The sequence below is a fragment of the Streptomyces paromomycinus genome, from assembly GCF_003865155.1.
GTDB classification, from domain to species: Bacteria; Actinomycetota; Actinomycetes; order Streptomycetales; family Streptomycetaceae; genus Streptomyces; species Streptomyces chrestomyceticus.
Genome location: NZ_BHZD01000001.1, coordinates 861,441 through 918,728, shown reverse-complemented (window position 1 = coordinate 918,728; position 57,288 = coordinate 861,441). Strand labels below are relative to the sequence as shown.

46 protein-coding genes and 1 pseudogene (2 of these 47 running past the window's edge) are annotated in these 57,288 nt (G+C 73.1%); 21 read left to right on the top strand and 26 right to left on the bottom strand.

What is annotated here, in order from left to right; genetic code table 11:
- The 4 genes from OEIGOIKO_RS03485 to OEIGOIKO_RS03470 all read right to left on the bottom strand — a co-directional run.
- Positions 1-994: the 5' portion of an ABC transporter ATP-binding protein gene (locus tag OEIGOIKO_RS03485; RefSeq protein WP_125051733.1), read on the bottom strand. The gene continues 497 nt to the left of window position 1, outside the view; the window shows 994 of its 1,491 coding nt (coding positions 1-994); it begins with the start codon at positions 992-994; its stop codon lies beyond the left edge, outside the window.
- 46 nt (positions 995-1,040) lie between these two features.
- Positions 1,041-1,898, bottom strand: coding sequence for an ABC transporter permease (locus OEIGOIKO_RS03480; RefSeq protein ID WP_125051731.1), 858 nt, complete (start codon positions 1,896-1,898; stop codon positions 1,041-1,043).
- Entirely contained in the window at positions 1,895-2,785 is an 891-nt protein-coding gene (locus tag OEIGOIKO_RS03475) for an ABC transporter permease (RefSeq protein WP_125058412.1), read from the bottom strand. Before OEIGOIKO_RS03475 ends, OEIGOIKO_RS03480 begins: the two co-directional genes overlap by 4 nt.
- Positions 2,786-2,901: 116 nt before the next feature.
- Positions 2,902-4,440 carry an ABC transporter substrate-binding protein gene (locus OEIGOIKO_RS03470; RefSeq protein WP_125051729.1) on the bottom strand — a complete coding sequence of 513 codons (1,539 nt, stop codon included), beginning with the start codon at positions 4,438-4,440 and terminating at the stop codon, positions 2,902-2,904.
- A gap of 332 nt (positions 4,441-4,772) precedes the next feature.
- Between OEIGOIKO_RS03470 and OEIGOIKO_RS03465 the strand changes: the two genes are divergently transcribed.
- The 5 genes from OEIGOIKO_RS03465 to OEIGOIKO_RS03445 are packed head-to-tail and all read left to right on the top strand — an operon-like array spanning position 4,773 to position 10,691.
- Positions 4,773-5,768 (top strand): TauD/TfdA family dioxygenase, encoded by a 996-nt coding sequence (locus OEIGOIKO_RS03465; protein WP_125051727.1) that lies wholly within the window; start codon positions 4,773-4,775, stop codon positions 5,766-5,768.
- 43 nt (positions 5,769-5,811) lie between these two features.
- Positions 5,812-6,837, top strand: coding sequence for an ornithine cyclodeaminase family protein (locus tag OEIGOIKO_RS03460; protein WP_125051725.1), 1,026 nt, complete (start codon positions 5,812-5,814; stop codon positions 6,835-6,837).
- The gene (locus tag OEIGOIKO_RS03455) at positions 6,828-8,210 is read left to right on the top strand and encodes a Y4yA family PLP-dependent enzyme (RefSeq protein ID WP_125051723.1); all 1,383 of its coding nucleotides are present in this window, start codon (positions 6,828-6,830) and stop codon (positions 8,208-8,210) included. Before OEIGOIKO_RS03460 ends, OEIGOIKO_RS03455 begins: the two co-directional genes overlap by 10 nt.
- A gap of 40 nt (positions 8,211-8,250) precedes the next feature.
- On the top strand, positions 8,251-9,279 hold the full coding sequence (locus tag OEIGOIKO_RS03450) for a cysteine synthase family protein (RefSeq protein WP_125051721.1): 1,029 nt from the start codon (positions 8,251-8,253) through the stop codon (positions 9,277-9,279).
- 8 nt (positions 9,280-9,287) lie between these two features.
- On the top strand, positions 9,288-10,691 hold the full coding sequence (locus tag OEIGOIKO_RS03445) for an MATE family efflux transporter (protein WP_125051719.1): 1,404 nt from the start codon (positions 9,288-9,290) through the stop codon (positions 10,689-10,691).
- A gap of 8 nt (positions 10,692-10,699) precedes the next feature.
- Here OEIGOIKO_RS03445 and OEIGOIKO_RS03440 read toward each other — a convergent pair whose 3' ends face one another.
- The 8 genes from OEIGOIKO_RS03440 to OEIGOIKO_RS03405 all read right to left on the bottom strand — a co-directional run bounded on the left by OEIGOIKO_RS03440 (position 10,700) and on the right by OEIGOIKO_RS03405 (position 24,952).
- Positions 10,700-12,211 carry an ABC transporter substrate-binding protein gene (locus OEIGOIKO_RS03440; protein ID WP_125051717.1) on the bottom strand — a complete coding sequence of 504 codons (1,512 nt, stop codon included), beginning with the start codon at positions 12,209-12,211 and terminating at the stop codon, positions 10,700-10,702.
- A gap of 7 nt (positions 12,212-12,218) precedes the next feature.
- Entirely contained in the window at positions 12,219-14,255 is a 2,037-nt protein-coding gene (locus OEIGOIKO_RS03435) for a P-loop NTPase family protein (protein WP_125051715.1), read from the bottom strand.
- Positions 14,256-14,422: 167 nt separating this feature from the next.
- Positions 14,423-15,595, bottom strand: a complete 1,173-nt coding sequence (locus OEIGOIKO_RS03430) for an FAD-dependent monooxygenase (RefSeq protein ID WP_125051713.1) — start codon at positions 15,593-15,595, stop codon at positions 14,423-14,425.
- Positions 15,596-15,604: 9 nt separating this feature from the next.
- Positions 15,605-16,948 carry a class I adenylate-forming enzyme family protein gene (locus OEIGOIKO_RS03425; protein ID WP_125051711.1) on the bottom strand — a complete coding sequence of 448 codons (1,344 nt, stop codon included), beginning with the start codon at positions 16,946-16,948 and terminating at the stop codon, positions 15,605-15,607.
- Between the two features lie 49 nt (positions 16,949-16,997).
- Positions 16,998-18,458 carry a 3-deoxy-7-phosphoheptulonate synthase gene (locus OEIGOIKO_RS03420; RefSeq protein WP_125051709.1) on the bottom strand — a complete coding sequence of 487 codons (1,461 nt, stop codon included), beginning with the start codon at positions 18,456-18,458 and terminating at the stop codon, positions 16,998-17,000.
- A 2-nt stretch (positions 18,459-18,460) separates the two neighbouring features.
- A complete protein-coding gene (locus OEIGOIKO_RS03415; protein WP_218039975.1) occupies positions 18,461-19,714 on the bottom strand; it encodes a 3-deoxy-7-phosphoheptulonate synthase in 1,254 nt (417 codons plus the stop codon).
- Positions 19,711-21,732 (bottom strand): multicopper oxidase family protein, encoded by a 2,022-nt coding sequence (locus OEIGOIKO_RS03410; RefSeq protein WP_125051707.1) that lies wholly within the window; start codon positions 21,730-21,732, stop codon positions 19,711-19,713. The genes OEIGOIKO_RS03415 and OEIGOIKO_RS03410 overlap by 4 nt, the downstream gene beginning before the upstream one ends.
- A gap of 271 nt (positions 21,733-22,003) precedes the next feature.
- Positions 22,004-24,952 (bottom strand): helix-turn-helix transcriptional regulator, encoded by a 2,949-nt coding sequence (locus OEIGOIKO_RS03405; protein WP_125051705.1) that lies wholly within the window; start codon positions 24,950-24,952, stop codon positions 22,004-22,006.
- 146 nt (positions 24,953-25,098) lie between these two features.
- Between OEIGOIKO_RS03405 and OEIGOIKO_RS03400 the strand changes: the two genes are divergently transcribed.
- Positions 25,099-26,214 carry an alpha/beta hydrolase gene (locus tag OEIGOIKO_RS03400; protein WP_125051703.1) on the top strand — a complete coding sequence of 372 codons (1,116 nt, stop codon included), beginning with the start codon at positions 25,099-25,101 and terminating at the stop codon, positions 26,212-26,214.
- 47 nt (positions 26,215-26,261) lie between these two features.
- On the opposite strand, the gene OEIGOIKO_RS41385 is transcribed toward OEIGOIKO_RS03400, so the two are convergent.
- The gene (locus tag OEIGOIKO_RS41385; RefSeq protein WP_170251539.1) at positions 26,262-27,173 is read right to left on the bottom strand and encodes a ribosome-inactivating family protein; all 912 of its coding nucleotides are present in this window, start codon (positions 27,171-27,173) and stop codon (positions 26,262-26,264) included.
- A gap of 499 nt (positions 27,174-27,672) precedes the next feature.
- Here OEIGOIKO_RS41385 and OEIGOIKO_RS03390 point away from each other — a divergent pair, with 499 nt between their 5' ends.
- The gene (locus OEIGOIKO_RS03390) at positions 27,673-27,927 is read left to right on the top strand and encodes a hypothetical protein (protein WP_125051699.1); all 255 of its coding nucleotides are present in this window, start codon (positions 27,673-27,675) and stop codon (positions 27,925-27,927) included.
- Between the two features lie 562 nt (positions 27,928-28,489).
- Here OEIGOIKO_RS03390 and OEIGOIKO_RS03385 read toward each other — a convergent pair.
- Complete coding sequence (locus OEIGOIKO_RS03385; protein ID WP_125051697.1) at positions 28,490-28,699, bottom strand: hypothetical protein; 210 nt, start codon at positions 28,697-28,699, stop codon at positions 28,490-28,492.
- 177 nt (positions 28,700-28,876) lie between these two features.
- Between OEIGOIKO_RS03385 and OEIGOIKO_RS43830 the strand changes: the two genes are divergently transcribed.
- The gene (locus tag OEIGOIKO_RS43830; RefSeq protein ID WP_371858877.1) at positions 28,877-29,806 is read left to right on the top strand and encodes an MmyB family transcriptional regulator; all 930 of its coding nucleotides are present in this window, start codon (positions 28,877-28,879) and stop codon (positions 29,804-29,806) included.
- Positions 29,807-30,099: 293 nt separating this feature from the next.
- Here the strand turns inward: OEIGOIKO_RS43830 and OEIGOIKO_RS03375 are convergent, their stop codons facing one another.
- The gene (locus OEIGOIKO_RS03375) at positions 30,100-32,382 is read right to left on the bottom strand and encodes a GMC oxidoreductase (RefSeq protein ID WP_218039974.1); all 2,283 of its coding nucleotides are present in this window, start codon (positions 32,380-32,382) and stop codon (positions 30,100-30,102) included.
- Between the two features lie 562 nt (positions 32,383-32,944).
- On the opposite strand from OEIGOIKO_RS03375, the gene OEIGOIKO_RS03370 reads away from it, so the two are divergent.
- The 4 genes from OEIGOIKO_RS03370 to qcrB all read left to right on the top strand — a co-directional run bounded on the left by OEIGOIKO_RS03370 (position 32,945) and on the right by qcrB (position 36,157).
- Complete coding sequence (locus OEIGOIKO_RS03370; RefSeq protein WP_125051693.1) at positions 32,945-33,361, top strand: CBS domain-containing protein; 417 nt, start codon at positions 32,945-32,947, stop codon at positions 33,359-33,361.
- A gap of 173 nt (positions 33,362-33,534) precedes the next feature.
- Positions 33,535-34,017, top strand: coding sequence for a VOC family protein (locus OEIGOIKO_RS03365; protein ID WP_125051691.1), 483 nt, complete (start codon positions 33,535-33,537; stop codon positions 34,015-34,017).
- 104 nt (positions 34,018-34,121) lie between these two features.
- Positions 34,122-34,505 carry a DUF6479 family protein gene (locus OEIGOIKO_RS03360; protein WP_125051689.1) on the top strand — a complete coding sequence of 128 codons (384 nt, stop codon included), beginning with the start codon at positions 34,122-34,124 and terminating at the stop codon, positions 34,503-34,505.
- An 11-nt stretch (positions 34,506-34,516) separates the two neighbouring features.
- Entirely contained in the window at positions 34,517-36,157 is a 1,641-nt protein-coding gene (gene qcrB / locus OEIGOIKO_RS03355; protein ID WP_125051688.1) for a cytochrome bc1 complex cytochrome b subunit, read from the top strand.
- A gap of 22 nt (positions 36,158-36,179) precedes the next feature.
- On the opposite strand, the gene ctaF is transcribed toward qcrB, so the two are convergent.
- The 4 genes from ctaF to OEIGOIKO_RS03335 form a co-directional block, all read right to left on the bottom strand.
- Positions 36,180-36,566 (bottom strand): aa3-type cytochrome oxidase subunit IV, encoded by a 387-nt coding sequence (ctaF, locus tag OEIGOIKO_RS03350; protein WP_125051687.1) that lies wholly within the window; start codon positions 36,564-36,566, stop codon positions 36,180-36,182.
- Complete coding sequence (gene ctaD, locus OEIGOIKO_RS03345; protein ID WP_246177177.1) at positions 36,563-38,293, bottom strand: aa3-type cytochrome oxidase subunit I; 1,731 nt, start codon at positions 38,291-38,293, stop codon at positions 36,563-36,565. The genes ctaF and ctaD overlap by 4 nt, the downstream gene beginning before the upstream one ends.
- 293 nt (positions 38,294-38,586) lie before the next feature.
- Positions 38,587-38,961, bottom strand: a complete 375-nt coding sequence (locus OEIGOIKO_RS03340) for a hypothetical protein (RefSeq protein ID WP_125051686.1) — start codon at positions 38,959-38,961, stop codon at positions 38,587-38,589.
- A gap of 78 nt (positions 38,962-39,039) precedes the next feature.
- The gene (locus tag OEIGOIKO_RS03335) at positions 39,040-39,402 is read right to left on the bottom strand and encodes a hypothetical protein (RefSeq protein WP_125051685.1); all 363 of its coding nucleotides are present in this window, start codon (positions 39,400-39,402) and stop codon (positions 39,040-39,042) included.
- A 98-nt stretch (positions 39,403-39,500) separates the two neighbouring features.
- Between OEIGOIKO_RS03335 and OEIGOIKO_RS03330 the strand changes: the two genes are divergently transcribed.
- Both OEIGOIKO_RS03330 and OEIGOIKO_RS03325 read left to right on the top strand, forming a co-directional pair.
- Positions 39,501-40,325 (top strand): SDR family oxidoreductase, encoded by an 825-nt coding sequence (locus OEIGOIKO_RS03330; RefSeq protein WP_125051684.1) that lies wholly within the window; start codon positions 39,501-39,503, stop codon positions 40,323-40,325.
- Positions 40,326-40,395: 70 nt separating this feature from the next.
- The gene (locus OEIGOIKO_RS03325) at positions 40,396-41,775 is read left to right on the top strand and encodes a cytochrome P450 (RefSeq protein ID WP_125051683.1); all 1,380 of its coding nucleotides are present in this window, start codon (positions 40,396-40,398) and stop codon (positions 41,773-41,775) included.
- A gap of 51 nt (positions 41,776-41,826) precedes the next feature.
- Here the strand turns inward: OEIGOIKO_RS03325 and OEIGOIKO_RS03320 are convergent, their stop codons facing one another.
- Positions 41,827-42,156, bottom strand: coding sequence for a DUF6233 domain-containing protein (locus OEIGOIKO_RS03320; RefSeq protein ID WP_125051682.1), 330 nt, complete (start codon positions 42,154-42,156; stop codon positions 41,827-41,829).
- Between the two features lie 36 nt (positions 42,157-42,192).
- Here OEIGOIKO_RS03320 and OEIGOIKO_RS03315 point away from each other — a divergent pair, with 36 nt between their 5' ends.
- The gene (locus tag OEIGOIKO_RS03315; RefSeq protein ID WP_125051681.1) at positions 42,193-42,744 is read left to right on the top strand and encodes an SMI1/KNR4 family protein; all 552 of its coding nucleotides are present in this window, start codon (positions 42,193-42,195) and stop codon (positions 42,742-42,744) included.
- A 78-nt stretch (positions 42,745-42,822) separates the two neighbouring features.
- Here the strand turns inward: OEIGOIKO_RS03315 and OEIGOIKO_RS03310 are convergent, their stop codons facing one another.
- Entirely contained in the window at positions 42,823-43,710 is an 888-nt protein-coding gene (locus OEIGOIKO_RS03310) for a hypothetical protein (protein WP_125051680.1), read from the bottom strand.
- 492 nt (positions 43,711-44,202) lie between these two features.
- Between OEIGOIKO_RS03310 and OEIGOIKO_RS03305 the strand changes: the two genes are divergently transcribed.
- Positions 44,203-44,586: an ArsR/SmtB family transcription factor gene (locus OEIGOIKO_RS03305; protein ID WP_125051678.1), complete on the top strand. Its 384-nt coding sequence runs from the start codon at positions 44,203-44,205 to the stop codon at positions 44,584-44,586.
- 39 nt (positions 44,587-44,625) lie between these two features.
- Here the strand turns inward: OEIGOIKO_RS03305 and OEIGOIKO_RS03300 are convergent, their stop codons facing one another.
- Positions 44,626-46,068 carry an FAD-dependent oxidoreductase gene (locus OEIGOIKO_RS03300; RefSeq protein ID WP_125051676.1) on the bottom strand — a complete coding sequence of 481 codons (1,443 nt, stop codon included), beginning with the start codon at positions 46,066-46,068 and terminating at the stop codon, positions 44,626-44,628.
- A 367-nt stretch (positions 46,069-46,435) separates the two neighbouring features.
- Positions 46,436-47,077: pseudogene (locus OEIGOIKO_RS03295) on the bottom strand (TetR/AcrR family transcriptional regulator); the annotation flags it as partial.
- 1,107 nt (positions 47,078-48,184) lie between these two features.
- Here OEIGOIKO_RS03295 and OEIGOIKO_RS03290 point away from each other — a divergent pair.
- Together OEIGOIKO_RS03290 and OEIGOIKO_RS03285 are read left to right on the top strand one after the other, a co-directional pair.
- Positions 48,185-49,141, top strand: a complete 957-nt coding sequence (locus OEIGOIKO_RS03290) for a S1 family peptidase (RefSeq protein WP_246177176.1) — start codon at positions 48,185-48,187, stop codon at positions 49,139-49,141.
- Positions 49,142-50,333: 1,192 nt separating this feature from the next.
- Positions 50,334-51,107: a phytanoyl-CoA dioxygenase family protein gene (locus OEIGOIKO_RS03285; RefSeq protein ID WP_125051672.1), complete on the top strand. Its 774-nt coding sequence runs from the start codon at positions 50,334-50,336 to the stop codon at positions 51,105-51,107.
- Between the two features lie 80 nt (positions 51,108-51,187).
- On the opposite strand, the gene OEIGOIKO_RS41380 is transcribed toward OEIGOIKO_RS03285, so the two are convergent.
- The gene (locus OEIGOIKO_RS41380) at positions 51,188-51,343 is read right to left on the bottom strand and encodes a hypothetical protein (protein WP_170251537.1); all 156 of its coding nucleotides are present in this window, start codon (positions 51,341-51,343) and stop codon (positions 51,188-51,190) included.
- A gap of 291 nt (positions 51,344-51,634) precedes the next feature.
- Complete coding sequence (locus OEIGOIKO_RS03280) at positions 51,635-52,471, bottom strand: helix-turn-helix transcriptional regulator (RefSeq protein ID WP_125051670.1); 837 nt, start codon at positions 52,469-52,471, stop codon at positions 51,635-51,637.
- A gap of 198 nt (positions 52,472-52,669) precedes the next feature.
- On the opposite strand from OEIGOIKO_RS03280, the gene OEIGOIKO_RS03275 reads away from it, so the two are divergent.
- Positions 52,670-54,109 (top strand): MFS transporter, encoded by a 1,440-nt coding sequence (locus OEIGOIKO_RS03275; protein ID WP_125051668.1) that lies wholly within the window; start codon positions 52,670-52,672, stop codon positions 54,107-54,109.
- Here OEIGOIKO_RS03275 and OEIGOIKO_RS03270 read toward each other — a convergent pair.
- The gene (locus OEIGOIKO_RS03270) at positions 54,106-54,720 is read right to left on the bottom strand and encodes a TetR/AcrR family transcriptional regulator (protein WP_125051666.1); all 615 of its coding nucleotides are present in this window, start codon (positions 54,718-54,720) and stop codon (positions 54,106-54,108) included. The genes OEIGOIKO_RS03275 and OEIGOIKO_RS03270 overlap by 4 nt on opposite strands.
- Before the next feature lie 148 nt (positions 54,721-54,868).
- Between OEIGOIKO_RS03270 and OEIGOIKO_RS03265 the strand changes: the two genes are divergently transcribed.
- Together OEIGOIKO_RS03265 and OEIGOIKO_RS03260 are read left to right on the top strand one after the other, a co-directional pair.
- Positions 54,869-55,147: a hypothetical protein gene (locus tag OEIGOIKO_RS03265; RefSeq protein ID WP_246177175.1), complete on the top strand. Its 279-nt coding sequence runs from the start codon at positions 54,869-54,871 to the stop codon at positions 55,145-55,147.
- Between the two features lie 864 nt (positions 55,148-56,011).
- Positions 56,012-57,288 carry the beginning of a non-ribosomal peptide synthase/polyketide synthase gene (locus OEIGOIKO_RS03260; RefSeq protein WP_170251535.1) on the top strand. Its footprint extends 21,853 nt past the window's final position, so only the first 1,277 of its 23,130 coding nucleotides appear in the window; its start codon is at positions 56,012-56,014; the stop codon falls past the right edge of the window.

Genomic DNA, 57,288 nt, shown 5'->3' with positions numbered 1-57,288 from the left:
TCGCGGGCAGCGGGCGGCCGTTCCAGGTCAGGGTGCCGGTCTGCGGGACCTGGAGGCCGGCGAGCGTCCGCAGGAGGGTCGTCTTGCCGCACCCGGAGGGGCCGGTGATGCCGATGGCGGAGCCGGTGGGGAGGTGGAGGCCGACGCCCGCCAGGGCGTGGTGGGTGTGGCCGCGGTGGGTGAAGGCGACGTGCAGGTTGTCGGCGCGCAGGCCCTCGGAGGCGGTCGTGGCCCCCTCGGCCGGAGCCGGCGGCGAAGTCGTGGCCGAAGCGTGCACTGATGGGGAAGTCGCCGGAACCCTCGTGGCGGTGGCTCCGTACGGAACGGCCCCGGCACCCAAGGTGACGACCGAGTCGGCGCAGGCCGCGACGGCGTGTGGATCGTGGCTGGCCATGATGACGGCGAGGCCGTGCCGGTCGGCGAGCCGGCGCAGGAGCGCGGTGATGTCGTCGCGCAGGTCCGCGTCGAGTCCGGCGGTGGGCTCGTCCAGCAGCAGCACTTCGGGACGCCGGGCGAGCGCGCGGGCCAGTGCGAGCCGTCGCTGCTGCCCGCCCGAGAGGGCACCGGGGCGGTGATGGGCGAGCGGGGCCGGCAGACGGCACTCGGCCATGGCCCGTTCGACGGCCTCGGGCGAGCGGTCGGCGGCCAGTTCGGTGATCAGACGGCGGGCCGTCATCCGCGGGTCGAGGGCGGAACCCGGGTCCTGGCCCACATAGGCGACGTGCCGGCGGCGCAGGGTGCGCAGCGCCCCGGGCGCGAGCGTCAGCACGTCCTGCCCCAGCACCTCGATGCTGCCGGAGATGACGCGGGCGCCCCGCGGAAGTTCGCCGAGCACGGCACGCAGCAGTGTCGTCTTGCCGGAGCCGGACGGCCCGGTGAGGGCGGTGATCCGGCCGCCGCACAGGCGGAGGCCGGCGCGGCGCAGGAGTACGGGCCCGTCGGCGAGGCCGATTTCGAGGCCGGTGACGGTGACGGGCGGCGGGGAGTCGGTCACGGCGGAGTCCTGGGGAGCGGGCGCGCGAGCGCGGGTGGCCGGGGGGTCAGCGCAGGACGGCCCTGCGGGCGGTGGCGGGTGCCAGGGCGTTGGCGGCGAGGTTGACGCTGATGGCGAGCGCGCCGATGGCGAGGCCGGGGGCGACCACCGCCCACGGGTTGAGGAGGATGCCGGGGCCGTTCTCCCGGACCATCAGGGCCCAGTCGGCCTCCGGCGGCCGGGGCCCGAGCTGGAGGAAGCCGGCCATGGAGATGACGTACACCGCGTCGACGAAGCGCAGGCCGAACAGGGCGAGGACGGTGGCGCGCAGGTTGGGCAGGATCTCCCGCAGGGCCAGGTGCCCGGGGCGTTCGCCGCTCGCGACGGCGGCCTCGACGAACCCGGTGGCGGCGACCGGCGCCGCCGCGCCCGCGACGATCCGTACCGCGTACGGGATTCCCAGGAGGACGGCGGCCACGGTGATCGCGAGGCGGCCGCCGCCCGGCCAGGCCAGCGCGAGCAGCATGATGCCCAGCACCGGCGGAAGCAGGATCGCGGTGTCCGCCGCACGTTCGACCAGCCGCCCCAGTCGCGGGCTGAGGACGGCGAAACAGCCGAGCAGGGTGGCCAGGAAGGTGACCGCCACGGCCACCACGAGCGCGCTGCCGATCAGCGCGCTGCCGCCGTTCAGCAGGCGGCTGAGCACGTCCCGGCCGAGCTGGTCCCCGCCCAGTACCGCGCCGTTCGCGCCCGCCTCGCCGTACGGGGCGGTGACCGGCTTGTCGACCGGGTGCGCGGCGAGCAGCGGGCCCGCCAGGGCCACCAGGACGAGCAGCGCGGCGGGGACGACGGGGGTCAGGACGCGGGGCTCCAACCGGCCCGTCCGGCGCGGGCGGGGCGGCGCGTGCGCTTCGGTGGCGGTCATGGGCGGGCTCCCAGGGTGCGGGCGCGTACCAGGTCGGCCAGCAGGAGGACGACGGTGATCAGCGCGGCCGAGCAGGCGACGACGGCCGCGATGACCGGGGTGTCGCGGTCGGCGACGGCCCCGGCCAGCACCGTGCCGATGCCGGGGTAGTTGAAGAGCGTCTCGACGACGACGGTGCCGCCGAGCAGCATGCCGGTGGAGGTGGCGACGCCGGTGGCGATGGCGGGCCAGGCGCCGGGCAGCGCGTGCCGGAGCAGTACCTGCCGGGTGGTCAGTCCGTCCAGGCGGGCCGCTTCGACGTGCGGGGTGGCGGCCTGGTCGGCGAGGGCGCCGCGGACGATACGGGTGTTCCAGCCGGTCTGCGGCACGGTCAGCGCCAGCACCGGCATCACCAGCATCGTCCAGGTGGCGGGGGCACCGTCGGCGCCGGTGACGGTGGCGGCGGGCAGCCATCCGGTCCAGAGCGACAGGACGAGCAACAGGCCGACGGCGACCACGAATTCGGGCAGCGCGAAGGCGGCGGTCGAGGTGAGGTCCACGGCCCGGTCGACGAGGCCCTTCGGGCGTGCGGCGGCCCAGATCCCCAGGGCCAGCGCGCCGAGCACGGTCAGGACGAAGGCGGTGCTGCCCAGCAGGACGGTGTTGGGCAGCGGTGCCGCGAGCAGGTCGCCGACGCGTTCGCCGCGGGCCGAGGTGCCCAGGTCACCGGTGGGCAGCGCGGTGATCCAGTCCCAGAAGCGCTCCCACACCGGCCGGTCCAGGCCGAGCAGGCGGCGGCGCGCGGCGACACCCGCCGCGCCCTCACCGCGCTCCGCCGTGGCCGTGGCCGCGTCGCCCGGCAGCAGCTCGATTGCGGCGAAGACGAGCGCGAGCAGTACCACCAGCATCAGGACGCGCTTGGCCAGGACGGCCGCCGCCCGTGCGGCCAGGGCGCCGGCGCGGCGCGCCGCAAGTTTCGGTACGGGTCGGACGGGGGCCTCGGCGGGCCGGGTGCCGGTCTCCGTCACGGGGCGAGCCAGACGTTTTCGAGCTGGACGCGTCCGTAGCCGGGCAGCTTCGGGAGGCCGTGCACCTTCGGCGCGGCCAGGTCGATGCCGTCCGCCATGCCCCACAGCAGATAGCCGGACCGCTCGTGTTCGATGCGCTGGAGGCCGCGCAGGGCGGCGGTGCGGGCCGTGCGGTCGGCGGTGGCCATGACCTTGCGGTACGCGGCGTCGAACGCCCGGTCGGACCAGTCCGCCTCGTTCTGGCCGGCCCCGGTGGTCAGGGTCTTGGACGCGAAGAACACCACCGAGTCGTTGGTGCCCCAGTAGTTGGTGTAGAAGTCGCCCTTGAGCCAGGTCTTCTGGTAAAAGGCGCCGGACTCCTGCTTGACGACCTCGACCTTGACGCCGGCCTCGCGGGCCTGGGAGGCGAAGAGGGTGGCCGACTCGGCGAGCCCGGCGACGTCCTCGGTGGTGACGAGGCGGTACGTACGGGAGAAGTCGAAGCCCGCGTCGGTCAGCAGCTTCTTCGCCGTGGTCAGGTCGCGCCCGCGCTGCGGGACGTCCTTGGCGTACGCGGGGTCGCCGGTGCCGAGGATGTCGTTGGCGACCGTCCCGTACCCGGACAGCACCTGGGCGACCATCGCCTCGCGGTCCACCAGCAGCTTCATCGCCTCGCGTACCTTCGGGTCGGCGAACGGACCGCTGGAGGTACGCATCACGATGGGCATGGCCATGTCGTCCGGGCGCCGGACGATCCGGATGTCCTGGCGCGCCCTGGCCGTACGGGCGGCGACGGCACCGGCGTTGGACGCCACGTCGATCTGGCCGGACAGCATCGCGTTGGCCATCGCCTGCGGGCTCTGGAACATGGTGACCTCGACGGCGTCGAGGTGGACCGCGCCGCCGTGCCAGTCCGCGTTGCGCAGCAGCCGCGCGTTGCCGTCGCGGTACCAGTCCAGCTTGAAGGGGCCGGTCCCCGGGGCCTCGGGTACGGCCTTGTCGGCGGTGCCCTTCTTGAGGACGAAGGTCGTCAGCCGGGTGAGCAGGGGGAGTTCGGCGTTGGCGTAGTCGGAGACGAGGACGACGGTGCGCCTGCCGTCGGCGGTGATGCGGTCCGCCCTGACGCCGGGCAGCCGGGCCGCCCCGGACGGGGTGCCGCGCAGCCGGCGCAGCGACCAGACCACGTCGTCGGCGGTGACGGGGGTCCCGTCGTGGAAGGCGGCGCCCTCGGCGACGGTGAAGCGCCAGGTCTTCAGGTCCTTCGAGGGGGTGAAGGCGGAGGCGAGGCGGCCGACGGTGTTGTCCTTGTCGCCCGGCGCCGTCAGCGTGTCGTGCACGAGGGCGATGACGAGGTAGTCGCTCTCGTTGCCCTGGGTGCCGTGCGGGTCGCGGGTGATCGCCGAGGGGCGGCCCAGGGCGCCGATGCGCAGGGTGCCGCCCTGCCGCGGTGAGCCGCCGGCGGCGGGTGCCGCGCCGTCGCCGCCGCACGCCGGGAGCAGCGCGGCCGCGCCCAAAGCCCCGCCGGTTGCGAGCAGTTGCCTTCTGGTGAAGTCCACGCCGCCTCGCTCTGTTCGTTTTGGTTACTTAGGGTTGCCTACCCTAATGAGATCCGGGTCCGCAAGGGCGCTCGCCGCCGAGTGCGCCTATTGGTGGTCGTCAACTGGGCGTTAACGGGCGGGAGTTGCCGGAAGGTGGACAGGTGCGACAAATAAAGTGAGGTTTGCCTAACCTAAGTTGGGTGGGTAGCGTCGTTACTGTCCGCTGGACCCCGGACACGGAACGGCAGCCATGGCCGCCCCTGCCCGGCCCGTCGAGCGCGCCGCGCCCTGCCCGCGCGGCGCCGCACCGGACCCGATTCCCACCCTCAACGGAAACGGACTGCCTCGACATGACCACGGGAGCCGCACCCGTCCGCCAGCTCGACCCCGCCGACGTCTCGGAACTGCGCCGCACCGCCGAGAAGATCCTCGCCGCGGCCGGTACCACCGCCGCCTCCCCGTATCTCCTCGCCCGGGTCGCGGAGTCCGCCGCCGCCCTGCCCGGCACGGTCCGTCACCAGCTGCGGCCGGTCGACACCGACGACGGTCTGTTCGTGCTCCGCGGTCTGCACGTCGACGACTCCGCGCTCGGCCCCACCCCCGTCGGCTGGGCCGCCGCCGGCGACAGCGGCGCCGTGCACGACGTCGTCCTGCTGCTGCTCGCCACCGTCATGGGCAACCCCATCGCCTGGGAAGGCCAGCAGGACGGCCGGTTCGTGCACAACATCGTCCCGGCCCCCGGCCGCGAGACCGAGCAGACCGGCGCCGGCAGCACCGTGCTGCTCAGCCCGCACACCGAGGACGCCTTCCACCCCGGCCGCGCCCATCTGCTCATGCTCAGCTGCATGCGCAACCCCGACCGCATCGCCACCACGGCGGCCGGCATCCGCCACGTACGGCTGGACGAGGCCGACATCGAGCTGCTGAGCCGCCCGTTGCTGCCGATCCTGCCCGACGACGCGTACCCCGAGGCCAGGAACTTCGACGGCGGCCCGCCGCCTCCGATCCCCACCCTCTTCCGGTCGGACGACGGCCTGACCCTGCGCTTCGACCCCGCCTACACCCCCCTCGACGACGCGGGCCCCGCCCACCGCGCCGCCTACGAGCGCCTGGAGCACGAACTCGCCCGCGTCTCGGGCGCCGTGCGCCTCGCACCGGGCGAGGTGCTCGTCGTCGACAACGACCTGGTCGTACACGGCCGGGTGCCCTTCCGGGCCCGCTACGACGGCACCGACCGCTGGCTCAAGCGTGCCTCCGTCCGTGTCCCCGCGCGCCGTACACGCTCCCTGGCCGAGGCGTCGGAGCACGGTTACGGTCAGGCCGCCGTCGAAGCCCACACCGGATGACAGTCCACACCGCACGACAGCCCGCAGCTCCCCGAGGACGGACATGACCGACAGCACCCTGGCCGCCGACCCCCGCTCCATACCCGCCGGCGACCGTACCCTGCGCATCCTGACCACCAGCGACCTGGCCGGCCTCGGCATCGCGCTCGCCGATGTCGTGGCCACCGTCGAAGGCGCCTGCCGCACCCTCGCCGCGGGCGGCTCCGACAACCCGCGCAAGCTCACCGTCAAACCCGCCGACGGGCACTCCGTCGCCTACGCGATGCTCGGCCGGGACGGTTCCCGCGACGTCGTCGCCGTCAAGACCTCGTACAAGCACGGCCTGGACAAGGACCGCGGCAGCCAGCACTACTACACGACGCTGACGCTCTACGACGACGTCACCGGCCTGCCCGTCGCCATGATGGACTGCGGCCGCATCGGCTCGCTGCGCACCCCGGCCGTCTCCGCCCTGCTGGCCCGCGAGTGCGCCCCGCCCGGCGCCCGCAGCGCCCTGGTCATCGGCACCGGCACGCAAGGGCGCCTGGCCCTGCCGTTCCTGCTGACGACGCTTCCGGACCTGGAGCGCCTGATGCTGTCCGGCACCCACCCCGAGGGCATCGCGGCGGTACGTGCAGAGCTGCGCGCCCACTTCCCGGACCGGGACGTGGAGCTGGTCACCGACCTGCGGGCCGCGGCGGCCGACGCCGACGTCCTGGTGGCGACCGCGGGCGGCCACACCACGGCGGCCGTCGGAGCCGACTGGCTCCGGCCCGGCGCGCTGTCCGTCCTCGTGGGGCACGGCCTGGCGCCGTCCACGCTGCACCGCGCCGACCGGGTCGTGGCGACCAGTGAGGCGCAGATGAAGGTCACCGGCACCGACATGGCCGACGCGGCGGGCGGCTTCCCCGCCGTGGACGCCGAGTTCCCGGCCGTTCTGGCCGGTACCGCCACCGGCCGCGGCACGGCGCGGGAACGTGTCTTCGCCTACAACAGCGGACTGGTCGTCACCGACATCGCCCTCGGCCACCGCTTCGCCCGACTCGCCCTCGACCAGCGGCTGGGAACGCAGGTGGCGCTGTGGCGGTGACCGGCCTGCGCTCCGCCGACGTACCGACGCTGCCCGCCCACCCCGATCCCGGCACCGACCGGATCATGGACAGCGGCCTGCTGCACGAACTGTCCTACGCCTTCGACGGCCCCTTCCACTTCCTGCTCCCGCACCGCTTCGACGCCAACCTCACCGCCTTCCGCGCCGCCCTCGACGACGCCGGGGTGGCCGGGCGCGTGTACTACGCGAAGAAGGCCAACAAGGCCGCCGTCTGGGCGGAACGCTGCGCCGCCCACGGCGCGGGCGTGGACGTGGCGAGCGTCCCGGAACTGCGCGAAGCCCTCGGCCACGGCGTACGCGGCGAGCACCTCGTCGTCACCGGACCGGCCAAGAGCGACACCCTGCTGCGCCTGGCCGCGCTCCAGGGCTGCCTGGTCGCCGTCGACGCCCTGGACGAACTCGACCTGCTCGTCACCCTCGCCCTGACCGGCACCGCCCGCCCGGCCCGCCTGCTGCTGCGCTGCCTGCCGTCCGCGCAGCGGCACAGCCGCTTCGGGATGACGGCCGCCGAGCTGACCACCGCACTCGACCGCTGCGTACGCGCCGGGGACGCCGTACGGATGGAAGGCTTCAGCTTCCACCTGTCCGGCTACGCCGTCCGGCCGCGCGCCGACCTCGCCGGGGAACTTCTCGACCACTGCCTGCGGGCGCGGGGACTGGGCCTGCGGGCCGACCGGATCAGCATCGGCGGCGGCTTCGCCGTCGACTACAGCAGCGCCCGCCACTGGCGGACGTTCCTCGCCGCGCAGCGCCCCGCGCACTACCACGCGCACAAGACCTTCGAGGCCGACGGCTTCTATCCGTACCACTCGCCCGTCGCCGGGGCCGACGCCCTGCGCGCCGTCCTCGACACCGTCCCCGCAGGCGGCCGTACGAGCCTGGGCGACCGGCTCAAGGAGACCGGCACGCTGCTGATGACGGAGCCCGGCCGGGCCCTGCTCGACGGCGCCGGCGCGTCCGTCTTCCGCGTCCAGGGCGTCAAGGAACGCGACGGCTACCGCATCCTCACGGTCGACGGCACCAGCCTCAGCCTCTCCGAGCAGTGGTTCAACAGCGAATACCTGCCCGACCCGTACCTGGTCACCCCGGACGGACGGGCCCGCGGCGACGCGGTGCATCCCGCGTGCGTCGGCGGCGCGACCTGCCTGGAGTCGGACCTGCTCACCTGGCGCAAGGTCCCGTTCCCCGCCCGGCCCCGCGTCGGCGACCTGCTGGTCTACCCGAACACCGCCGGATACCAGATGGATTCGAACGAGTCCCCGTTCCACGATCTCCCGCTGCCGCCCAAGGTCGTCGTGGACCGCCCGGGCCCCCGGCCGCGCTGGCGTCTCGACCGGCGCCCCGCCCGCTGACCCCTTGCGACCGGCCATTTCCTGGATCAGGAGTGCACCCATGTACGAGGCCCTCGGGCGCCCCGCCGTGGTCTCCCGCGTGTCCGACCTCATCGGCGCCACCCCGCTGTTCGAGCTCGGCCGCACCGGGGCCGGCAGCAGGCTGCTGCTCAAGCTGGAGATGTTCAATCCCACCGGCAGCGCCAAGATCCGGATGGCCCGGCAGATGATCCTGGACGCCGAGGAACGCGGCGACCTGCGGCCGGGCGGGCACATCGTGGAGTCCACGTCCGGCAACACCGGGCTGGGGCTGGCGGTCCTCGCGGCCGAACGGGGCTATACGTTCACCGCGGTGGTGGACCGTCATGCGGCTGCCGACAAACTCCGTGCCATGAAAGCCCTGGGCGCCGAACTCGTCCACGTGGCCGCCGACGGGAGCGAGGAGCTGGCCACCGCCGCGCGCGAGGAACTGGCCGCGCGGATGGCCCGCGGCCGGGCCGACACCTTCTTCACCGAACAGCACAACAACCCCAGCAACGGCGTCGGTTACTTCCCCGTCGCCCACGAACTCCACCAGGCACTCGACGGAGAGATCGATGTCCTGATCGGCGCGGTGGGCACCGGCGGCGGGCTCTGCGGCACCGCCCGCGCACTGCGCGCCCTCGTCCCCGGCTGTACGACGGTCGGCGTCGAGCCCAAGGGCTCCATCGCCTTCGGCGGCCCGGCCCACGACTACTACCAGTCCGGCACCGGCACACCCGAAGGCGCCGAGATCGGCGCGCTGGTCGACTTCGACCTGATCGGCGAGGGCGTGAAGGTCGGTGACGTGGAAGCCTTCGCCACCGCCCGCGCCGTCGCCCGCGCCACCGGGCTCCTCATCGGCGGCTCGGCGGGCGGCGTCGTCCACGAGGCACTGGCCAGACTCCCTGCCCTCGCACCGGGGTCCACTATGGTCGCGCTGGTCAACGACGGCGGTGAGAAGTACCTGGACACCGTCTTCGACGACGACTGGATGCACGCCCGCGACCTCGTCGACCGCGGCCTGGAACGGGAGATCGACGAGACGCTTACCAAGCTCCGCAGGAGGTGAGCCCCGCCATGCAGCCCGCCGTGCTCCTCCGCGACAGCCGCGCGCTGGCCGCCCTCGCCGTCCCCCTCGTCCTCACCCAGCTCGCCCAGGTCGCCCTGACGACCACCGACACCGTCATGATGGGGATGCTCGGCACGGCCGACCTGGCGGCGGGCGGACTCGCCATCGTCATCTTCAACCAACTGCGCACCATGGGCGTCGGACTCGTCACCTCCATCGGCAACCGCACGGCCGCCGCGTCCGCACGGGCGGAGGGAACGGGCTCCGACGCGCACGAGGGCAGCGAGGAGATCCGTACGACCGTCCGCGCCGGACTGGCCGTGGCGACCCTCGCCGGGCTGGCGGGCGCCGTCCTCATGCTGCTCATCGGCCAGACGCTGACCTGGCTCGGCCAGGACGCGGACGTCGTCGGCCGGGCGCGGACGATGCTGCTCGCCCTCGCGCCGGGGCTGCTGCCGTGCCTGTGGTTCCAGGCCGTCCGCCAGTTCACCGTGGGAATGCGGCGGCCACAGGCGCTGCTGCGCATCACCGTCGTCTCCGTCGCCGTCAACGCCGCGCTCGACTGGGGGCTGATCCACGGCACCTGGGGGCTGCCCGAACTGGGCCTGCCCGGCGTGGGGGTGGCCACCACGCTCGTGTACTTCCTCTCCTTCCTGGCGCTGTACGCCGCCGCGCGGCGCGATCCGGTGCTCGGCCCCCACCTCAGCCTGAACATCGCCAGGGCCGACCGCGCTGCCGTCGTCCGCATCGTCCGGCTCGGGGTGCCCATCGCCGCGACCTACGGGTCCGAGGCCGGGTTCTTCTCCGTCACGGCCCTGATGGCCGGCTCCTTCGGCAGCGCCGCACTGGCCGCGCACACCGCCGTCAACCAGCTCGTCTACATCGTCTTCCAGGTCGCCGTCGGCCTCTCGCACGCCGCGTCCGTCAACGTCAGCCGCGAACTCGCCCTCGGCCGCGCCGACACCGCGCTGCGCATCAAGAACACCGCACTGGCCTGCGCGGGCGCCGTCATGGCCGTCGTCGCGGTCGTCTACGTCACACTGCCCGGACTCGTCCTCGCCCCGTTCTTCGACACCCGCGGCGCCCGGGACGCCGAAGCCGTCTCCATCGCCACCCACCTGCTGCTGGTCGTCATGGTCCTGCAGTTCTTCGACTGCGCCCAGAACATCGGCGTCGGTCTCCTGCGCGGGCTGGACGACACCAGGAGCGGCTTCCGCATCACCCTCGTCGGCTACTGGGCCGTGGGCCTGCCCGCCGCCTGGCTCCTGGGCTTCGCCGCCGGACTGCACACCCTCGGCATCTGGCTCGGCCTGCTCACCGGCCTCGCCACCACCGCCGTCCTGCTCCTGCGCCGCTACGGCACGAGCCTGCGCGCCGAGGCAGGCGCACCGCAGGCCGCACGAGCCGCGTGAACACCCCCTTACGGCCACACCACCTTCAGGAAGTCGTACGAGCCGTCCGGCTCCAGCTCCACCAGCGCCAGCGGCTTGCCCACCGGATCGCCGCGGTCGTCGAAGCGGATCGGCCCGCTCACGCCGTACACCGGCTTGCTGCCGCTGATCTGGAGCAGCATCTGGCGGGTGCTGCCGGTGGTGACCGGGTTGTTGCCCTGCCGCCCGGCGCCGTCGCGGATCGCCACCCCCAGGGTGAGCACGGTGTCGTGGCCCATCATCGCCTGTCCGTCCGCCAGTTCGGTGTCCAGCCGGCGGATGTCCTGCCGGTAGGCGTCGCGGAACTGCGGCAGTGGGTTGACGGAGCCGGGATACGGGCCCGTCCACTGGTCGGGGTGGGCCAGCACGGTGTTGTGCACGGTGACCCGGCTCAGCTCCCACACCTTCCGGAACGCCTGGCGCGACTCGTAGCTCTCCGGCACGTCGAAGACGCCCACCACGTCGTCCGCGGTGACCACGGTGGTCGGGCAGCGCCGCCCGGCGGCGGCCATCGCCTCGATGAAGACGCGCAGCGCCCGCCCCCGGCCCGCGAAGTACACGGCGTCCGGCCGGTCGGCGCACACCCGGTCGGCCAACGAGGAGAAGGCGTTGGCGGTGGCCGGGTCGGCCGAGCTGTAGGCCAGGCCCAGGTCGGTGACCTTCAGCCCGTGGCGTGCGGCGGCCGCGCTGAAACTCCGGTACAGGGAGGTGCTGTAGGTGTCCTGCTCGCTGCGGTCCCTGATGGTCGTCACGCGGTACGGGCGCTGCTGCCCGGGGCGGTTCTGGAGGGTCCGCAGGTAGCGGACCGCGGCCGACGCCTGGTCGGAGTTGGTCGCCGCCACCCGCCAGAAGCCGGTCTGCCCCGGCCGGTTCATGGCGTCGGCGGTCACGGTCGAGCCCATCATGGGAATCCTGGCCTCCCGCAGGGCGTCCACCGCCTGCTGGGTGGTGCGGCGGCTCTGCCCGAGGCCCGCCACGGCGACCAGGTGCTGGTCCCCGTCCTTCATCTCCTTGAGCTGGTCCACCAGCGGCTCCCACTGCGCCGACCCGGCGCCGCTGTTCGCCAGCAGCAGCTTGATCTGCGGCGAGTCGCCGCGCCCGCCGCGCCGTTGGTCGTTCAGCTCGCGCTGGGCCAGGTAGGCCCCCTCCAGCTCCCGGCGTATGCTGTCGCGCCCCCGGTCCCCGGTGCCCGTGGTCATCGGCTGGAGGTAGGCCACCGAGACCCAGGGTTTGCCGGACGCCGCCACCCGCCGGTTCTCGGCGAGGATCTGCCGGGAGATGTCCCGCAGCGAGGCGTCGAACACGTACGAGCCGTCGGTGACGCCCACGCACTCGTTCCGCGGCCCCTGCTCCCGCACCCCGTCCGCACATTGCTCGAACACCTGGTCGTACACCCAGTACCCGCCCACGCCCAGGGCGCCCGCGACGGCCACGGCGACGGCGGCCCGCAGCCACTTGCGGGGCCGCGGCCGCGGAGGCCTGAGCTGGTCCTCGTCACTCATCCGACGGTCACCAGGGTTTCCTCTCGTAGGCGGCCGCCCGCTGCCACAGCACGTCGTGGTCCGTCTCGTCGCCCAGCCGGCCGCTCAGGGTCTGCAGTGCATCGGCAATCTTCGGGTACAGCTCGGCCACCGGGTCGCCCAGCGGGTCGGACCACAGCGACGCACAGGGGTCGGACGCCGGGTGGGTGGTGATCCACCCGGCGACCAGCAGGCGGGTGACCATCAGCTGGTCGGGCGGGCTCTGCGCCCGGGCGAGCCGGTGCTGGAACTCCGCGCCCGGTGTGCGTTCCAGCGTGTCCGCCTCCCAGCGGCGCGGCGCGCGCTGGATGAAGGACAGTTCCGCGCACCACGCCTGCGCCGAACCTCCGCCTCCGCACACGTCGAGGAAGCGCTCGTGCAGATAGGCCGCGGCGCCCTGGACGTCACCGGCCGCCAGCCGGTGGTAGGCCCCGGCGCGCCCCGACTCGGCCGCGTCCCGCAGGATCTCGTGCGTACGGACCCACGGCACCCGGGCGTCGGCGGGCGCCGTGGCCAGCGACAGGCGGCCCAGCAGCAGGGTGCGGACCATGGCCGGGAGCGCGCTGTGCGGCTGTCCGTCGAAGGTGATGCGTTCGGCGTGCCGGTCGTCGTGGGCCAGCCCGCGCAGGAGCCGCGGCGGGGCGTCGGCCTGCCGCCACAGGTCGGCGGCGCTCGCGGCCTGCCCGAGGGTGACGGCGGCGGCCGCGTGGGGCAGCGCGCCCTCGGCCAGCTCCCGCGGCAGGTCCTGGAGCAGCAGTTCCAGCAGCTCGTCCGCGACGGAGTGCGGCCCTTCGGGCGCCAGTACCCGGCGCAGCCGGTGCCCGCAGGGCACGTCCGGTGCGAAGTCCTCCAGCGCGGCCAGCACCGCGCTGGTCGCGGCCGGATGACCACGCGTCAGCTCGTGGACCGTACGGCCCAGCCAGGCCACCGGATGCGTGATGCCCGCCAGCGCCGCCTGCGGCATCCGCTTCACGTACGGACCGGCCTGCTCCTGCACCTCGGCCCGGTCCAGCGGCCGCAACTGCGCCACCTCCAGCCGGGCGCCGCCGCCGGGCCGGGCGACGGTCCGCGGCACGAACGACTCCGGCCCGTCCTCCTGCTCCGGCGGCTGCCAGCACGACAGGTAGCTGCCGAGCGGCCGGGGTCCTTGCTCCAGTTGCCGCAGCACCTCCGGCGCGCGGCGCGCGCTCGCCACGATCACCAGCGGGTCCTGATGCTCCGGCCCCGCGGCGGCCCGCGCCTCGACCAGCGCCTGGAGGAACGCGTCGCCCAGCTCGCTGTCGGCGTTGTCCAGCAGCACCAGGCAGCGCAGCGTGCGGGTGCGGTCGCCGCTGTGCCGGGTGTACGCGCCCTGGAGATCGGCGAGGAAGGCCTGGAGCAGCACCGACTCGGCGCGCTCCCGCTGGGCCGCCGTGCCGTGCCGGAAGTGCTGGTTCAGCTCGACGAGGGCGTCCGCCGGGACCTGGGGCCGGGAGCCGCCGCGCGGTACCCGGCCGGCCCGCCGGTGCACGCCCCACCACACCCGGGCCCGCTGCCACCCCTGTATCAGCGGCACGACCGCCGCCGACCAGCCGGGCAGCCCCATCGGCACACCGACCGACGTCACCAGGTCCCGTAACACCGCCAGCGAATGGTCCTCCGCGCGGCCCGTCCGCAGCGCCTCGCGCATCTGGCCGAGCGCGGCGTCCCGGCTCTCCGGGTCGGCCTCGGCGGACAGCGCCATCAGCAGGACGGCGAAGGACGGCAGGGCCAGCGGCGGGAAGTCCGGCCGGCGGGCGTTGAGCTGGAAGGCGATACGGGCCAGCACGTCGACGGGGTGGTGCACCCCGTCGTCGAGCGCCGAGAGGTCCAGCGCGGCCGTCGGCGCCCGGCGGCCCCAGGCCTCCAGCCGCCCCGCCAGCGTGGTCTTGCCGCTGCCGCGGGGCCCGAGCAGCAGCAGGGCCGGGTGCCGGGTGTGTTCACCGCGCGCCCGGACGAGCCGCCGACCGACGAACTCCCGGATCATCAGATCACGTCGGGACTGCACCCCGCCCCCTCGTGGCCACCGTCGTGAGTGACCAGGATGCAGCAATCGGGGCGCTGCGCAAGGTGGTTCGCGAGCAGCGGTGACCACTGAGCCGTATGAGGCCGCTGAGACATGACGGGACGAGCCGTCCCGCGCCGCACGGGAGAGGAACGTGCGACGCGGGCAACTCAGTAGCGGCTCCCGGGAACACCGGCGTCCCGCGGGCCGTACGGGGCGGAGTCCAGCCAGCGCCCGGCGCGGCGGGACCGGGGCGCCGCCGCGGCCGCCAGCCGCTGTGCGGCGCGTTGCCAGGGAGCGGGCGCGGTGAGGTGACTCAGGGCGCGCCCGGCCGCCCGGCGGTTGAGCAGGGCGGCCCGGTGGCGGGCGGCCGCGAAGCCGGGCACGTCACCGGTGGCGATCGCGCCGGCGGCCGCTGCCGCGTCGGCGATGCCCGAGTTCAGGCCCCGCGCCCCGAAGGGCGCGAAGAGGTGTCCCGCCTCCCCGGCGAGCAGCACCCGGCCGTACATGTCGGTGAGATCGTCGGCGACCGCCTGCTGGAAGCGGTAGTGCGAGGACCAGGTGACCGCGCAGGCGTGCCCGTCCGGCAGCAGGCCGGGCAGCCAGCCCGCCGCGGCCTCGGACAGCGCCTCCGGATCGTCGTCCGGACGGCACTGGACGTCCACGCGCAGCCCGCCGCGGAACGGCACGGTCAGCACATTGCGCCCGGCCATCCGCGGATCGCGGTAGTGGAACGCCCGCTCGTGCGGCATCGGACGAGCGGGGTCGTCGGCCACGTCGACCACCAGGAACGCGTGCGGGGACCGGGGGCCGCGCAGCCGTACGCCGACGGCCCGGCGCACGGCCGATCTGGCCCCGTCGCAGCCGACCGCGTACGGAACACGGTGCTCGGACTCCGGCGTGCGCACCACCACGCCGTCGGGGGAGGAGGCGAGCCGGGTGACCGGGCTCTCCCAGTGGATGTCCGCACCGGCGCGGCGGCAGGCCGCGCGCAGCAGTTCCTCCATGACCGGCTGCGGAAGGCTGGAGAACGGCGCGCGGTCCGCCGGGGGCGGGGTGTACGTACGGCGATGGACCTCGCGGCCCTCGAACGTCGTGCATCTCGCGCCCCATACGAGCCCGTTGCCGACCAGCGCGGCGCCGAGCGCCGGATCGGCGGCGGCGAGCGTGGCCAGCGACTGCCGGTGCAGGAAGATCGCCCGGCTGCCGGGCCGCGGCGCGTCCTCCGCCGCCGCCTCCAGGACGGTGACGGCCGCACCGCGCGCCCGCAGCAGCAGGGCCGTGGCCAGCCCGACCGGGCCCGCGCCCACGACGAGGACGTGCGGTGTCACAGTGGTGTTCATGACGGCCTCCTAACGGGGCAGCCGGCCGCGGGCGACCTTGCCGCCCGCGGTGGTGGGGAGTTCGGGCAGGAACGTCGTACGGCGGGGGATCTTGTACGGGGCCAGCCGGGCCCGGCAGTGGGCGAGGATCGCGGCCTCGTCGGCGGCTCCGCCCCCGGCGGTCGCGATCCAGGCCTGCGGGGCCTCGCCGCGTACCGCGTCCGGCATGGCGGTGACGGCGACCGCGGCCACCGACGGATGGGTGGAGATCACCCGTTCCACCTCGGCCGGGTAGACCGTGTAACCGCCGCACAGGATCACGTCCTTGAGACGGTCCAGTACGGTCACGCCGCTGTCGTCCGTCACCCGTCCGACGTCCCCGGTGCGCAGTTCGCCGCCGGGCGTCAGGATCTGCGCCGTGGCCTCGGGGGCGCCGAGGTAGCCAGGAGTGACGAACGGCCCGCGTACCAGCAGCTCGCCGCCCTCGCCGGTACGGACCCCGGCGCCCGGCACGGGCGGGCCCGCGGTACCCGGGTGGCCGGGGTCGTCGGCGGGGGTGAGCGAGGCCAGGCCGGCCAGTTCGGTCATGCCCCAGCCCTCGGCGAAGACGGCACCGGACCGCTCCTGCCAGGCGCGGGCGAGCGGTTCGCCGGCGGGCTGGCCGGCGGAGAGCGAACAGCGCAGCGACTCCAGCGGCAGCTCCGGGTGGGCCAGCAGCCGCCGGTACATTGTCGGCACTCCGGCCAGTACGGTCGGCCGGTGCCGGCGCAGCGCCTCGGCCACCGCCTCCTCGGTGAAGCGGGTGAGGAGGACGAGGGCGGCCCCGGCGGACAGCGCGGCGTTCAGGACGTTGGTGCCGTACGTGTGGGCGAGCGGCAGCGGACTGAGCACCGTGTCGCCGGGCCCCAGCGCGAGCCGCCGGGCGATGTTCTCCCCGCCCAGCCGCACCGCGTGCCGGGTCTGGAGCGCTCCTTTGGGGCGTCCGGTGGTGCCGGAGGTGTAGGCGATGGTCGCGATGTCGGTGAGGTCGGCGACAGGGGAGCGGGGCGGGGCCCCGGAATCCGGCGGCGGTGGGCCGGGCCCTTCGGCGGTCAGGACGAGCGTGGCGCCGCTGTCGGCGGCCGCGTGCCGGATCTCGTCCGGCGCCGAGGCGGCGTTCAGCGGAACGCCCACGGCGCCCAGTTCGGCCAGCGCGAGGTGGTCCGTGATCCACCGGCGGCCGTTGGGGCGGCAGAGCACCGCCCGGCCGCCGGGGCGCAGCCCCAGCGCGGCCAGTTCGGCGGCCCGGTCGGTGACCGCGGCGCGCAGCGTGCGGCGGGGGAGAGGGCCCTGTTCGTCGATGAGGGCGATGTCGGTGTGGCGTCGGCTGGACATGAGAGGCTCGCTTTCCTTGCAGAAGGGGTGGGGGGACGGGCCGGGCCGGTCAGGGCACCGGCTGCCAGGCGGCAGCGGCGGCGTGCACCGTCCGCAGCACCTCGGCAGGCGTACGGCCGTTCTCGTCGAGCAGCAGACCGCCGGGCCGGCTGCCCACCGAGTAGTGGGTGTCGAAGAACGTGTCGACCTCGGCCGCCGCCGTGGCCCCGCCGGGCCGGGGCGCGCAGACCCACGTCACCGGGGTGCCGGTGGAGGCCACGGCCTCGATCAGTGCGGGCAGTTCGGCCACGATCCGGTCCGGCGCGAGCCGTACCGCCAGCAGCAGCCGCCCGGGCACCCGGCCCGGATTGAGCGCCGCACACCGCGCGGCGACCGCACGGGGATGGCAGCCCGGCCGGGGGCGCAGGCCGGCCACGGCGCCGGGCGGCGGCACCCGGTCACCGTCGGCCGTCCACCGGACCTGCCCGGCGATGGCCGGCGGGCAGGCGTCCAGGAACGACATCAGCTGCGGGAAGTCGTCCAGCCAGGGGTGGGAGCGGGCCGTCGCGCGGTACTCCTCGGCGACCCGGCGCGCCTCGCGCGGCAGCACGGCCGGAGGCGGGTGCCCGCCGGTGACGACGGTGACGGGCACACCGGCCACATAGTGGGCCAGCCCCGAGGCCGCCGTGGTCAGCGCCCCGGTCGCATGGCGCCCGAGGTGCAGCAGGAACGCCTCGCCGCCCGCCGTCGGGGCCAGCGCCGGATGCGGGTCCGGTACGGGTGCTCCGGCGCGCCCGACCTCCTCGGTGAGCGGCCGGGGGCGGCCCGCCAGCCGTTGCCGCGCGGGCGGCGACGGGACCACGACCGGGTGCGGCCGGACCGGCGCCGGGCCGCTGCCCGGCGCCGGGGCCCCGGGCCCGGCGTACTCCGTCCCGGCGGGCACCAGCCGCGGGTTGAACAGTTCGCGGATGAACAGCCAGGGCCGGTCACCGTCGAGGACCACGTACGCCTTGAACACGGCGGGCCGGACCCGGCCGTCCTGTTCCCACCCGGCCACGCCGACCTCCACCAGCCGCCGGGCGCGCATCGCGCCGGCGGCCCGCAGGCCGTAACCGATCGGCGTACGGCCGCTGGTCAGGCACGCGGCCAGGGCCGGGTCGTCGGGAACCAGTCCGACGACGGTGTTGAGCGAGACGGGCGTCAGCGCGGCGTCGGCCAGCGCGGAGCGGCGTACCAGGACCTGTTCGTCCCGGCCGAGGCTCAGGCAGCGGCGGGCCAGCGCGTCCTGCGCGGCGGCGGGCGCGGTGCCCTGGTGCAGGACGCGCAGCCGCAGGGGGGTGGCGAGCGCGGACTCCAGCAGGGTGGTGGTCAGTCCGTCGCTGGCGAGCAGCATCCGGGTCAGCGGGCTGCTGAAGCGGGCGACGTCACCGAGGTCGAAGGGCCGCGGGGCCGGCCGGCCGGAGGACCGGCCGCCGGCGCAGCCGTCCGGCGGGCGGCGGTCGGTACTGGGGTAGCGGAGCGGGGTGTACACGGTCAGGTCCTCTCCAGGAAGGGGGTGGTGCCGAGGACGGCGGAACCGGGGTCCGCCGTCCGGCGGTGGCGGGGACGGGAGGCGCGGCGGGCGCGTGCCGCGCCGGCCAGTTCCCGCAGCAGCTGGGCGGTGCCGCTCCAGCCGATGCACGCGTCGGTGACGCTTTGTCCGAAGACCAGCTGACGGCCGGCTCCGGCGTCCTGGCGGCCGGGTACGAGGAAGCTCTCCAGGAGCAGGCCGCGCACGGTGGTGTCACCGTCGGCGATCCGCATCGCGAGGTCGTCGGCGACCACCCGCTGCCGCTCGTGCTGCTTGCCGCTGTTGCCGTGGCTGGCGTCCACCACGACGCGGACCGGCAGTCCGGCGCCGGCCAGCAGTTCCGCGGCCCGGTGGACGTGCGCCGCACCGTAGTTGGGGCCGTCCGTGCCGCCGCGCAGGACGACGTGGCAGTCCGGATTGCCGCTGGTGCGCAGCACCGACACCGGACCGGCGCCGGACGCGCCGAGGAAGGTGTGCGGTGCGGCCGCGGCCCGTACGGCGTCGACCGCCACCTGCACCGAGCCGTCCGTGCCGTTCTTGACGCCGACCGGCATCGGCAGGCCGCTGGCCATGTCCCGGTGCACCTGGCTCGATGCCGTACGGGCCCCGACGGAGCCCCAGGCGACGACGTCGGACAGATACGCCGGGGTGGCCGGGTTGACCCATTCGCAGCCCACCGGCAGTCCGGACTCGGCGATGTCGAGCATCAGGGACCGGGCCTCGGCCAGGCCGCGGCCGAGGTCGGCGCCGCCGTCCAGGCCGGGGTCGCCGACCAGGCCGGGCCAGCCGAGGCAGGTGCGCGGCTTCTCGACGTAGACCCGCATCACGACGAGCAGGTCGTCCGCCAGCGCGGCCGCCGCGTCCCGCAGCCGGGACGCGTAGTCGAGGGCGGCCGCCCGGTCGTGCACGGAGCACGGTCCGACGATGACGAGCAGCCGGTCGTCCCGGCCGTCCAGGACCCGCACGGCGTCGTGCCGGGCCGTCCTGACGGTGTGCGCCGCGTGGTAGGTGAGCGGCAGCCGTTCACACAGCTGCGCGGGGCTCTCCACCGGCAGGACGCGGGTCTGGCCGCCGGTGGGGCGGACCCGGCGTCCGTCGGGGTGCCGGATGTGCGGGGTGCCGGGGGTGCCGGGGGTGCCGGTCGAGGTGGTCATGGTGGTGCGCTCCTTCGGTACGGCGCGGGCGGGGTCCTGTGGGGTGGAAAGCGGGTACGTCATGACGTGTGACCTCCGTGGCCCCCCGAGCCCCCGTGTCCTCCTGAGCCCCCGTGGCCGCCGCCTCCGTGCATGCCGGGGTGCATGTCCATCACCGGACCGGGCATCACCGTGAACGGCCGCATCATCGACTCGTCCTCGTGTTCGAGGATGTGGCAGTGGTACATGTAGCGCCCCGAGCCGCCGTCGAACTGGCCCAGTACGGAGACCAGCTGGCCGGACCCGGCGGGCGCCGGCCGGGTGTCGCCGACCCGCACGGTGTCCTTCCAGCCGAGGTCGGCGCCCGTGACGGGCAGGTCCCCGGTGAAGGTGACGGGGGTGACGGTGCCGTGACCGCGTACCGTGCCGTCGCCGTCGACCAGCCGCTGGAAGCCGCGGCCGTCGTAGTTCTGCCGCCGGGTCTCCTGGAAGCGGATCAGATGGATGTGGAAGGGGTGCACGGGACCACCCAGGTTCAGCACGTTCCACTGCTCCCAGCCGCCTTCGCGCGCCATGATCGTGGTGGTGTCGTTGAACAGCTCGGCGACCCGGCGCAGCGTCAGCAGCGGCTGTCCCGGCCGCTGCACCTGGACGATGCCGTCACTGGGGATCTCCACCGACGAGGCGTCCTCGACGGTCTCCATCTCCCACATCATCGGCATCCCGGTCACGGCGGGCGGGGTCAGCACGATCCACCGGTGCTCGTGGTCGGGGGCCGTGGCGTGGCTCAGCCGTACGTAGGACGGGCTGACGCGGCCCGGCAGGGTGAACGGGTCGTCCGCCGTCTCGTCCGCGACCCGGAACTGCAGCACCTCGGGCGAGGGCCCCGGGCCGGGCGGGTTGGTGGCGGTGTCGGTCCAGTGGACGCGCATCCCCCGCAGGACGGAGAAGTCGGCCAGTACGTCGGCGCGTTCGCCGGGTGCCAGGGTCAGGCCCTGTTCCGGCAGCGGCTCCGGCTCGGGCAGCAGCCCGCTGTCCGTACCGATCTGGTGGAAGGCGCGGGCGACCAGTTCCGGATCGACCGGCGTGCCGTCCTCGTGGCACAGGCGCAGGGTGAAGAACCGCGCGTTGGAGCCGTTGACCATCCGGAAGCGGTACCAGCGCGCGGCCACGTCCAGGTGCGGCTGCACGACGCCGTTGACGACGTTGTAGGGGCCGTAGAACGGCCGCGGCACGTCCTGGGCGTCCCGCAGGACCTTGTGCATCAGCACACCGGTCGGGCGGCCCTTCCAGTCGGTGTCAACATTGCGGTCGCACAGGACGAGGGGGATCTCGCGGGCGCCGTCCGGCAGGCCGAGCGCCGTCTCCTCGTCGTCCCGTATCCAGTACATGCCGGCCAGGCCCGTCATCACGTTCAGCGCGGTGATGTTCATGGCGTGGTCGTGGTACCAGAGGGTGCAGGACGCCTGGTCGTTGACGTACTCGGAGAGCTGGGTCTCGCCCGGCGGTACGGCGTTGTCGGTCCAGCCGTCGTTGACGCCGCTGGTCCGCGCGCCGTGCAGATGCACCACGGTCCAGGGCGGCAGCGCGGCGACCTTGCGGTCGAAGGTGTCGGCCGCCGGGTCGTAACCGGGGCGCGCGATGTTCGCCGGCACCCGTGTCTCGACCTTGATCAGGGGGTACGGGCCGCTGAGCCCGTTGGCCCAGGACACCCGCAGCCGGGTACCGCGCCGCACCTCGACGGTCGGCCCGGGGACCTGCCCCTCGTAGGCCCACATCAGTGACGGGGGAAGTTGCGAATGCAACTGGATGCGGACAGGTCGGGTCGTGACGGTCAGCTCGGCGCGGCCGGTCTCCGGGTCCGCCTCCGGCCGCAGGACCGGCGGAATCCGCAACGGGTCCAGGAACGGTTCCAGCGGCGGAACCTCGGGGACGGCCGGGGCCTGCGGTACCTCCAGGGCCTCCGGGACCGGAGCGGTCTCCGGGGCCACCGGGGCCTCCGGGGCCGTCAGGGTGGCGGCGGCCGGGGGAGCCGGTTCGGTCAGGACGGCCGGCTCGGCGGCGGGGGCCGCCGGGGTGGGGGTTTCGATCAGCTCGGGCATTTCGGTGCCTCGTTTCCGAACGGTGGAAAGGTTGACTCCCTCACCGTGCGCCCCGGGGCCCCCTCCCCACATCGGGGAAAACACGTGCCCGACTACTGAACCGGTACGGAGCCGGAAAGCCCCGCTACTGAGCCCCGGCGCCCCGCCCCGTCGCCCCGCCCCGGTCCCTGACCCCCAGCCCCCGCCCCGGCCCGCCCCCAGCCCCCGGCCCGCCCCCAGCCCCCGGCCCCCTCAGACCCCGCCCCCCCTCAGCCCCCTCGGCTCCGCCCCCTCAGCCCTCCGGTCCCCGAACCCCCGCCAGCTTCCCCGCCACCGCCGCCCGCGACGACACCCCGAGCTTCGCGAAGACATGGGCCACGTGCGTCTCGACCGTCCGGGGGCTCAGGAACAGCCGCTCCGCGATCCGCTGGTTGCTGAAGCCCTGCCGGACCAGCTCGGCCACCTCCGCCTCCCGCCGCGAGAGCCGCCCGTCGGCCTGCGCCGCCGCCCGGCCGGCCCGTACGCCCAGCCGCCGCTGCTCCCGTACGGTCCTGGCGTGCAGGCCGAGCGCTCCGCACGCGCCGAACACCTCCGCCGCCCGCGCCAGCTCCGTACGCGCCGCGGACTTCTCCCCGCAGCCGGCGTGCGCGGTACCGGCCCGCAGCCAGGCCCGCGCCGCGGACAGCCGCTCGCCCGTCCCCTCGAACAGCTCCGCCGCCCGCACCGCCCCACGGGCCGCCGCGGCCGGGTCGCCCTCCTGCTCCGCGTGGGCCCGCGCCAGCACCGCGTGCCCCGATCCCGCGCCGCCGCCCGGCACCGCCGCGGCCCGGTCCGCCCAGCTCGCCGCCGCGCCGGGCCGGCCGCGCTCGGCCTCCGCGTCGGCCATCGCCTCGCAGCACACCAGCAGGCAGCTGCGCTCCAGCAGCGGCGTGACGAACTCGTCGCACGCGGCCAGCACCTGTGCCGCGCCCGCGTCCACCTCCTGCAGTCCCACCAGCGCCAGCCCGCGGCCGACGACGCCGAGCCGCGCCCACCACTCCCGGCGGCCGTCCGCGTGCCGGATCGCCTCGTCGGCGAGGGCCAGTGCGGCGGTGGCGTCGCCCGTCCAGCGGACCATCAGAGACTTGACGGCCAGTGCCAGGGCCACGCACTCGTCGGAACCGAGCAGCCGTGCGGCGTCCACCGCGTCCTCGGCCCGGTCGACGGCCTCCGCGAGGCGTCCCGTCCGGCCGTACGTGAACGCCTGCGCGGTCAGGATCCACGGTGAGAGGTAGCTCTGCCCGGTGGCGTTGGCGACGGCCAGACTCCGTTCGACCGTACGGGCGGCCTGCGGCAGCCGGCCCATCATCGCGTCGACCCAGCACAGGAAGGCCAGCGACTCCAGCCAGGGGGCCAGCTCGGCGTCGGTGGCCTCCTCCGTCAGCCGCTCGGCCTTGGCGGCGAGGGCGTGCGCGGCGTCCAGGTCGCCCGCGCCGTAGGCGCAGCCGAGCCGGAGCGTCACCAGCGGCATCCAGTCGTCGGGCGGGTCACCGGCCGTCCCGGCGCCGCCGCCGGGCCGGGACAGTACGGCGGTCAGCCGGTCCAGCTGCTCGGCGGCGCCCGTGAAGTCGGCGCGGATGAGGCTGTCGCCGATCAGCTGGAGGTGCAGGGGGACGGCGTCCACCGCGTGCTCCGGCGGCACCCGGCCCAGCTCGGAACGGAGCAGGGCGCGGCCCTCCGCCTGCCGGTTGAGCAGCCGTTCCAGGATGGCGCAGAACCGGGCGGCGCGGGCCCGCTGCGCCCAGGCGTCCGGCGGCAGCAGCCGCAGTACCTCCAGCGCGGTGTCGCGGCCTTGCACGAGCCGCCCGCCGACGCCTTGGAGCCGGGCCAGTTCGACGAGCAGGGAGAGCCGGTCGGGCGCGGGTCCGGCCGCCGTGCCGCCGGGTTTCTCGGGGAGCAGGTCCAGGGCGGTCCGCAGCCACTGGGCGGCGGTCGCGGGGGACTGGTACGCGGTCGCACGGGCCGCCTCGACGAGCACGCCGACGGACAGCAGGTCCCCGAAGCGCGCCGAGCGGGCGATGTGGCGGGCGCGGGTGACGGTGGGCGCGTCGCGCTCGTCCAGGGCGGCGGCGACGCGCGCGTGCGCGGCGACCCGCCAGCCCGCGCCGGAGGAGGCGTAGGCGAGGTGCCGGACGACGGGGTGGCGGAAGCGGAACCGCCCGGGGGCGGGCGCACAGCGGACCACGTCCCGCACGGCCAGCTCGTCGAGGGCAGCCAAGGCCTCCGCCTCGGTCGTCGGCGCGGCGACGGCCACCATGCCCGGCTCGAACTCGTCGCCGAGCGTGGCGGCGGCCTGGGCGGCCAGCCGCGCGTCGTCGGGGAGCGCGGCCAGTTCGGCGGCCAGCGCCTCGCGTACCGCGCTCGGCAGCAGGCCGTCGTCGTCCGGGGCGGCACCGCCCGCGGGGGCGGCGGGGGCCGGTGCGGAGCGGGCCAGCGCTTCCAGGTACAGCGGATTGCCGCCGCTGGCCTCGTACAGTGCGCGGCGGCGCTGTGCCCCCACGGAAGGGCCGAGGAATTCACCGGCCTCCCGCAAGGTGAGCGGCGCGACCTCGATCCGGGTGCGCAGGCCCGGTGCGGCGTCGGCGAGAGCGGCGGTGAGCCGGGGCCCCGCCTGGCGGGTGCGGTAGGTGACGGCCAGCAGGAGAGGGCCGCGCGGCGGGTGCCGGGCGAGGTGGGAGAGGAGTTCCACCGAGCCCTCGTCGGCCCAGTGCACGTCGTCCAGCAGGACCGCGAGGCCGCCGGGGGCCGCGAGGGCCTCCAGCAGGAGACGTACGGCGCGGTGCACGCGGTAGCGGTTGAGGCCGGTGCTCGGAGCCGCGGCGGGGTCCGGTCCCGGCCGGTCCGCCGACAGAGCGGGGAAGACGTCGGCGAGCAGCCGCGCGCTCTCCGGGTCCAGGGCCGCGCGTACCTGCTCGGCCCGGGATTCCACCTCGTCGTCCAGGGCGTCCACGGCCAGCGACAGGGGGACGTCGTTCTCGTACTCGGTGCCGCGGCCGCGCAGCACGGTCAGCCCGTGCCGGAGCGCGGCGCCGGCGGTCTCGCCGAGGAGCCTGGTCTTGCCCGCCCCCGGGTCCCCGGTCAGCTCGACCAGCCGGAACTCGCCCGCGGCGGCCCGCTCCGCCTCCGTGCCGAGGAGCCGTACGACCTCCGTGCGGCCGACGAGTGCGCGGTTGCCGTGGAGCGGTACGGAACTGTCGGGCATCGGGCGGGCCGGTTTCGTTCGGGTGGGTGGACAGGTGCACGGCGGAGGTCGCCCCAATGGAATATTTTGGTCTATGGGGACTATCCGGGCAATTCGTAACGGGATGCCGGGACCGGACGACGGGGGCCGAGGAGGGCCAGTGCCGTATGCAGCGCCGCCGTATCCCCCTGTTCACCAGTGAAGGCGTCCGGGACGCCGAGGTCACCGTCCACCCGTTCGCCGCGGGCGACGGGCTGGGCCTGACCCTGACCCGCTACCGCCGCCCGTCCGCCGCCGGTACCGCACCGGCCGACGCGGTCCTGCTCGTGCACGGCCTGACCACGTCGAGCGACATGTTCGTCATGCCCGAGCACGAGGACCTCACCAGCTACCTGCTCGACCACGGCTACCCGGACGTCTGGGCCCTCGACCACCGGATGAGCAACCGCTTCCCGTACGACCTGGCCGCGCACCGCTTCACCCTCGACGACGTCGCCCTGCACGACTTCCCCACCGCGTTCGCCGAGATCCGGGCACACATCGGCCCGGCGGCCCGGCTGCACGTGATCGCGCACTGCCTGGGCGGCGTCACCTTCGCCATGAGCCTGGCCGCCGGCCTCGTCACCGGCGTGACCAGCGCGGTCGTCAACAGCTCCGCGCTCGTCCTGCGGCCGCCCCGGTGGTCCCGCTGCAAGCTCCGCGTCGTCCCCGGCCTGACCGAGTACGTGCTCGGCCTGCCCTACCTCAACCCCGCCTGGCCGCAGGACGCCCGGTTCACCCGCGGCCGGATGATCGCCCGCCTGGTGTCGCTCTGCCACCCCGAATGCCGGGAACCCGCCTGCCACATGGTGAGCGCGATGTGGGGCTCCGGGCGGCCCGCGCTGTACGACCACGCCCTGATGTCACCGGTCACCCACGAGCGCGTCGCGGACCTGTTCGGCGCCACGGGGGTGCACTACTACCGGCACATCCGGGCGATCGTCCGGGCCGGCCGGGCCGTCAAGTACCGGCCCGGCGACCCGGCGTACCGCGACCTGCCCGACGACTACCTGGAGGCGGCGGCCGGCCTGACCACCCCGCTCCTGCTGACCACCGGCGAACACAACCACGTCATGGCCGACTCCAACCCCGCCTGCCAGCGCGAACTCGCCACCCGCGCCCCCGGCCTGTCCCGGCTCCACGTCTTCCCGGGCTACGGCCACCAGGACGTGTTCATGGGCAAGGACAGCGCCCGCGACATCTTCCCCCACCTGACCGCCTTTTTGGACGAGCACGCGGGGTGAGGGCCGGTACAACGTCCTGAGGGCTCCGACGGCCGCCCCAGGCAGGGTCAGAAGTAGGTTCCCAGCGCCAAGGTGTAGTGGTAGCGCCGGGTGTACTCCTCCAGGCTGCGGTAGTCCGTGCCGTTGAGGTGCATGACGGCAAGGCTCGTGCCCGGTACGGGATTGAGGGCGGAGTGGAGCCACTGCGAGATGCCGCTCCAGCGGTTCTCCAGGTTCACTTGGCCAAGGGACAGCCGTGTGTTCTCCCCCGACACGCCACGGCGGATGTTGCTGCCGACCGTTACGGCGATGTCCTGGAACCGGGCTGCTTCGGAGACAGCCTGAATCAGGATGATCAGGCTGGCCTGGAAGCCGGCCCGCGCGGTACCGGTCATGTTGTGGCTGTATCCGCTCACCGCGCGGACGGCGTTCCCGATCGTGTAGCCGTTCATTCCCACAGTGGCGCGCATGTTGCTGCCCAGCGCGTCGTAGTTCGAGTCGAAGCCGAAGTCGGCGACGGTGTCCGGAGTGCCGTTGCGCTGCAGGATGGCCTGCATTTCGGCGCGCTGGTCACGGAAGCCGACCAGACCGGTCGCGGAACCGCTCAGCGAGCTGGGTGTCCACACACCCATCAGGTAGAGGTTGTCGGAGCGCACATAGAGGGCGGCGACGCCCCGGTTGCCGTCCATGAGGCGGATCTCGACGGCGCGCGCCCCGTCCGCTCGCAGGCGCTCAGTGGCGCCGACGCCGTTCCCGACGTTGTGGCCGGCGGCGTTCCGCAAGGCGCCGATCATGGCCCAGTAGCTGGACTGGGCACCCTCCATGTCTCCCTGCAGAAGACTGTGGACGTTCCAGATGATCTGCTCACGCGCACGCGTGGTGTCAGCATGGGCGGAGGGGGCGGTCAGACCGGCCAAGGTCAGAACGGCGAACGAAGCTGCCAGCAAGCGCGCGAGCGCGGCGCGCAGAGTTGACGTCATGGTTGAGCCCTTCGAGGAGGGGTGCGTTGCGCGAGCGGCCGTGCCTCCAGCGGAGGCACGGCCCGTGATCCAGGCAAGAGTCCGACTCGGCAGACGGCCTGTCGGGGCCGTGCCGAGCAGACACCACGATGGAGACGAGCGAGGACCGAAAAAGGGGGATCGCTGGATGAAGGACCGATCCCCCCTGCGGACACCCTTGACGCTGCCGTACCCACCTAACGCATATCTAACGTCGGCACCAAACGCCCCCGTCCCGGCTTTACCCGGCCGCACGGCCCGCCTTCGGCGCCTTCCGGGTAGCACCCGCGCTGCTGACAAGAGTTCGTGACGCGGGCAACGCCGCGCAGGCTGTGACAACTGCTGGCTTTCGCGCCGGTTCCGCGGGCAAGGTGCGGTAGGAGCGGAAGGGGTCAGTGCGGGGGTGGGATTCTTTCGTCGTCCCTCGGGCCCGTCTGAAGTCGTGATCAACGGGTGAGACACCACCTGGCACGATGCCCTCATGGGTGCTGATGAATCGCAGGAATCCGTGCCAACTGTCAACGTGCGGCTGTGGCGCGCCGATGCCGTCGTGCTGTTCGACCGGCTGATGAGCACCGACCTGAACGCCGTACCGATCACGCACCCGGCTCAGAAGCAGGCGCTCGCAGACCTGCTGTCGCGGTTCGAGTGGGCATGCGATGTAGACATCACGGATTCCACCGCGACAGAGATCGCCGCGGCCCAGGAGGAGGTGGCCAAGGACATGGGCTGGTAGACGTCGGGGATGGCGCGTGGAGAACTCACGGACGTTGAAGGCCGCCGAGGCGTCAAAGGGGACCGAGGGAAAGAACGAAAGCCGCAGGCCGAAGGCGAGCGGGGCACATCCGACCCGGGTCGGGAGGAACGGAGGCGCATCCGGCGACGACGCCGGGCCCGCCTGAAGGCGGCCCTGCGGGAACCCTCCCCGCGTATGGAAGGCCATCCGCCCAGACAATGATGGCTGTTGTCCTGCAGACAGAGGCTGCAGGTCAACTGCCCGTCGGCGTCGCCGCGAGGTTGTGTACGCGGCCTTTCCGGCCTTGGAGACTGTTCCCGCTCCTCCCGGGTCGCCGCGGTTGACGGGATGGCTTGCGGCGTAGAGGTGGGGGTTCTTCTCCTGGTCGAAGAGGGCGGGCCGGGTGCGACAGCCGACGCTGGGGGCGTGGTAGCGGGCGCCGAGGTGGTAGAGGCCGGTCGGGCCTTGGCAGCCACCGGTGAAGCGGTCGGCCGCAGACCCCTGGCGGGCGCACGATCGCCGGCCCGCCTGAGTGGCAGGCCGGAAACGACAGGCGGCGCGGCTACGGCCGCTCTGCTTTCGTCATTCTCAGGAACAGTGCGGCGGTTCCCCAGATCAGTGCGACGAGGATGCACAGGAGCCACCCGCCGGTGTTGCCGTTGATGCCGAGGACGATACCCAGCACGACACCGATGAGGGCCAGGATGGAGCTGAACAGGAAAAGGCGTTTGACGTACGCCTGCTGCTCCATGGACATTCCAAGGCGAGGCATGTCGTTTCCCTCTTTCCTGGGCACAGGCGGCGACGGTGATCACCGTCCCGGTGAACTGATCAGCGGGGCGCGGGGGCTCAGCCCGCCGTACGGTGCTCCGCCTTCGGCTGCCGGCATCGCCACCCTTTCGGGGACCGTGTGCCCGCTGCCGCGAGGAGACGGTCATAGCTCCTCGCCGTGCCTGCCTGGCTCGGGACGAGATCGAGGCGACCGTTCCTGTGGCCCAGGCAGCTGCGTGGCAGTCGGCTTGGGGCTCCCAGTGAGGCACCGAGGGGCCCGGTGACCCACGGTTCATGGAGTTCAGTGTGCCCCGCGGTTCGCGGACGAATCCGGTGTCCGTACCGTCGGTGGTCTGTCCGCCGCGGGCCGGGGGCAAAGGAGGAAAGGCCCTGGGAATGCCGGTTCCCCCCTGGTGGTTGGAGCGGAGGTGACGACCCGCGCAGTGGACACGACACAGGAGCTCACCGAGTTTCTGCGGACTCGGCGCGAGTGCCTGGACCCGCACGAGTTCGGTCTGCCGTCGCGTCGACAGTCCCGGGGCCCGGGATAACGCCGCGAAGAGGTCGCCGAACTGGCCGGGATCAGCATCGACTACGTCGTGCCACTGGAACAGGGCAGCGGGCTGCGGCCTTCGGCGAACGTGGTGGAAGCGCTGCCGCAAGCGCTGCGCCTGGTCCCCGACGAACGCACCTGCCTCTTCGACCCGGCCCAGCAGCGCCAGCGCAATGTGCCGCAGTCGCAGCGCAACGCGATGTGGCTGCACCTGACGCATCCGAGGATGTGCGTTTTCTACGTCGACCGCGAACGCGTCGTACGGGAAGGGCCGCCCACCTGCGCGCTGCCTGGACTGCGCATCCCGAGGACCAGGAGCTGGCTGACCGTGTTACCGACTTCGCTGTTTGCAACGAGGAGTTCGCGCGCTTCTGGGATGAGTGGGACGTCAAGGCCAACGGTCGCGGGCCCAAGGTGCTGTGGCCTCCTGACGTCGGCGTGATCGTCGTACATGTCGAAGTGCTCATGCCACTTCAAGTTCCGTACCGGCGGTCGGTGATCTTCCGGGCCGTGGACGACGAGAGCCGGTCGGAACCTGGAGTGAGGCCCTGCTGACGGTGAGGCTGGTGTTGTTGCCGGGCAATTCGGTGTCGGCGGCGTGGACGTGGGCGACAGGTCATCACGGCGGCAGAGGTAGGCGCGGTCGACTCCGGTCAGCAGTCGCTCGCGGGTGCATGCCGTTTCTGCTGAGACGGACGGCGCGGCCCGGTCCGCTCCGCCGGCCGTCGCTCGGGTATCGGATTGCATCCCCTGGACTTGGGAGCGCAAGCCACGATTTCCACCCTGCGGTGGGAAACCCCCACCGGGCTCCCGCTGAGGCGCCGACCGCCCCGCGGACGGCGTGACCGTCACCGCCCCGGCCCGTACACCCCCCACAGCTCCCCGGCGAAGAACTCCCCGAACCGGGCGAGTGCGGCGAGCGGAGCGGGGCCCGTCGCGCGCATGGAGGCCAGTTGGCGGACGAAGTCCAGGCGGCCCACGCGCACCACGCCGGAACAGAGCGGGGCCGCGCCGGGCTCCTCGCCCGGTGTGTGCCGGCCGGGGTGGACCTCGACGGCCAGGGTGGTCGTGTCCGCCCACAGGTCGGGCCCGGGGGCGTCGCCCATCTCCTTGCGGCCGGTGAGGGTCAGCGGGCGGCCCTGCGGCCCGTCCAGGTGGAGGTGGTAGAGCATCCGCCGGTGCCGTGGCAGCCCGCCCGGTACGAACAGGTTGAACCAGCCCTCCCGTACGGACAGTCTGCCGCCCAGCGGATCGCAGTCCACCGCCCCGCGCACGGCGGCCCGGTGGTCCGGCGAGTCGATGAAGGCGTCCACGTCGTCGACGGTGACGGTCAGACGCAGCACCAGCCCTGGCCCGTCGGCCAGCGCGCCGCGCATCACCTCGGCGAAGGTCAGGGCCGTGGCCGGTGCCGGGGCCGGGCGGTGCGCCCGCCGGGGCGGCCGGTCCGCCAGGAGCCGGGTGCTCATCCGGTCCGCCAGCGCCGCGATGGTCAGCGACGGGTTCACCCCGACCGGCCCCGGCAGCGCCGCGGCGTCCGCCACGTACAGGCGCGGGTGCCCGAACACCTCGCCGTACGGGTCGCAGACGGCCTCCTCCGGGCGGTCGCCGATGGGCGCGCCGCCCACCGGGTGGACGGTGACGACCCGCCGCCACCACCAGACGGGGTTGTCCAGGAACCCCGTTCCCATCGCGTCGGCGAGCCGTCGCATCGTGGTGCGGACGCCCTCGTAGTACGCCCGGCTCGTGGCGGTCGTCCACCGGACGTCCAGCCGGCCGTCGCGCAGCCCCATCACCCCGTCGGGCACGTCCCGGCCCACGCCCAGCAGCGGCAGCACCCCGGGGAAGCCGCCGCCGGGGCCGAGCAGGGCGGCGATCTCGCCGGAGAGGTTGCTGTCGGCCGAACCGAGGACATGGTCCCGCGCCAGACCGGCGGCGAACGCGGCCAGCCGCCCGGCGCCGCCGACCAGCCGCACGCCCTCCGCGAGCCAGTTCAGGAAGCCCGGGTAGCCGCCGTCCTGGACGATGTGCCCGCGCCCCGGACCGCCGTCCGCCTCGCCCACCACGCCGGTGATCACCGGCCCCCGGTCCGGGGGCGGCACCGGTGTGCCCCGCCTGCCGTACAGGAAGGTCAGCAGGTCGCCGTTGCCGCAGAACCGGGTGCCCAGCGCCGGGCCCAGGCCGGGCAGCCGTGCCCGGTTGGCCAGCAGGAGGTGGACCGTGCCGTACGTGCCCGCCGCCAGTACGAGGCGGTCGCAGTCGATGAGCCGCCGCGGCAGGTCGGCGGTGCGTACCGGCGGTCCGGTGCCGTCCGTGTCGTGCACGACGTACCCCACGCGGTAACCGCCGTCCTCCAGCGGCTCCACCGTCACCGCCTGGTGCCCGGTCCGCAGGTCGGCGCCGTGGTGCCGCGCGGCGGACAGGTACGTGTGGTCGAGGGTGTTCTTCGCGCCGTTGTTGCAGCCCAGGTCGCACTCGCCGGTGAGCCGGCAGGTGCCGCGCGGCACGCCGTGGAGGTTGCCGTACGGCTCGTCCGTGAGCGGCAGGCCGGGGCCGGGCGGCGCGCCGGGGTGCGGTGCGAAGCTGACCGCGAGCGGCGCCGGGGACCACGGCAGCCCCGCCCGTCCGGCCGCTTCCCGCAGCGCCCGCGTCTTCGGCGTACGGGCGTACGGCTCGGTGTCCACCGGGTACGGGACCGGGCGCAGCACCGACTCGACCGCGTCGTAGTGCGGGTCGAGGTCCGCGCGCGTCAGCGGCCAGCGCTCGTGGCCGCCGCCGGGCAGTTCCTCCCGCCGCACGAACCAGTGCGGCTCCTTGCGGAGCAGCACATTGGCGTAGATCAGCGAACCGCCGCCCAGCCCGCTGGCGACGAGGGAGTCGCAGCCCCCGAACCGCCAGACGTCGAACAGGCCGTACAGCCCCTCGCTCGGATCCCACAGGGCCCGCCCCAGCTCCGCCGGGGTCCGGGGGAAACTTCCCGGCGGATACGCCCGGCCGCGCTCCAGGACGACGACCGACCGGCCCGCCTCCGCCAGCCGGTACGCCGCCACCGAACCGCCGAAGCCGGAACCGACGACGAGCGCGCCGACCCGCTCGGGACGCCCCGAACCGCTTCCCGGCGACACCTCGGCCACGGTCCGTCCCTCCGGTCCGGCGGCGGCCGCGCGGACCGCGGCGGCCTGGCCTCCCAGTAGAGCAACGGTCCGCCGCCCGCACATCCGGAACCCGGGGCGGCCGGACGGTGCGCACCGCGAAGTCCGTACGTCAGGAGGCGGGGGCGCCACCGCCTGGACAGGCGCACAGCATCAGCGCTTCGGCATCAGTGCTTCGAAAGCGCAGGCACCCGCGAGGGGCCGCACGTCCGTCGATTTCCACTCGGTGCCCTCCGCGAGCCACCCGAACGCACCACAGCGTTCGAAGGAGGGCCGCCATGGCCACCACCGCACCCGCACGCCGCACGCGCCGCCGCGCCCCCGCCTGCCGGAACGCGAACGCCGCATTCTGTACCTGCGGTTCTCCGGCGACCTGACCCCGGCGCAGGACGGCATCCGGGCCAATCCCCTGAATTCGACGTTAGCGATCCGAACCGAGGGGAACGCGTGTGCTGGCGGCCGGAACAGGGCGTTCACCCCGCCCCACGAGCGGTTTTCCGGCCGCGGCAACGCACCGGCACGACTCACTAAGAAAGGCGGAACCATGCCTGCTGCACGCGACATCATGACTCCCGGAGCCGAGTGCGTCGGCGCCGAGGAGAGCGTCCTCGACGCGGCCCGCAAGCTCACCGGCCTCGGCGTCGGAGCGGTCCCGATCTGCGGTACGGACGACCGGCTCAAGGGCGTCCTGACGGACCGGGACATCGTCGTCAAGGTCCTGGGCCAGGGCAAGGACCCCGCGCAGACCAAGGCCGGCGAACTGGCCCAGGGCGAGGCCGTGACGATCGGCGCCGACGACGGCGCGGAGGAGATCCTCGCGACCATGTCCCGGCACAAGGTCCGGCGCCTGCCGGTGATCGACGGCCACCGCCTGGTCGGCATGGTCGCGCTGGCCGACGTCGCCCGCGCCCTGCCCGACTCGAAGGCGGGCGACCTCCTCGAAGCCCTCTCCACCGACTGAGGGCACCGCACGCGGGGACGGGGTGCGGCCGCGCCGGACCGTAGGCACGATGGTGTACGCGGCGTGGGCGCACCTCCGTAAATCACCGTGCACTCCGGTTCGAACACCGGTTTGGTTATGGCGTGGCTTCCGCCGTACGGGTATACACGAGCCCACACGACGGGAGGCACTCCATGGCGATCGACGGTTTCACGACCTGTCTGTGGTTCGACGGCCAGGCCGAGGAAGCGGCCCACCACTACCTGTCCATCTTCAAGAACTCCCAGCTCGGCCATATCGTCCGTTACAACGAGGCCGGGCCGGGGACGCCCGGCGCGGTGATGGCGGTCGAGTTCGTCCTCGACGGCCAGAAGTTCATGGGCCTCAACGGCGGCCCGCAGTTCACGTTCAGCGAAGCCGTGTCGTTCCAGGTCCGCTGCGCGGACCAGGAGGAGGTGGACTACTACTGGGACCGGCTCACCGACGGCGGCGAAGAAGGCCAGTGCGGGTGGCTCAAGGACAAGTACGGCGTGTCCTGGCAGGTCTTCCCCACGGAACTCCTGAAGCTGGTGACCGACGCCGACCCGGCGAAGGCGAAGCGGGTCACCGAGGCGATGTACCCGATGCACAAGATCGACCTCGCGGCTCTCCGCAAGGCGCACGCCGGAGAGCGGTAGGGCGCGGACGGCGGGTACGGGCAGGCCGCCCGTGCCCGCCGACGCCCCACTCGTTCGGGGGCGCTTTTGATGGCAAACCGGGGCCGACGGGGTAAGCAGCCCCCATGTCTCCCGATGCTCTCCTGACGGCCGCGCCCCTGCCGGTCGAAGCGCCGACGGCCGCCTCCCACCTGGCCATCGGCATCGGCCCCCTCGTCGCGGGCATCGTCGTCGTGCTCCTGCTTATCGGCGCCGTGGTGTACGGCTACCGGCGCCGCGCGCGCAACAAGGACCGCCCGCCGCGCGCCCACGCACGGCCCCGGCACGCGAGGACGGCGGCCCGGAACGGCCGGCCGGCACGGGAGACCGACGGGGTGTCCCGGGAGAGCCATGACGCGGCACCGGCTGCCGGGGTCAAGGACATGGGCCAGTACGGGACGCGCCCCGGCGACTCCGACGAACCGCCGCCGTGGAACGAGGGGAAGAGCGGCTCGTTCGGCAACGGCTGAGGCCGCGCCCCATGGTCTTCCCCCGGCGGAAGCCACCCGCACCGTCCCGCACCGCTGAACCGGCACGCACCGCTTTCGAGGCGCTCGACCGCCGCCTGCCGCTGGCCGAAGGCGCCAGGGCGCTGCTGCGCAAGGCGTTCCCCGACCACTGGTCGTTCCTGCTCGGCGAACTCGCGCTCTACGGCTTCCTCGTCCTCGTCCTCACCGGTACGTACCTGACCCTGTTCTTCGACCCGGTGACCGCGCAGACCGTCTACCACGGCCGGCACACCCCGCTGTCCGGACTGCCCATGTCACAGGCGTACTCCTCCACGCTGCGCATCAGCTTCGACGTGCGGGGCGGACTGCTGATCCGGCAGATCCACCACTGGGCCGCGCTGGTCTTCGTCAGCGCCATCGGCGTCCACCTGCTCCGCGTCTTCTTCACCGGCGCCTTCCGCCGCCCCAGGGAAGTCAACTGGATCATCGGCGTGACGCTGTTCATGCTGGCGATGCTGGAGGGCTTCGCCGGCTACTCGCTGCCCGACGACTCGCTGTCCGGCACCGGCCTGCGCACCGCGCACACCATCGTGATGTCGGTCCCGCTCGCCGGCACGTATCTGAGCTTCTTCCTGTGGGGCGGCCCGTTCCCGGGCACGGACCTCGTCAACCGGCTGTACGGGCTGCACATCCTGCTCGTCCCGGGCATCCTGGTCGCGCTGATCACGGCACATCTGATCCTGGTCGTCCACCTCAAGCACACCCAGTGGAGCGAGCGCAGCCGGACCAACCGCAACGTCGTCGGCCGTCCGATGTACCCGCACTTCACCGCGAAGTCCGCGGGCCTGTTCTTCATGACGGCGGGCGTGCTGACGCTCCTCGGGGCACTGGCGCAGATCAACCCCGTATGGGAGTACGGGCCGTACCGCGCGGACCAGGTCGCCACCGACGCGCAGCCCGACTGGTACGTCGGCTTCCTGGAGGGCGCGCTGCGGCTCATGCCGCCGTGGGAGAGCGACCTCGGGGGCCACACGGTCCTGTGGAACGTCCTGATCCCGGCGGTGATCCTGCCCGGTCTGCTCTTCCTCGTCCTGTACCTCTATCCGTTCTGCGAAGCCTGGCTGACCCGGGACGGCCGGGAACACCACCTGTGCGACCGGCCGCGGAACCGGCCCACCCGCACGGGCCTCGGCGTCGCCGGCCTCGTCTGCTACGCCGTGCTCCTCGCCGCCGGCGGCAACGACGTGACCGCCTTCGGCTTCCGCGTCTCGGTGAACGCTTTGACCTGGTTCTTCCGTATCGCCCTCGTGGTCGCCCCGGTCCTCGCCTTCTGGCTCACCAAGCGGATCTGCCTCGCCCTCCAGAGCGAGGACCGCGACGCGCTGACGGAAGGGGAGGAGACGGGCGAGGTGACGCAGGACGTGTGCGGCGGACTCGGCGAGGGACGCCGCCGCCTGTCCGCCGACCGCCGGTACCGGCTGCTCGTGCGCGACCTCCCCGCACCGCTCCCGCCGCCCGCGGACACGGCCCGTCCCGCGCGCCGGGAGCGGATCCGGCTGATGCTGAGCAACTGGTACCACCGTGACCGGGTCGAACTGCCGGTCACTGCCGAACAGCGGGCCCGTATCGCCGAGCGGGCGGCCGCGCCGGGGCGGAGACCGGACGAGGACTGACAGGGGCTCCGTACGCTGTTCCTCACGACCTCTCGGCGAACTCCATCACCATGCCGACCACCCCCGCCACCAGCAGGCCCACCCCGATGACGAACAGCCACAGGCCGAAGACGACCCCCAGCGCTGTCAGCGCTGCCGCCAGACCGGTCAGCGGCGGGTAGCCGCTGCGTGGCGGGAAGAACCCGAGCCCGCCGGTCCGCTCACGTACCTCCGCCTCCTTGCGGTCCTCCGGCCGAGGCCCGCGCTTGCGGTGGTTGACCGTACAGAACCCGCACACGACCAGCGCCATCAGACACGAGACGGCCAGCGCCGCCGTACCGGCGGGTTCCCGCGACCACAGCGCGTACCCGAGCCCGGCCACGAAGAAGAACCCCGCCACACCGGCGAACAGCGACGCCTCGGCCTTCACGGGTGACGCTCCCGGTGCGGGTCGGGGGTCGGTTCGTCCTCGCCGCGCTGCGGAGCGGGCAGCCGCAGCACCTCGGGATGGTGCAGGTCGAAGGCGGGGGAGTCGGACCGCACCCGGGGCAGCGCGTGGAAGTTGTGCCGGGGCGGCGGGCAGGACGTCGCCCACTCCAGCGACCTGCCCCACCCCCAGGGATCGTCCACCAGCACCTTCGGCGCGCACCGCGCCGTCCGCCACACGTTGTACAGGAAGGGCAGCGTGGAGATCCCCAGCAGGAAAGCACCGGCCGAGGAGACCGAATTCAGTACGGTGAATCCGTCGGCGGCCAGGTAGTCGGCGTAACGCCGGGGCATTCCGCTCGACCCCAGCCAGTGCTGCACCAGGAACGTCAGCTGGAAACCGGTGAACAGCGACCAGAAGTGGATTTTCCCCAGCCGCTCGTCGAGCATCCGGCCCGTCAGCTTCGGCCACCAGAAGTAGAAGCCGCCGAACATCGCGAAGACCACCGTCCCGAACAGCACGTAATGCAGATGAGCGACGATGAAGTACGAGTCGGTGACGTGGAAGTCCAGCGGCGGTGACGCGATCAGCACACCGCTCAGCCCGCCGAGCAGAAAGGTCACCAGAAAACCGCCCGCCCACAGCATCGGCGTCTCGAACGAGACACTGCCCCGCCACATGGTGCCGATCCAGTTGAAGAACTTCACCCCCGTCGGCGCCGCGATCAGAAAGGACAGCAGGGAGAAGAACGGCAGCAGCACCGCACCCGTGGCGAACATGTGGTGCGCCCACACGGTCGCCGAGAGCATGGTGATGGCGATGGTCGCGCCCACCATGCCGATGTACCCGAACACCGGTTTACGGCTGAAGACCGGGACGATCTCCGTGACCACGCCGAAGAACGGCAGGGCGACGATGTAGACCTCCGGATGCCCGAAGAACCAGAACAGGTGCTGCCACAGGACCGCGCCGCCGAAGGCGGGGTCGTAGAGGTGCGCACCGAACTTCCGGTCCGCCTCCAGGGCGAGCAGCGCGGCGGTCAGCACGGGGAAGGCCAGCAGCGCCAGGATCGAGGTGAACAGCACGTTCCAGGTGAAGATCGGCATCCGGAACATGGTCATCCCCGGGGCGCGCAGGCACATGATGGTGGCGATGAAGTTCACCGCGCCCAGCGTGGTGCTGAGCCCCGACACCACCAGGTCCATGGTCCACAGATCGCCGCCCGCGCCCGGACTGCGGACGGCGCCGTTGAGCGGCGCGTAGGCGAACCACCCGAACGACGCGGCACCCCCCGGCGTGAGGAACCCCGAGACCACCGTCAGGCCGCCGAAGAGGAACAGCCAGTACGTCAGGGCGTTCAGGCGCGGGAAGGCCACGTCGGGGGCGCCGATCTGGAGCGGCATCACCGCGTTCGCGAAACCGGCGAACATGGGCGTCGCGAACAGCAGCATCATGATCGTGCCGTGCACGGTGAAGAGCTGGTTGTACTGCTCGTTGCTGACGATCTGCAGCCCGGGCCGGGCCAGTTCGGCGCGCATCACCATCGCCAGTGCGCCCGCCAGCAGAAAGAAGCCGAAGGCGGTCACGAGGTAGAGGTTTCCGATCACCTTGTGATCGGTGGTGGTCAGCCAGCGGCGCACCGCGTGACCCACCGTGTTGCGGGGCGCCACGTCGTCGCGGAACGCCGCGCCGCCCTCCGTACGCGCTTCCTGCCCGACCTCGATGACCATGAACCTCCGCCCGGCCCACGCCGGAGACCGACGCGGGCACACCGACCCGTACCGCGCGGCACGCGCACACCGGGCCGGCGCGCGGCCGCCGGCCGGTCACCCGACAGCCTGGCACCGGCGGCGGCCGGATCGCCGGTGCCCACGGTGCGGGGGCGGCCGCCGCCACCCGGAAGGGCGAACCGGCCGCCCCCCACGGAGAGAAGCCCGGTGGGCGGGGCGGCGGGCGGGGCGGCCGGTGGGCTGCGGCTCGGCCGCGGGCACCACCGTGACTCAACCGCGGACACCGCCGTGGCTCAGGCCCGGCGCGTCTCCTCGGTGGTCGCCGAGGCGCGGCGCAGGGAGAGCAGCCGCAGCCGCCACAGAAGACCCGGCCCGGCCGCGGGCGCCGGCTCCGCCGCGGGAGCGGGGACGGGCGCCTTGCGCGGAGCGGGCTCGGAGGCGGACTCGGACTCGGAGGCGGGGACGGGGGCGGTGGAGTACTGGTCCGGCTCGGACTTCGCCCCGGATTGCGGCTCGGACTTCGACTCGGACTTCGTCCCGGACTTCGACTCGGATTTCGTCCCGGGATTCGTCCCGGATTGCGGCTCGGGCTTCGACTCGGCTTCGTGCGGGTCGTAGCTCAGGGCACGCAGATAGCCTTCCAGCGCGCGCTGGGGGTCGATGGGCATGATGGACGCACCTCTCCTGCTGATCGCTGCTGTGCTGGTGCGGAGCGCTCCGTGCGCGTACGGGGAGCGCGGGCCCGGTCAGCAGCGCAGGACGGTGTGGTGCGCGCGGTCACCGGCGGCGTCGCGTACGTCCGACCGCAGGTCGGCCCAGCGGGCGAGAAGCCTGGCGAGACGTCCGGTGTGGCACGGCAGGGACGGCGCGAGGGCCCGCGCCTCGGGGGCGCGGCCGGTACGTCCGGCCCGGGGCACCCGGGACGCGGCAGCCTGCGGGAAGTTGTCGTCGGCCGCCGGCTCGGCCGACATGGCGGCGGCCTCGGCAGGCCCGGCCCCCGGTTCGAGGGCCGCGGGCGCCGCACCGCACAGGGCGAGCAGTACGGCGATCAGCACCAGGGCACCGGTCCGTCCCACGGACCGGTGGCCCCGGCAGCCCCCTCGGTTCATGTGCAAAGGGTAGTCATTCGGCTACTGTCTGCGCATGTCGTCGAACGGGTGAGATTACCGCCGCGAAAGCCGGTCGCCGCCCGCGGAAAGGAGCTGCCGTGACAGCCGGCAAACGCATTCTCGTCACCGGCGCGGGCTCCGGCTTCGGCCGTGCCGCCGCCCTGCGCCTCGCCGAACGCGGACATCACGTCATCGCGGCGGCCGAGAACCGCCCGCAGATGACCGGGCTGATCCAGGAGGCGGACCGGCGCGGCATCACTCTCCAGGTGGAGAACCTGGACGTCACCAGCGCCCTTCATCGCCGCCAGGCGCACACCTGGGACGTGGACGTGCTGTTCAACAACGCCGCCGTCGGCGAAATGGGCCCGCTCTCCGAGATTCCGCTGGAACTGTTCCGGCGGGTCTTCGAGGTGAATGTGTTCGGACACCTCGCGCTGACCCAGGGATTCGCCCGGCAGATGGTGGAACGCGGCAGCGGCCGCATCGTCTGGCTGTCGTCCATCGCCGGTCTGACGGCCAATCCGTATCTCGGTCCGTACTGTGCGTCCAAATACGCTGTCGAGGCGATCGCCCAGGCGATGCACGATGAACTCAAACCGCTGGGCGTGCAGGTGTGCACCATCAATCCGGGCCCGTACCAGACCGGTTTCAACGACCGGATGGGTGACGCGCTGCGCGTCTGGTTCGACCGGGCGCGCTCCTTCAGTGCCGAGCACTTCACCACGGATCTCGGCGTCGAGGTCCACCTCGCCGACGATTACGGCAGGATGACCGGGGAGAGCCAGAAGGACCCCGAGGAGATCGTCGAACTCTTCGTGCGGGTCGCCGAGGAGGACTCCGGACTCTTCCGCAATTTCCTCCCGGCGGACCGTATCGACGAGGTGAAGCGGCAGCAGGCCGCGATCTGGGACCTTGGACAGTGAGACCGGACACCGGGCTGCCCCGGCGGCGGGAGGCCGCCGGGGCAGCCGCCGCACCCCGCTTGGAGGAGCCGTGCCCGCGCAGACCGTTCCGCTCCGTCCCGTCCCCGGCCCGCGCGGCCTGCCGTGGGCCGGGAACCTGCCCGCCTTCGGCAAGGACCCGCTCGCCTTCATGACCCGGCTGCGGGACGAGTACGGGGACGCCGTGACGTGGTCCCTGGGCCCGTGGCGCAGCCTGTTCCTCTCCCATCCGCAGCACATCGCCGAGTTCCTCGCCTCCCGGGAGCACAGCTACGGCCTCCTGGAGGTCGGCTGGTCGTTCCAGCGGATCACCGGCAAGAGCGTCATGCGCAGTACGGGTGCCGACTGGCGCCGCAAGCGCGGTCTGGTCCAGCCGGCCGTCCGCCCGCGGCAAGTGCGCCACCACGCCCGGACCATGGTCGACAGTGCCCTCGCGGCGGCCGACCGATGGCAGGAGGGCGGACACGTCGACGTGCACCGGGAGATGGTGGTCCTCGGCCAGCGCGTCGTCATCCGTACGCTGTTCGGCAACGACCTCGGCGACCGGGCCCGGGCGCTCGGCGCGGCGATGGCGGTGGCCGAGCGGGAGATGGCCCGCGAACTGCGCGGCGTCGGACTCTTCCTGCCGGACCGGGTCCGTACGCCCTCCCGGAGGCGCCTGCTCCGCGCCCTCGCCGTCATCGACGCCGAGGTGCACCGGCTGATCAGCGCGCGGCAGAACGGACCGGCCGCCGACGGCGACGGAGGCGGCGAGGGCGGCGGCGACCTGCTGGACCGGCTCCTCGAAGCCCGGGACGAGGAAGGCCGCCCGCTCACCGCCCAGGAGGTCCGCGACGAAGCGGTGACGCTCTGGGCGGCCGGCCACGAGACCACCTCCACCGCGCTGACCTGGATCTGGTACCTGCTGTCGCGGTCTCCGCAAGCGCGGGCCCGGCTGGACGACGAGCTGGACCGGGTGCTCGACGGGCGCCCGCCCACCGTCGACGACTACGACCGGCTCACCTGGACCCGGCAGATCGTCAAGGAGGGCCTGCGGATCTATCCGCCGTCCTGGGTGATCCCCGCCGTGGCCCGGGAGGGCGCCGTGCTGGGCGGCACCGCCGTCCCGGCCGGTACGGCGGTGTGGTGCAGCCAGTGGACGGTCCACCGCGACCCGCGCTGGTTCCCCGCCCCGACCGCCTTCCGCCCCGAACGCTGGGACGCCGACGCCCCCGACGTCGTCCCCGACCACGCCTGGTTCCCCTTCGGCGGCGGTCCGCGCGGCTGCATCGGCACCCGGTTCGCGCAGGTGGAGGTGGCGCTGCTGCTGGCCACGCTGGCGCAGCGCTTCCACCTGGACGTCACACCGGGGGAAGTGCCCCACCGGGTCGGCATACTCATCCAGCCGGCCGTGCCCGTGATCGCCACCTTGCGGGCACGCCGGAGGCGGTGACGAGTGGCCGGACACCGCCCGCCGCCGCGGCCCCCCCGCCACCCCTCGGCCTCAGCCGAGCATCCCCAGCTCGGTGTCCGGACGGCAGCCGTAACACGCCTCGACGCCCCGCCCGAGAGCCTCGACCGCCTGCTCGCGGCTGATGGCCCGGCCGCGGGCCTGACCGCACCCGCCGGCATGGACGCGGACCGGCCGCCCGTCGCGGCCCCCGAGCCGCTCGGTCTCCAGCAGCCAGTCGGGCCGGGGCGGCCGGACCGGTACGGGGCGGTCGCGCTCCGCCTGTTCGAGGTGCTGGATACGGGCCCGGACGGCGGCGAGCTGCAGGCGCAGCCAGGTCTCCAGGGTGCGGAGGCGCGGCAGGTCAGGGGGCAATTCGCTCACGCGTTCGAGTCTAGCTGCCTCCGCTACGGTCGCCGGATGGGGAACTGGCGCGAGGACGGCGTCCGCGCACGGATACAGGAGATGGCCGCACGGGATCCGGACCGGGAGCGTTTCGGGGCGGGCACGCACCGCTACGCGCTGGCGCCACGGCTCCCGGAGGCGGAGATCCGGGCGTTCGAAGAATCCCACGGCATCGCGCTGCCGGCGGAGTACCGGTCCTTCGTCGCGGTGGTGGGCAACGGCCCCGCCGGCCCCGGCCACGGCCTGCTGCCGTTGACCGTCCCCCGCCCGGAGGCCGACGAGGAGTGGGCCGTGGACGACGCATGGGCGGAAGACCGGCTGCCGGGCCGGCTCGCCGAACCGTTCCCGCTCACCGCGCCCCTGCCCGGCCGGATCGGGGCACCGGACGATGCGCTGACCCGGGGCACCCTCGTGCTGGCCGAACAGGGCTGCGGCAGCTTCGACCGGCTCGTCCTGAACGGCCCGTACACGGGCGAGATCTGGCGGATCGACCCGGACCGGGGCGGCTTCGTACCGGTGAGTCCCGGGTTCCGCGCCTGGTGCACCGACTGGCTGGCGGGCCCGTGAACGCGCGGTCACGCCGACCCGCTGACCTCTCCCCGGGCCGCGTACAGGGGCCGCGTACGGGCCGGACGACGGCCGGACTCACCCCACCGCGTCCTGCCCGGCGGTGACGGGTGCGGCAGGCAGGGGAGCGGCGCGGGCCGGAGGCCGGCAGGCCACCGCGGCGCACAGCAGGGCGGCCGCGATGCCGCCCAGGTGGGCGCGGCTGGAGAGGGTGACGGTCAGCACGCACTCCAGCGAGAAGGTCACCACCGTACCCATGCTCAGCACGGGAGCCCGGCAGGCCCGTCCGGTGCAGATCAGCAGCCCGAGTACGGCCGCGGACGGACCGGTGTCGGCCAGCATCGCCTCGGCCGGCGGGACCGCCAGGACATGGCCCGGGCCGAGGGTGAGCAGGAAGCGCGCGAAGAACGTCGCCGCGGCCGTGACGACCAGGGACACGGTCAGGGTGCGCAGTGTCCCGAGGACGCACTCGGCCACCCCGAAGATCACGGCCACTTGCAGGAGCGCTCCCCACCACGGGAGCCCCGGCGCGGGCGCGAACAGCGACAGCGGCAGTCGCAGCAGCACGAGCCACACCGGGACGTCCGCCCGCACACCGCCGGCCGACCAGACCAGCCGTTCTCCGGCATCCGTCAGCGCGAGGACGTGAAAGACGATCACAAGGACCACGGAGGCCGCCGTCAGCGGTACCGCGGCCAGCCGGCGACGGCACAGCGCCGTCCAGGTCGGCCCGGCGACCCGGTGCCACTGCGCCAGGAGGGCCCGGCCGGTGCGCGCCGGCAGGCCGGACGCGCGCTCCGGCGCCCCGTCGCCCGTACGCCCGGTGCTCGCCGGACGCCGCCCCGGCCCCGAGGGGCCCCGCTCCGGCGAGGGCGGCCGCCGCCCGGCGCGGGAAAGACGCCGCTTCGTATCGGCAACGTCCCGCCCGCGGCGCGGCAGCCCGTGCTCCCGGCGCGGCAGGCCCACCTCCCGGGGCGGCAGCCCCCGTTCCCGGCGTGGCGAGTCATCTCCCCGTCGCGGCAGGCCTCGCTCCCGGCGCGCAAGGGGGCGCCATGTACGGGTCACGAGCCGGTCCTGTTCGTCATCGCCCCTCCGGCGCGAACCGGCGACCGGGTCGCGGTCCGGCAATCGTGGTCAGCCGTCGTTCAACGCGTACGCCACTCGTGCCTCACGCGTACCTCACAGGTACAGGTACCTCACTCGTTCCCGGCGGGACTCGCACGGCCCGCCGGACTACGGCGGTTCACTCTTTCGCCACGGGTGCCCCGGCGGGCCGCATGCATGTCGGCCACCGGCGGCTGAAACCACGTCAGCGTGCCCCGTACCGGCGGAACCGGCCGGTCACACACCGGCTGTCCACCCCGCGCGTCCTGCGAGGATGTCAAAATACGACGTTCCTCGTACAATGATGATCCCCGGCAGGAACCGACCGCCCGGAGCCGACTTCCAGGAGCCGCCATGACGACCACCACGACGACATCCGCCGACCGGCCCGGTGCCCGCGTCCTGGACCACCCGGACCGTTCGGCGATCCGCCTCGAAGACGTACTGCACGCACTCGCCGACCCGATGCGGCTGCGCATCGTACGCCGCCTGGCCGCCGCCGAGGGCGAACTGTCCTGCACGGTCATCGAGCTGCCCGTCAGCAAGTCCACCTGTACGCACCACTACCGCGTACTGCGCGAGCACGGCGTCATCAGCCAGATCTACCGCGGCACCGCCAAGATGAACGTGCTGCGCCGCGCCGACCTGGACGAACTCTTCCCCGGCCTGATCGAACGCGTCCTGAAGGCGGCGGAACTCCAGGACGAACGCCTCGACGCCCAGCCCGGCGGGGCTTAGCGGCACCCGGGCGCGCCAGCCCCTTTCCGCCGCTCCGGCTCAGCGCCCCCCACCCGCGCTTTCACCCCCGTCACTGCCCCCGTCCCCGCCCCCGTCGCCGGTTCCGTCTCCCCGGCCGGCTGCCGCCAGCAGTCCGGGCCAGTCGGCGATCTTCACGGTGGTCCGTCCCAGCCCCCGGCCGAGCGCTGTTTCCGCTGCCTCGATGCCCAGCCAGCCCGGCCAGCGGACCGGCCGCTGCCCGATGCGCAGCAACGCGGTCACCGGATCGTCCGGCAACGGCTCGCGCGCCAGCTCGTCCGCGTCCGCCAGCAGTGCGGCCGCGGTCTGCTTCGCACACGGCCGGTTCGTGCCGATCACCCCGGTCGGCCCCCGCTTGATCCACCCCGCCACGTACTCGCCGGGACGCGGCACACCCTCCCGCAGCACCCGGCCCTCCCGGTGCGGCACGGTCCCGGTGGCCGCGTCGAACGGCAGCCCCGGCTGCGGCGTCCCCTTGTACCCGACCGAGCGCAGGACCAGCTGCGCCGCGATCTCCTCGTACTGCCCGGTCCCCGTGACCCCGCCCAGCCCGTCCGGAACCGTCCGCTCGAACCGCACACCCCGCACTCCCGAATCCGCGTCACCGACCACCTCGACCGGCCGCAGAAAGAACCGCAACCGGACCCGCCGCCGCCCCCCGCCCGCTCCTTCCCCGTCCCTTTCCTTCTCCGCTCCCTTCCCCTCGGCCCAGCCGCGCAGCACCTCCACATTGCGGCGGTTCACCGCGGGCAGCCCGGAAGGGTCGCCGTACGCCGGGTCCAGCGCCAGTTCCCCGGGCTCCACGAGCACGTCGGCGCCCGGCAGCGCACCCAGTTCGCGCAGTTCCTTGGTGGTGAACTTGGCCTGCGACGGCCCCCGCCGCCCCACCATCCACACGTCCTCCACCCGGCTCTCCGCGAGCGCCCCGAGCGCCGCCTGCGGCACGTCCGTACGCGCCAGCTCGTCGGCCCCGCGGGCGAGGATCCGCGCCACGTCCACCGCGACATTGCCGACGCCGATCACCACCGCCGACCGCGCGGTCAGCGGGAAGCGGCCGTCCGCCGCGTCCGGGTGCGCGCTGTACCAGGAGACGAAGGCGGTGGCGGAGTGGCTGCCCGGCAGCTCCTCACCCGGAACACCCAGGCGGCGGTCGGTGGCGGCTCCCACGCAGTACACCACCGCGTGGAACATGCGCCGCAGCTCCTGCGGCTTGAGACCGTCGGCCCCCACGTCGACATTGCCGAGGAAGTGCACACGGGGGTGCTCCAGCACCGTACGGAGGTTGTGCTGCAGCGATTTGATCTTCTCGTGGTCGGGTGCGACCCCGTAGCGGACCAGCCCGTACGGGCACGGCAGCCGGTCGAGCACGTACACCTCGACATCCGGTACGGCCTCCTGCCCGACCAGCGCCTGAGCGGTGTAGACGCCACTGGGTCCCGAACCGATCACTGCGACACGAAGCACGGAAGGCCCCTTCCCGCGGAGTACTTCCAGAGTCGCACCGGTGCGGGGCGCGCGGGAGGTGTGCCGCCGGGGTTGCCCGGCGGAACGGCGACGGGAGCCCGTACCCCCGCGGGGTGAACCGCGCGCCCACATCGGCATTCACCCGGTCGAGCGATCTTCGCGGCACCCTGGAGCCGTGCCCCTACCCCTCGGCAGCGGCACCTTCCCGCCCCAGCACCGGCGACTCCTGCGCCGGCGACTCCAGCACCGGTGACTCCAGCGCCGGTGACTCCTGCACTGGCGACTCCTGCGCCGACGACGGCTCCTGCACCGGTGACGGGTCCTGCGCCGACGACGGGACCCGCGGATCCAGCGCCGGCGGCGGATCCTGCAGCGGCGGCGGGCCCTCCAACGGCGGCTCCGGCCCTTCGCTGGGCGGGGTCCCCAGCTCCCAGTCCAGGCCGTACCGCTGGAACAGTTCCGCCCGAAGCCGCGCGGCCGGCATCGGGGCCCCTGGCAACAACACCGCTACCACCGACCCCATCAACAACGCCCGCAACAGCCGGTAGTCCGTGTCCGCGTCCTCGGAGCCGTACCGCTCCACCGTGTCACGCAGCAGAAACGCCAGCCGCTGCTGTTCGGGGCACTGGATGAAACCTTCCGCCGTCAGAATCCCGGCCATGTGCGTACGCATCAGCAGCGGACGCTCCTGCGCCAGCCCCAGAATCGCGTCGATCGCCCGCGCCAGCCGCTCACGGCCCGCGTCCTCGCCCGCCGGCAACGGCTCACGGTCGAGCGCCGCCTGCAACGAGTGGTGCATCAGCCGGTGCACGGCCGACTGCAGCAGCTGCCGTTTGCCCGGGAAGTAGTACGAGATCAGCCCGCGCGCCGACCCGGCACGGCAGGCGATGTCCCCGAGCGTCGTCGCCTCGTACCCGCGCTCGTCCACCAGCTCGACGGTCGCCTGCAACAAACGCTCCCGGGAACGCCGCCGCAACTCTTCATTGACCGAGGGGCTGCGGGGGGACATTCTGTTAACTCCTGCGTTGACTGGCTGAGAGCCAATATACTCAGCAGACCTCCGGATGTCCGCCCCGACGCGGCCAGGACACCGGATCGGCCGCCTGGGTCGGGCGACGCGGGGGATCGTCCGACCCAGGCGCGCGCGATGTCGTCCACGCCCCCTGTGACCTGGATTTTTGCAGGTCACAGGGGGCGTGGTGGGTTGGGGGCGGGGGTGCAAGTCCGATCAGCTTCGGCCTTCTCTGGCCGTACGGGCTCCGTGTCAGTCGGGAGTGGTTCGGGGTGGCTTCCTTGGAGGAGAACGGGGCCATCCGCTGAGCGGAAGCGGCTCGCAAGCGTGAGCGGCGGCATGCCTCTGGGATTGAGGCGATCGCCAACTGCTCCCTATGCAGTTGATTCTCCCCAGCCGCTCCCCAGCGGCCTCCGTACTTCTTGCGCGCAGTCGCTGCCAGGTTGAGGTGGATGAGCTGCACGGGTCCGTTTCCGAGTTCCAGCGTTTCGGTCGCAGGCCGCAGGATGGTCAGTCAGGCGTAAGCGGGCATGGTCAATGTCCTACGGCGGCGCCAGGCCAGGTGGCGGTGAACCTGATGTCGGCTCAGGTGCGGGCCCGCCCACTTCGCCCGGACGGAAGCGTTCCTCGATGCGCACTGGCTGCCGCGATGCGGATCAGTTCGAGGGTGGCGCCGGCAGAACAGCGTGTCGTAGTAGGAGATCTACGCACATGACGTAGGCGGCAGCCGCGGTCACCCAGGGGAAGAGAACGCTGTCCTTGATTCCGCAGCGGTCCGTCGCCTTGGTCATGGTCGCCTTCGTATCGGCGGCGAACTCGCCGACGTCATCGTCCGGCAGCAGTACGCATGGGGTCGGCGCCGGAGCAGTGTGTAGAGGGCGTTCGGGATGAACGATGCCGTCGGGTCTCGGGATGGAGTTGCGTAGGGCGAACAGTTGTTGGCGTCTTTTCGCTTCCAGGGGTGGTTTCCGGGGAAGCTGTGCTGGTCGGCGCCCCCGCACTGCGTTCCTGCTCGTAAGCATGGGAGCTCTCGCCCGCGTTCGGTTCGGCGTGGGGAGGACACCGCCTCGGACTCGTGAGTCCGGTATGCATCCGGGAGATGCCGTGCAGCGAACACTTCTCTTCCGACGGGCCGCCGCTCTGGCGGCCGCCACCCTGGCCGTCCTGACGGCCGCGAACTTTTCCCCGTTCAGCGCCGGCGCCGTCGCGCGAGCCCCTTCCGCGACGGGTACTGCATCCCAGGCCGTACGGGCCCCCGACCCACTGATGGTGGCCATGGCGACGCTGGACCGCAGCGCCCTGATCCCCGGCACGGCCTGGGGGATCGACCCCCAGCTCAAGCGGGTGGTGGTCTCGGCCGACCCCACGGTCAAGGGCGCTCGGCTGGCCAGGCTCACCACGCTTCTCAAGCCCATGGGCAAAGCGGTGGAGCTACGGAGAACCTCCGCCAAGCTCACCACGCTCATCGAGGGTGGTGATGCCATTCACGGCCGGGACCACTCCGCCATGTGCTCGCTCGGCTTCAACGTCAGGCGAGCCGGCGTGCCAGACGCCTTTCTCACGGCCGGACACTGCGGCAACCTGGTCAGGAGCTGGGCCATGAGCCGGCGCGGGCCGCAGTTCGCGCGCACCGTCCGCTCCAGCTTTCCCGGCAACGACTACGCCCTGGCACGGTACACCGCGGCGGTGCCGCACTGGAGCGCCGTGGACCTCCACAACGGCGGGTGGCTTCCTGTCACCGGCGTGCGCGACGCGGTCGTGGGCGACCGGGTCGCGCGCAGTGGAGCCACGACCGGGACGCACCTCGGCTCCGTCACCGCGCTGAACCAGACCGTGACCTATCAGGAGGGCCGCGTATACGGTCTGATCAGGACCAACGTGTGCGCCGAGCCCGGCGACAGCGGCGGGCCCTTGTTCACGTACGACCGGGGCGGCGCAGCTGCGGTGACCACCGGCCTCGGACTCCTGTCGGGCGGCAGCGGCGACTGTTCGCGAGGCGGCACCACGTACTACCAGCCGGTGACGGAGGCCCTTACCGCGTACGGGGCGGACATTCCCTGAGCCGGTTCCGGCCGACCGTGACAAGTGGCCTGCGTTCCCGTGGGGGGAGCGCAGGCCACTTCGCGTCGCCCGATGAGTCTGCGGCGGCAACGGGGCACTTCCTGGGCATGAAGGTGCACTTCGCGGCACTCAGGGGCCGGTTGGAGCCCTCGTCGTGACCGGGGCTGTCAGTCTGCACCGCACCGACGATGGCAGGGGAGCGGTGCGGGGCAGCAGCGTGTGCACGTCGGCGGCGGGCAGGGCCGCGGTGGTGACCAGGGCGGCCGAGCCGAGGGCGTTGGAGACCCATCGGCGGGGGCCGTGAGCCAGGGCAGACTGGAGGCAGGGGACACGGGCGGCGGGAGTACAACCGTGGACACGTAGCCCAGTACTGCAAACTTATCGGGCAAGCAAACCGCCGTCTTTCTCCTCGCCTTCATGACCACGCTCGTTCTCGTGTCCTTCGCCATCTCACCTTCCGGCCCCCGACACAGAACACGACCCGACACGCAGCATGAGTCGGGCCCGTCCCCTCGCGTGCTGCCCCGACGGCGCACGTTCCGCATGCCCTGCGCCCGCCGCGCACCAGTACGGCGCGGCACTCCGCAGCAGCACATCGTGCGGTTCGCCGAGATATGCACCGGCACCTCACTTCGTGCAGGCCGGACGGACTGGCCCTGCTGCGGCGCATCGGGCATCCGCCGGTCCCCGGCGACCGGTTCCCCGTACCGTGTGTCCGGAACGCTCGAAGTCTTCACGGCGGCCTCGGTGCTTTCGACGGTCAGCCGAACTCGCCGTTGCGTACGCCTTCTCGGCAAGCGGCCCGTTTCGGCCAGGCGAACCGCAGGTCGCCCGGGTCCGGGTTCCTGGAGTCCCGCAGTGCCACTCCGTGCTCTTCGGAGGTCCGCCGGTGCGTTCGAGGTCGTCGACGTCACCGCCCACGCGCCCCTGAACCCGTACCCGGTGGTTCTCGACCGTGGTCTACCGCACACCTGCCTCACTGATCGTGAGCGTCGGACATTCGCCGCGACGATGGCCCGGATGCGCCGCTCGGCGACCGGATGCCAGGGTCTTACGGGGTGCACGGCCGCACGGGCGCATCGGGGACTGTGCGATTCCGTCGCGGAGGTAGGAAAGGGCTCCGTGAACACCCGACAAAGGTGGTGCGGAAAGTGTCGGGCGGCCGGGACCGGTGTCGCCGCAGGATGGGGTCATGGATGACACGACCTTGGTATCCCGATTCCTGCGCGACGGCTTCGTGAAGCTGGAGGGTGCCGTCGCGCCGCGTGTGGCCGCGGACTGCGCGCGGCTGCTGTGGCGGGAGACGGGCTGCGACCCGGACGACCCGACGACGTGGACGCAGCCCGTGCACTGGGTGCCGGGTCTGGGACAAGGGCCGTTCGCCGCCGCACCCAACTCCCCGGCCCTGCACCACGCGTACGACCTGCTCGTCGGCGCGGGGCGCTGGGAGCCGCGCTATTCGCTGGGCACCTTCCCGCTGCGCTTCCCGCACGAGCAGGAGCCGGACGACGCGGGCTGGCACATCGAGGGGAGCTATCTGCCGGAGGGCGAGAGCTGGTACTTCACCAACCTGCGCTCCCGGGGCCGGGCGCTGCTGATGCTGTTCCTGTTCAGCGAGGTCGGTGACCAGGACGCCCCGACCCGCATCAGGGTCGGCTCACACCTCGACGTGCCGAAGGTACTGGAGGAGTACGGGGAGGACGGTGCCAGCGGGCTGGCCCTGGCACCCGGTCTGGTGGCGGCGTCCGACCACCGGCCGCTCACCCTGGCCACGGGGTCCCCGGGCGATGTCTTCCTGTGCCACCCGTTCCTGGTGCACGCGGCACAGCCGCACCACGGGAGGCGGCCGCGTTTCATGGCCCAGCCGCCGCTGATGCCGGCCGCGCCGTACGAACTGGAGCGGGCCGACGGCGCGTACTCACCCGTGGAGATCGCGATCCGCCGGGGCTTGGGGCGGGACAGGTGAGGTACAGGTGCGGCCGAGGCGCGTTCCTGGTCAGCAGCCGGTCGTACAACTCCTCACTCGTTGCCTCGAACGGCGCGGGGTCAGTGAGGCCCCGGCCGCGGCGTGCTCACGACTTCGCCGTGGACGTGCCGTCCGGCCTGCAGCGTCATGGCTGCGCGCATCTGCTCGATCGGGAGGACAGCGGCGATCGGTACCGTGATCGCACCGGCGAGGATCGCGTCGCCGATCCGCTCCATGACGTCCGGGCTCGCATCGAGACCGCCGGTCGCGCGTGCAGACGCTCGCTCCACTGCCGGCAGAGGGCAGCGGAGTGGTGCTCACCACCTCGGCCGTCGACGTACCGGGCCGGCCGATGCTCAGCGCGTCCGCGACCAGCAAGCGGCACTGCGCTCGACGACCCGCGGTCCGGCCCGTGCACTTCTCCCAGGATCACGGATCAGCCGATGCCTCAGCCGTCGGCCGAGGAGGCGCAGGTACTTGTCGCACAGATCACCATGCCACCGTACGGCTGATGCCCGCCCCGCCCTTCAGACCGACAGGCGCAGCAGCGCCTCGTGGTCCGGTGTTCCCGGCGGCGCCTGGTAGACGATCAGCCGCTGGCCTTCGCTGCGGGCCACGTCGTACGCCTCGTACGTCAACGTCAGCCGGCCCGCCTCCGGGTGGTGGTACACCTTGCGCCCGTTGGTGCGCGCCCGGACGTCGTAGCGCTGCCACAGGGAAGCGAACGCGGTGCTGCGGGCGGAGAGTTCGTCCACGACTTCGCGGATGTCCGGCGCACCCGGGTGCACCACCACGGCGGCGCGCAGATGGGCCACGACGCCGCGGGCCACGTCCTCCCAGTCGGCGTACAGCTCCCGGGCGCAGGGATGGACGAAGGCGTAGCGCGCGGTGTTGCGCTCCGGCTCGGGCCAGTCCTCGATGCCGGGAAAGAGGCGCAGCGCACCCCGGTTGGCGGCCAGCAGGTCACTGGACCGGCTCAGCACACAGGCCGGGTACGGGTGCGCGATCTCCAGCATCCGGCGGACCTCCTCCCGTACCGCCCGCGAGGCCTCGCCCGTCCGCGCGCCCGAGACCGGCGCAGGCGGCCGGCCGCGGCTCAGCTCCGCGAGGTGGCGGCGCTCGTCGTCGGTCAGCTTGAGCACCTGCCCGATCGCCTCCAGCACCGCGGGACTCGGCCGTCGCTGTTTGCCCTGCTCCAGGCGTCGGTAGTACTCGATGCTGACACCGGCCAGGATCGCGACCTCCTCACGCCGCAGCCCGGCCGTACGCCGGCGGCCCGCCGACGGCGGCAGACCGGCCTCCTGCGGTGCGACGCGGCCCCGTCGGCTGCGCAGGAAGTCACCCAGCTCCGTTTTGTTCCTCACCGGCACGTTGCTCACAGCCGCAGTATGCATTCACCGGGTCGGCGGATGAGGGCCCTGCCAGGGCCCCCTTCGACAGGGTCTCCCTGCGGGCGCGCCTCCGGAGCACGCTGAGCCCACCGCCGCGATCTGCGCGCGGCGGGCGGGGAAGGTGACAGGGGCGGCGCGGAGGCCCACGAAGGAAGGACGGTGGGCCCGGCTGTGTCCACTCAAGCCGAACCGACCCGCCGGGGACGTCGTCTCGTCCTGGCGGTCTGCTGCACGAGTGTCTTCCTCGGCAGCCTCAACAACACGGTGCTCAACGTGGCACTGCCGGCGATGCAGCGTGATCTGCGCAGCCCGCTCTCCGGACTGCAGTGGACCACCGACGCCTACCTGATCGTGCTGGCCGCGCTGCTGATGCTCGCCGGGTCCGCCGGGGACCGGCTCGGCCGCCGCCGCGTCTTCCGGACCGGTCTGGCCCTGTTCACCCTCGGCTCGCTCCTGTGCGGATTCGCCCCCGGCCTGGGCTGGCTCATCGCCTTCCGTACGGTCCAGGCGGCCGGGGCCTCGATGCTCAACCCGGTGGCCATGTCCATCCTCACCAACACCTTCACCGCACCCCGTGAACGCGCCCGGGCGATCGGTGTCTGGGGCGCTGTGATGGGTGTGGCGATGGCGGGGGGCCCGTTGGTGGGCGGGGCGCTCGTCCAGGGTCTGGGCTGGCGGTCGATCTTCTGGCTCAACCTGCCGGTCGGGGCGGCCGCGTTCGTCTGCGCCGCGCGCTTCGTACCGGAATCCCGTGCGCCCCGGCCGCGCCGGGTGGACCCGGTCGGACAGGCCCTGGTCGTCGTGCTGCTGGGCTGCCTGACGTACGCGATCATCGAGGGCCCAGGCGCCGGCTGGACCGCCCCGCGCACCCTCGCCTGCGCCCTGGCCGCACCGGCCGCGCTCCTCGCACTCGTCCTCTACGAGCGGCGGCGCACCGAACCACTGGTGGACCTGCGGGTCTTCCGCAGCGCCGCATTCAGCGGAGCCAGTGCCATGGCGGTCCTCTCGTTCTTCGTACTCGGCGGCTTCCTCTTCCTCAACACGCTGTACCTGCAGAACGTACGCGGCCTGTCGGCCCTGGCCGCGGGCCTGTACCTGCTGCCCATGGCGGTCATGAACATCGTCACCTCGCCACTCTCCGGACGGCTGACCGCGACCCGAGGCCCCCGACTGCCGCTGCTCCTGGCCGGCGCCGCCACCGCCACGGGCGGTGTCCTGCTCGCCACCGGCTGTGCTGTCACGACGGACGCGCTGCTCTTCACCACGTACGTCCTGATCGGCGTCGGCGCCGGACTGGCCAACACGCCGGTCACCGACGCGGCCATGTCCGGCATGCCGCGGGAACAGGCGGGCGTGGCCGCGGCGATCGTCGCCACCAGCCGCCAGTTCGGACAGGCGCTGGGGGTCGCGGTGCTCGGCGCGGTGCTCACCGCCGGCCTGCACCGCTCCGGTACGCCGTTCACCCGGGCGGTGCTCCCGGGGTACTGGATCGTCACCGCCTGCGGCCTGGCCATCGTCGTCCTCGCCCTGGCCACCACACGCCGTGTCGCGCCTGCCGCAGCACCGACCAGGCAACCTCGTCGGCCGGCGGCCGGCGCGCGCCTGGGCTAGCGCGCGTCCGGCTCGCCGGAGGCCTGTGCCGGGACCAGGGCCTCCAGCCCGCGGTTCAGGGCGAGTACCAGGTCGTCGTGGGCATGCGGTGTGTAGAGCAGACGCAGTGCCAGTCCGTCGGAGAGTGCGATCACCGCGTCGGCGATCGCCAGGCAGTCCGTGGCCGGGTCGGGGCCGTGACCGTACCCGGCGGAGGTGAGCCAGTGCGCGAGTGCCTCCCGGATTTCCCGGTCGACCCGGCGGCGCACTTCGGCGAGCGGCTCGTGGTGCGCGGCGCGGACGGCGAAGGCCAGTTGGGCCGCTGCCTCGGCCCGGCGTTCGGCGTCCACGGGCAAGGTGGCCAGTACCAGGGCCCGCAGGGCCGCGCGCGGCGGCAGCCCGGGGTCGACGGCGGCCATCCGTGCCTCGATGCGCTCGCCCGCCATCTCGGCGGCGAAGGCGAGCATCTCGTCCTTGGAACGGAAGTACTTCTGCACCGCTCCGGGAGAGCGGCCGCAGTACGTGGCCACCGTACGGACGCTCACCTCGTCCAGGCCGCGTTCGGACGCCAGGGACAGCAGGGCGGCGCCGATCTGCCGGCGCTGTTCGTCCCGGTCCACCGTCTTGGGCATGAGGCTCCGCTCCCATTTCTCGTTCCGGCTCCGCTGTCGCCGAGGCTTTTGCCGACCGCACCGGCGTCTTTAAGATACGGTCGTATTCTGAAGTTGTCGCCCGGGGCGTCCTCGGTGCCGGGCCGACCGTACGAAGGGGGACGGACACATGGACGACCGGCTCGATCCTGTCACGCGCACCTCGGACCAGGACCGGGAGAAGGCGCTCGCCCGGGAACGCGACCGCAAGGACCTGCGGGAGTGGCTGGCCGAATGGCGCTACTGGCTCGGCGGCGGGGTGATCATGTCGGCGGTCTGGGGTGTGCAGTGCCTGCGGAAGGACGAACTGGGCTTCTACTGGCCCGTGACGCCGTTGGGGGTCTGGGCCGCCGTGCTGGTCGCCATCGCCCTGTGGCCGCGGAGTGGGGGTGGGGGCGGGGAGGGGTGAGCGTGGGGAAGGGCGGGAGTGGGGAGTGGGGTGGTGAATTGCTTAGGGGAGGGGTGGGTTGGGGGCAGCGGGGCGGCTTTGGGGTGCGGCCGAAAAGTTGTTTCTGCGGCATTAACTTTTGCGCTTTCGGGGGGCGTCGAGGTTTGAGCGGGGCGTTGTGGGCTGCCATGGGGTGCTTCGTGGGCTGACGTTCCGAGGGGCGGTTCGGCGGTGCGGGCGGTGGGGCGCCTCCGCGTGTACCGGGGGTGCCCTTCCTGTCCGCCGCGACTGCCCTCCGCGTACGTCGGAACTGCCCTTCCTGCCCGCCGTAATTGCCCTTTGAGTACGGCGAATTGCCCTTCCCGTCGCGGGCCCGTCGGCGCCGCCGGGTGATTCCGTTTCCGCGCTGCTCCGCCGTGTTCCGTGGCGACCAAAATGGCGCGTGCCGGGTGCGTCGGCGCAATGACTGAAATCGCATGGGACGGACGGTCGGTTCGCGTCATGATCGTTCGATTCGTGCCGTGGGCAACCAGGTAACCGGTTTCACGTTCGTCACCCTGACCAGCGAAGGCTCCTCGCGGCGCGGTAACGGGTGGCGTCAAACGTGACGTGAGGCACGTGGTGTTCGAATGTTGAACTTCTGTATCGTCCTTCGCGTCGGGCAGGTTATGCCCCTCCGACCCGAAATCCGCTCATTCGAACATCACCTTGCCGCTCTCCCGGGGCGGCCCGCAGGGCGCACCGTTTCGCCGGTGTCCCGTACCGGCACCCCGAGCCCGCACGAGTCGCCACGGCATGCGGAATTCCGCGTGCCCACGGGTCGGCCGAGCCGGGGCGGCGGCGCGATGTCCACCTGCTCCGCCGCCCGGCGGGCACCGGAAGAAGATGGGAAGGGTAGTGCCCGGTACTCCGCACCACAGCCGGCCCCTGTCGTCGGCGCAGCGTGGCATCTGGTTCGCGCAGCAGCTCGACCCGGACAGCCCCAGCTATCACACCGCCGAGTACGTGGAGATCGAAGGCCCCCTCGATCTGTCGGCGTTCGAAACCGCGGTGCGGCGGGCGGTGACGGAGACCGACTCGCTCAACGTCCGCTTCACCGACGACGGCCGGGGGCCCTGCCAGACGATCGAGCGCGGGGGCACCTGGTCGTTCCGCGTGCTCGACGTCGGCGCGGAGCCGGACCCGGGGGCGGCGGCCGAGGCCTGGATGCGGGCGGAGACGGGCCGGCCGGGAGGCCTGGAGGCGGGCCGGACGGTCACTCTGGCGCTGCTGCGGGCCGGGGCCGGCCGTGCCTTCTTCTACCTGCGTGCCCATCACCTCGTCACCGACGGCTACATGTGCGCGCTGTTCACGCACCGGGTGGCGGAGATCTACACGGCCCTGGTCACCGGGGCTCCGCAGCGCGCGGACGGCAGCGGTTCGCTGGATCTGCTGCTGGCCGACGACGCCGAGTACCGGGAGTCGGAGCGCTTCGCGCGGGACCGGGCCCACTGGCTGGACCGGCTGGCGGGCCGTCCCGAGCCGGTGAACCTCGCGGGCCGGACGGCCCGGGTCTCGCGGAGCTTCCTGCGGTACGGCACCCGCGTACCGGACGCGACCGCCGACGGCTTGCGCGCGCTGGCGCGCCGGGCGGGCGTCGGCCTGCCGGTCCCCGTGATCGCGGCCGCGGCGCTCTACCTCGGCCGGATGACCGGCGCCGACGAGGTGGCCCTCGGCATTCCGGTGACCGCGCGCAGCGGCGGCGGCCGGCACATCCGCGGGCCGATGTCCAACGAACTGCCGTTGTGGGTGGAGGTCCGGCCCGGCATGAGCGGCCGGGATCTGTTACGCCAAGTCTCCGCCGAAGCCCGGAAGTTGCTCAGGCACCAGCGGTACCGGTACGAGGACATCGTCCGCGATGTGCGGACGGTCGGCGGCGAGCGCCGCCTCTTCGGCCCGACCGTCAACATCATGTCCTTCGCCACCGAACTGACCTTCGGCGAGGCCCGGGCGACCGCCCACAACCTGTCCGTCGGGCCCGTCACTGATCTCTCCTTCCGTCTCGACGACCGCCTGGGCGGCGGCGCGCTGCACCTCGACGCCGACACCAACCCCGCCCTGTACGACGCGGCGGAGACCGCCGCGCATCAGCGGCGCTTCCTGCGCGTACTGGAGAGCTTCGC

Bases quoted from the DNA above. Each gene is read 5' to 3' on its own strand.
- OEIGOIKO_RS03385 (WP_125051697.1), bottom strand. From the start codon at position 28,699: ATGCCTCGCCTTGGAATGTCCATGGAGCAGCAGGCGTACGTCAAACGC.
- OEIGOIKO_RS03430 (WP_125051713.1), bottom strand. From the start codon at position 15,595: ATGAACACCACTGTGACACCGCACGTCCTCGTCGTGGGCGCGGGCCCG.
- OEIGOIKO_RS03465 (WP_125051727.1), top strand. From the start codon at position 4,773: ATGACCACGGGAGCCGCACCCGTCCGCCAGCTCGACCCCGCCGACGTC.
- OEIGOIKO_RS03365 (WP_125051691.1), top strand. From the start codon at position 33,535: ATGGCGATCGACGGTTTCACGACCTGTCTGTGGTTCGACGGCCAGGCC.
- OEIGOIKO_RS41385 (WP_170251539.1), bottom strand. From the start codon at position 27,173: ATGACGTCAACTCTGCGCGCCGCGCTCGCGCGCTTGCTGGCAGCTTCG.
- OEIGOIKO_RS03440 (WP_125051717.1), bottom strand. From the start codon at position 12,211: ATGAGTGACGAGGACCAGCTCAGGCCTCCGCGGCCGCGGCCCCGCAAG.
- OEIGOIKO_RS03450 (WP_125051721.1), top strand. From the start codon at position 8,251: ATGTACGAGGCCCTCGGGCGCCCCGCCGTGGTCTCCCGCGTGTCCGAC.
- OEIGOIKO_RS03475 (WP_125058412.1), bottom strand. From the start codon at position 2,785: ATGCTGGTGGTACTGCTCGCGCTCGTCTTCGCCGCAATCGAGCTGCTG.
- OEIGOIKO_RS03335 (WP_125051685.1), bottom strand. From the start codon at position 39,402: ATGAACCGAGGGGGCTGCCGGGGCCACCGGTCCGTGGGACGGACCGGT.
- OEIGOIKO_RS03340 (WP_125051686.1), bottom strand. From the start codon at position 38,961: ATGCCCATCGACCCCCAGCGCGCGCTGGAAGGCTATCTGCGTGCCCTG.
- qcrB (WP_125051688.1), top strand. From the start codon at position 34,517: ATGGTCTTCCCCCGGCGGAAGCCACCCGCACCGTCCCGCACCGCTGAA.
- OEIGOIKO_RS03460 (WP_125051725.1), top strand. From the start codon at position 5,812: ATGACCGACAGCACCCTGGCCGCCGACCCCCGCTCCATACCCGCCGGC.
- OEIGOIKO_RS03405 (WP_125051705.1), bottom strand. From the start codon at position 24,952: ATGCCCGACAGTTCCGTACCGCTCCACGGCAACCGCGCACTCGTCGGC.
- OEIGOIKO_RS03480 (WP_125051731.1), bottom strand. From the start codon at position 1,898: ATGACCGCCACCGAAGCGCACGCGCCGCCCCGCCCGCGCCGGACGGGC.
- OEIGOIKO_RS03390 (WP_125051699.1), top strand. From the start codon at position 27,673: ATGGGTGCTGATGAATCGCAGGAATCCGTGCCAACTGTCAACGTGCGG.
- ctaD (WP_246177177.1), bottom strand. From the start codon at position 38,293: ATGGTCATCGAGGTCGGGCAGGAAGCGCGTACGGAGGGCGGCGCGGCG.
- OEIGOIKO_RS03400 (WP_125051703.1), top strand. From the start codon at position 25,099: ATGCAGCGCCGCCGTATCCCCCTGTTCACCAGTGAAGGCGTCCGGGAC.
- OEIGOIKO_RS03415 (WP_218039975.1), bottom strand. From the start codon at position 19,714: ATGACGTACCCGCTTTCCACCCCACAGGACCCCGCCCGCGCCGTACCG.
- OEIGOIKO_RS03425 (WP_125051711.1), bottom strand. From the start codon at position 16,948: ATGTCCAGCCGACGCCACACCGACATCGCCCTCATCGACGAACAGGGC.
- OEIGOIKO_RS03315 (WP_125051681.1), top strand. From the start codon at position 42,193: ATGGGGAACTGGCGCGAGGACGGCGTCCGCGCACGGATACAGGAGATG.
- OEIGOIKO_RS03270 (WP_125051666.1), bottom strand. From the start codon at position 54,720: ATGCCCAAGACGGTGGACCGGGACGAACAGCGCCGGCAGATCGGCGCC.
- OEIGOIKO_RS03410 (WP_125051707.1), bottom strand. From the start codon at position 21,732: ATGCCCGAGCTGATCGAAACCCCCACCCCGGCGGCCCCCGCCGCCGAG.
- OEIGOIKO_RS03265 (WP_246177175.1), top strand. From the start codon at position 54,869: ATGGACGACCGGCTCGATCCTGTCACGCGCACCTCGGACCAGGACCGG.
- OEIGOIKO_RS03445 (WP_125051719.1), top strand. From the start codon at position 9,288: ATGCAGCCCGCCGTGCTCCTCCGCGACAGCCGCGCGCTGGCCGCCCTC.
- OEIGOIKO_RS03370 (WP_125051693.1), top strand. From the start codon at position 32,945: ATGCCTGCTGCACGCGACATCATGACTCCCGGAGCCGAGTGCGTCGGC.
- OEIGOIKO_RS41380 (WP_170251537.1), bottom strand. From the start codon at position 51,343: ATGGAGCGGATCGGCGACGCGATCCTCGCCGGTGCGATCACGGTACCG.
- OEIGOIKO_RS03360 (WP_125051689.1), top strand. From the start codon at position 34,122: ATGTCTCCCGATGCTCTCCTGACGGCCGCGCCCCTGCCGGTCGAAGCG.
- OEIGOIKO_RS03305 (WP_125051678.1), top strand. From the start codon at position 44,203: ATGACGACCACCACGACGACATCCGCCGACCGGCCCGGTGCCCGCGTC.
- OEIGOIKO_RS03285 (WP_125051672.1), top strand. From the start codon at position 50,334: ATGGATGACACGACCTTGGTATCCCGATTCCTGCGCGACGGCTTCGTG.